44 protein-coding genes (2 of these 44 only partly in view) are annotated in these 57,671 nt (G+C 71.8%); 22 read left to right on the plus strand and 22 right to left on the minus strand.

Features of this window, described 5'->3' with window-relative positions; translation table 11 throughout:
* The 3 genes from AB0M82_RS19580 to AB0M82_RS19590 all read right to left on the minus strand — a co-directional run.
* On the minus strand, positions 1 to 227 hold the 5' portion of the coding sequence (locus AB0M82_RS19580) for a gas vesicle protein (RefSeq protein WP_364723454.1). Its footprint begins 103 nt before the window's first position; only the first 227 of its 330 coding nucleotides appear in the window; its start codon is at positions 225 to 227; its stop codon lies beyond the left edge, outside the window.
* 181 nt (positions 228 to 408) lie between these two features.
* Positions 409 to 1,089, minus strand: coding sequence for a response regulator transcription factor (locus AB0M82_RS19585; RefSeq protein WP_364723456.1), 681 nt, complete (start codon positions 1,087 to 1,089; stop codon positions 409 to 411).
* The gene (locus tag AB0M82_RS19590; RefSeq protein WP_364723458.1) at positions 1,089 to 2,477 is read right to left on the minus strand and encodes an ATP-binding protein; all 1,389 of its coding nucleotides are present in this window, start codon (positions 2,475 to 2,477) and stop codon (positions 1,089 to 1,091) included. The genes AB0M82_RS19585 and AB0M82_RS19590 overlap by 1 nt, the downstream gene beginning before the upstream one ends.
* Before the next feature lie 591 nt (positions 2,478 to 3,068).
* On the opposite strand from AB0M82_RS19590, the gene AB0M82_RS19595 reads away from it, so the two are divergent.
* From AB0M82_RS19595 to AB0M82_RS19605, 3 genes are read left to right on the plus strand one after another with little or no spacing between them, the layout of a single operon-like run.
* Entirely contained in the window at positions 3,069 to 3,851 is a 783-nt protein-coding gene (locus AB0M82_RS19595; protein ID WP_364723461.1) for an IclR family transcriptional regulator, read from the plus strand.
* Between the two features lie 28 nt (positions 3,852 to 3,879).
* Positions 3,880 to 5,568 carry a lactate permease LctP family transporter gene (locus tag AB0M82_RS19600; protein ID WP_364723463.1) on the plus strand — a complete coding sequence of 563 codons (1,689 nt, stop codon included), beginning with the start codon at positions 3,880 to 3,882 and terminating at the stop codon, positions 5,566 to 5,568.
* A 9-nt stretch (positions 5,569 to 5,577) separates the two neighbouring features.
* Complete coding sequence (locus AB0M82_RS19605) at positions 5,578 to 6,132, plus strand: HD domain-containing protein (protein ID WP_364723466.1); 555 nt, start codon at positions 5,578 to 5,580, stop codon at positions 6,130 to 6,132.
* On the opposite strand, the gene AB0M82_RS19610 is transcribed toward AB0M82_RS19605, so the two are convergent.
* Genes AB0M82_RS19610 through AB0M82_RS19620 form a run of 3 tightly spaced genes read right to left on the minus strand, consistent with a single transcriptional unit; the run spans position 6,129 to position 8,206 of the window.
* Positions 6,129 to 7,394, minus strand: a complete 1,266-nt coding sequence (locus tag AB0M82_RS19610) for an RNA polymerase sigma factor (RefSeq protein ID WP_364723469.1) — start codon at positions 7,392 to 7,394, stop codon at positions 6,129 to 6,131. The genes AB0M82_RS19605 and AB0M82_RS19610 overlap by 4 nt on opposite strands.
* 39 nt (positions 7,395 to 7,433) lie before the next feature.
* The gene (locus tag AB0M82_RS19615; protein WP_364723471.1) at positions 7,434 to 7,784 is read right to left on the minus strand and encodes a YciI family protein; all 351 of its coding nucleotides are present in this window, start codon (positions 7,782 to 7,784) and stop codon (positions 7,434 to 7,436) included.
* Positions 7,784 to 8,206 (minus strand): YciI family protein, encoded by a 423-nt coding sequence (locus AB0M82_RS19620; RefSeq protein WP_364723474.1) that lies wholly within the window; start codon positions 8,204 to 8,206, stop codon positions 7,784 to 7,786. The genes AB0M82_RS19615 and AB0M82_RS19620 overlap by 1 nt, the downstream gene beginning before the upstream one ends.
* A 148-nt stretch (positions 8,207 to 8,354) precedes the next feature.
* Between AB0M82_RS19620 and AB0M82_RS19625 the strand changes: the two genes are divergently transcribed.
* Positions 8,355 to 9,338 carry a small ribosomal subunit Rsm22 family protein gene (locus tag AB0M82_RS19625; RefSeq protein WP_364723477.1) on the plus strand — a complete coding sequence of 328 codons (984 nt, stop codon included), beginning with the start codon at positions 8,355 to 8,357 and terminating at the stop codon, positions 9,336 to 9,338.
* A gap of 25 nt (positions 9,339 to 9,363) precedes the next feature.
* The gene (locus AB0M82_RS19630; protein ID WP_364723479.1) at positions 9,364 to 9,945 is read left to right on the plus strand and encodes a dihydrofolate reductase family protein; all 582 of its coding nucleotides are present in this window, start codon (positions 9,364 to 9,366) and stop codon (positions 9,943 to 9,945) included.
* On the opposite strand, the gene AB0M82_RS19635 is transcribed toward AB0M82_RS19630, so the two are convergent.
* Positions 9,942 to 10,784 carry a maleylpyruvate isomerase N-terminal domain-containing protein gene (locus AB0M82_RS19635; RefSeq protein WP_364723482.1) on the minus strand — a complete coding sequence of 281 codons (843 nt, stop codon included), beginning with the start codon at positions 10,782 to 10,784 and terminating at the stop codon, positions 9,942 to 9,944. The two genes, AB0M82_RS19630 and AB0M82_RS19635, sit on opposite strands and share 4 nt — an antisense overlap.
* 64 nt (positions 10,785 to 10,848) lie before the next feature.
* Here AB0M82_RS19635 and AB0M82_RS19640 point away from each other — a divergent pair, with 64 nt between their 5' ends.
* Entirely contained in the window at positions 10,849 to 12,189 is a 1,341-nt protein-coding gene (locus AB0M82_RS19640) for a HAMP domain-containing sensor histidine kinase (RefSeq protein WP_364723484.1), read from the plus strand.
* A gap of 56 nt (positions 12,190 to 12,245) precedes the next feature.
* Positions 12,246 to 13,598, plus strand: coding sequence for a DUF2079 domain-containing protein (locus AB0M82_RS19645; protein ID WP_364723486.1), 1,353 nt, complete (start codon positions 12,246 to 12,248; stop codon positions 13,596 to 13,598).
* A 221-nt stretch (positions 13,599 to 13,819) separates the two neighbouring features.
* Here AB0M82_RS19645 and AB0M82_RS19650 read toward each other — a convergent pair whose 3' ends face one another.
* The 4 genes from AB0M82_RS19650 to AB0M82_RS19665 are packed head-to-tail and all read right to left on the minus strand — an operon-like array spanning position 13,820 to position 19,103.
* The gene (locus AB0M82_RS19650) at positions 13,820 to 16,366 is read right to left on the minus strand and encodes a CHAT domain-containing tetratricopeptide repeat protein (RefSeq protein WP_364723489.1); all 2,547 of its coding nucleotides are present in this window, start codon (positions 16,364 to 16,366) and stop codon (positions 13,820 to 13,822) included.
* A 48-nt stretch (positions 16,367 to 16,414) separates the two neighbouring features.
* Positions 16,415 to 16,900: a hypothetical protein gene (locus AB0M82_RS19655; protein WP_364723491.1), complete on the minus strand. Its 486-nt coding sequence runs from the start codon at positions 16,898 to 16,900 to the stop codon at positions 16,415 to 16,417.
* A complete protein-coding gene (locus tag AB0M82_RS19660; protein WP_364723494.1) occupies positions 16,897 to 17,466 on the minus strand; it encodes a sigma-70 family RNA polymerase sigma factor in 570 nt (189 codons plus the stop codon). The genes AB0M82_RS19655 and AB0M82_RS19660 overlap by 4 nt, the downstream gene beginning before the upstream one ends.
* A 2-nt stretch (positions 17,467 to 17,468) precedes the next feature.
* Positions 17,469 to 19,103: a S8 family serine peptidase gene (locus tag AB0M82_RS19665; protein WP_364723497.1), complete on the minus strand. Its 1,635-nt coding sequence runs from the start codon at positions 19,101 to 19,103 to the stop codon at positions 17,469 to 17,471.
* Between the two features lie 198 nt (positions 19,104 to 19,301).
* Between AB0M82_RS19665 and AB0M82_RS19670 the strand changes: the two genes are divergently transcribed.
* Entirely contained in the window at positions 19,302 to 22,433 is a 3,132-nt protein-coding gene (locus AB0M82_RS19670; protein WP_364723499.1) for a SpvB/TcaC N-terminal domain-containing protein, read from the plus strand.
* 108 nt (positions 22,434 to 22,541) lie between these two features.
* On the opposite strand, the gene AB0M82_RS19675 is transcribed toward AB0M82_RS19670, so the two are convergent.
* Both AB0M82_RS19675 and AB0M82_RS19680 read right to left on the minus strand, forming a co-directional pair.
* Entirely contained in the window at positions 22,542 to 23,504 is a 963-nt protein-coding gene (locus tag AB0M82_RS19675; RefSeq protein WP_364723502.1) for a 2-oxoglutarate and iron-dependent oxygenase domain-containing protein, read from the minus strand.
* An 82-nt stretch (positions 23,505 to 23,586) separates the two neighbouring features.
* Positions 23,587 to 24,045 carry a nucleoside deaminase gene (locus AB0M82_RS19680; protein WP_364723505.1) on the minus strand — a complete coding sequence of 153 codons (459 nt, stop codon included), beginning with the start codon at positions 24,043 to 24,045 and terminating at the stop codon, positions 23,587 to 23,589.
* A gap of 110 nt (positions 24,046 to 24,155) precedes the next feature.
* Here AB0M82_RS19680 and AB0M82_RS19685 point away from each other — a divergent pair, with 110 nt between their 5' ends.
* Positions 24,156 to 25,112 carry a YafY family protein gene (locus AB0M82_RS19685; protein WP_364723507.1) on the plus strand — a complete coding sequence of 319 codons (957 nt, stop codon included), beginning with the start codon at positions 24,156 to 24,158 and terminating at the stop codon, positions 25,110 to 25,112.
* Positions 25,113 to 25,131: 19 nt separating this feature from the next.
* Here the strand turns inward: AB0M82_RS19685 and AB0M82_RS19690 are convergent, their stop codons facing one another.
* From AB0M82_RS19690 to AB0M82_RS19710, 5 genes are all read right to left on the minus strand, one after another.
* Entirely contained in the window at positions 25,132 to 26,232 is a 1,101-nt protein-coding gene (locus AB0M82_RS19690) for a winged helix DNA-binding domain-containing protein (RefSeq protein WP_364723509.1), read from the minus strand.
* A 62-nt stretch (positions 26,233 to 26,294) separates the two neighbouring features.
* The gene (locus AB0M82_RS19695; RefSeq protein WP_364723512.1) at positions 26,295 to 26,924 is read right to left on the minus strand and encodes a TetR/AcrR family transcriptional regulator; all 630 of its coding nucleotides are present in this window, start codon (positions 26,922 to 26,924) and stop codon (positions 26,295 to 26,297) included.
* Positions 26,925 to 27,553: 629 nt separating this feature from the next.
* Entirely contained in the window at positions 27,554 to 27,937 is a 384-nt protein-coding gene (locus AB0M82_RS19700) for a VOC family protein (RefSeq protein WP_364723514.1), read from the minus strand.
* 262 nt (positions 27,938 to 28,199) lie between these two features.
* Positions 28,200 to 28,673, minus strand: coding sequence for a hypothetical protein (locus tag AB0M82_RS19705; protein WP_364723517.1), 474 nt, complete (start codon positions 28,671 to 28,673; stop codon positions 28,200 to 28,202).
* A gap of 149 nt (positions 28,674 to 28,822) precedes the next feature.
* Positions 28,823 to 29,080, minus strand: a complete 258-nt coding sequence (locus AB0M82_RS19710; protein WP_364723520.1) for a hypothetical protein — start codon at positions 29,078 to 29,080, stop codon at positions 28,823 to 28,825.
* 113 nt (positions 29,081 to 29,193) lie between these two features.
* Between AB0M82_RS19710 and AB0M82_RS19715 the strand changes: the two genes are divergently transcribed.
* The gene (locus tag AB0M82_RS19715) at positions 29,194 to 29,406 is read left to right on the plus strand and encodes a hypothetical protein (protein ID WP_364723570.1); all 213 of its coding nucleotides are present in this window, start codon (positions 29,194 to 29,196) and stop codon (positions 29,404 to 29,406) included.
* A gap of 415 nt (positions 29,407 to 29,821) precedes the next feature.
* On the plus strand, positions 29,822 to 30,601 hold the full coding sequence (locus tag AB0M82_RS19720; RefSeq protein WP_364723522.1) for a class I SAM-dependent methyltransferase: 780 nt from the start codon (positions 29,822 to 29,824) through the stop codon (positions 30,599 to 30,601).
* 80 nt (positions 30,602 to 30,681) lie between these two features.
* On the opposite strand, the gene AB0M82_RS19725 is transcribed toward AB0M82_RS19720, so the two are convergent.
* Positions 30,682 to 31,671: an AraC family transcriptional regulator gene (locus AB0M82_RS19725; protein ID WP_364723524.1), complete on the minus strand. Its 990-nt coding sequence runs from the start codon at positions 31,669 to 31,671 to the stop codon at positions 30,682 to 30,684.
* A gap of 60 nt (positions 31,672 to 31,731) precedes the next feature.
* Between AB0M82_RS19725 and AB0M82_RS19730 the strand changes: the two genes are divergently transcribed.
* Positions 31,732 to 32,559, plus strand: coding sequence for an NAD(P)H-binding protein (locus AB0M82_RS19730; protein ID WP_364723525.1), 828 nt, complete (start codon positions 31,732 to 31,734; stop codon positions 32,557 to 32,559).
* A gap of 173 nt (positions 32,560 to 32,732) precedes the next feature.
* On the opposite strand, the gene AB0M82_RS19735 is transcribed toward AB0M82_RS19730, so the two are convergent.
* Complete coding sequence (locus AB0M82_RS19735) at positions 32,733 to 33,758, minus strand: LacI family DNA-binding transcriptional regulator (RefSeq protein ID WP_364723527.1); 1,026 nt, start codon at positions 33,756 to 33,758, stop codon at positions 32,733 to 32,735.
* A 119-nt stretch (positions 33,759 to 33,877) separates the two neighbouring features.
* Here AB0M82_RS19735 and AB0M82_RS19740 point away from each other — a divergent pair, with 119 nt between their 5' ends.
* The 8 genes from AB0M82_RS19740 (at position 33,878) to AB0M82_RS19775 (ending at position 44,494) form a co-directional block, all read left to right on the plus strand.
* Positions 33,878 to 35,548, plus strand: a complete 1,671-nt coding sequence (locus AB0M82_RS19740) for a right-handed parallel beta-helix repeat-containing protein (protein ID WP_364723530.1) — start codon at positions 33,878 to 33,880, stop codon at positions 35,546 to 35,548.
* 2 nt (positions 35,549 to 35,550) lie between these two features.
* On the plus strand, positions 35,551 to 36,594 hold the full coding sequence (locus tag AB0M82_RS19745; RefSeq protein WP_364723531.1) for a LacI family DNA-binding transcriptional regulator: 1,044 nt from the start codon (positions 35,551 to 35,553) through the stop codon (positions 36,592 to 36,594).
* Positions 36,595 to 36,671: 77 nt separating this feature from the next.
* Positions 36,672 to 37,595: a sugar ABC transporter permease gene (locus tag AB0M82_RS19750; protein ID WP_364723534.1), complete on the plus strand. Its 924-nt coding sequence runs from the start codon at positions 36,672 to 36,674 to the stop codon at positions 37,593 to 37,595.
* A complete protein-coding gene (locus AB0M82_RS19755) occupies positions 37,585 to 38,424 on the plus strand; it encodes a carbohydrate ABC transporter permease (RefSeq protein ID WP_364723537.1) in 840 nt (279 codons plus the stop codon). Before AB0M82_RS19750 ends, AB0M82_RS19755 begins: the two co-directional genes overlap by 11 nt.
* 21 nt (positions 38,425 to 38,445) lie before the next feature.
* Positions 38,446 to 39,750: a sugar ABC transporter substrate-binding protein gene (locus AB0M82_RS19760; RefSeq protein WP_364723540.1), complete on the plus strand. Its 1,305-nt coding sequence runs from the start codon at positions 38,446 to 38,448 to the stop codon at positions 39,748 to 39,750.
* 124 nt (positions 39,751 to 39,874) lie between these two features.
* A complete protein-coding gene (locus tag AB0M82_RS19765) occupies positions 39,875 to 40,768 on the plus strand; it encodes a Gfo/Idh/MocA family oxidoreductase (RefSeq protein ID WP_364723543.1) in 894 nt (297 codons plus the stop codon).
* Positions 40,765 to 41,652, plus strand: coding sequence for a PmoA family protein (locus AB0M82_RS19770; protein ID WP_364723546.1), 888 nt, complete (start codon positions 40,765 to 40,767; stop codon positions 41,650 to 41,652). Before AB0M82_RS19765 ends, AB0M82_RS19770 begins: the two co-directional genes overlap by 4 nt.
* Positions 41,653 to 42,199: 547 nt before the next feature.
* Positions 42,200 to 44,494, plus strand: a complete 2,295-nt coding sequence (locus tag AB0M82_RS19775; protein WP_364723548.1) for a cellulase family glycosylhydrolase — start codon at positions 42,200 to 42,202, stop codon at positions 44,492 to 44,494.
* A gap of 155 nt (positions 44,495 to 44,649) precedes the next feature.
* Here AB0M82_RS19775 and AB0M82_RS19780 read toward each other — a convergent pair whose 3' ends face one another.
* Complete coding sequence (locus tag AB0M82_RS19780) at positions 44,650 to 46,086, minus strand: GH1 family beta-glucosidase (protein WP_364723551.1); 1,437 nt, start codon at positions 46,084 to 46,086, stop codon at positions 44,650 to 44,652.
* 167 nt (positions 46,087 to 46,253) lie between these two features.
* Here AB0M82_RS19780 and AB0M82_RS19785 point away from each other — a divergent pair, with 167 nt between their 5' ends.
* Entirely contained in the window at positions 46,254 to 47,450 is a 1,197-nt protein-coding gene (locus tag AB0M82_RS19785; protein ID WP_364723554.1) for a serine hydrolase domain-containing protein, read from the plus strand.
* 21 nt (positions 47,451 to 47,471) lie between these two features.
* On the opposite strand, the gene AB0M82_RS19790 is transcribed toward AB0M82_RS19785, so the two are convergent.
* Positions 47,472 to 47,753, minus strand: coding sequence for a DUF1883 domain-containing protein (locus AB0M82_RS19790; protein ID WP_364723556.1), 282 nt, complete (start codon positions 47,751 to 47,753; stop codon positions 47,472 to 47,474).
* A gap of 1,433 nt (positions 47,754 to 49,186) precedes the next feature.
* Here AB0M82_RS19790 and AB0M82_RS19795 point away from each other — a divergent pair.
* On the plus strand, positions 49,187 to 57,671 hold the 5' end (the start) of the coding sequence (locus AB0M82_RS19795) for a non-ribosomal peptide synthase/polyketide synthase (RefSeq protein ID WP_364723558.1). The gene runs 9,488 nt beyond the window's last position; the window shows 8,485 of its 17,973 coding nt (coding positions 1-8,485); its start codon is at positions 49,187 to 49,189; the stop codon falls past the right edge of the window.

Consider the following 57,671-nt stretch of genomic DNA (forward strand, 5'->3'; position numbering starts at 1 on the left):
GAGTCCGGAATCCGGGCCAGCTCGACGACGTCGACGAGCACGGACCAGCCGCCGTCGGCGCGGGTCCGGACGCCCGTCACGGCGTGCGGGGTCAGCCCGGTCACCACGCCGAACTGAGCCTTCGCTTCACGAATGGCGTCGGCGGCACGGAGCCGGGAAACGGTTTTCTCGGGGGGTTTCTGCAGATTTTCGGCAGGGGAAAGGAACGGCTGCGAGGATTCGGTCATCACTTTCCTAGTCAGGGATGCCGCCTACCGTAGCAACGGGCACAACCTCCCGCAGATCGGTTGCGGGACGGCCTTTTTAACCAATTCACACAACAATGGGCGGTCTGCGGGAACCGGCAGGGTCAAATGGCGCAACGCCGAGGCACCCAGTCGAACCAATTCCCGGGATCAGCCCGGAAGATTACAATCGGGTAACGTCTACCAGCCGGTAGCCGACGCCGCGGACCGTCTCGATGGTGCGAGTGCCGAACGGCGTGTCGATCTTGCGCCGGAGGTAGCCGATGTACACCTCGACGACGTTCTCGTCGCCGTCGTAGTGCGCGTCCCAGACGTGGCCCAGGATCTCGTTCTTCGTCAGCGCGGTGCCCGCCCGCCGCAGCAGGAACTCCAGCAGCCCGAACTCACGCGCGGTCAGCTCGATCCGCTTCTGTCCTCTGTGGACCGTCCGGGCGGAGGGGTCGAGGCGCAGGTCGCCCGCCTCCAGCACGGCGGGGCGGGCCGGGGCACCGCGCCGCAGCAGCGCCCGCAGCCGGGCGATGAGGACGACGAAGGAGAACGGCTTGGAGAGGTAGTCGTCGGCGCCGAGGTCGAACGCGTCGGCCTCGTCGTACTCGCCGTCCTTCGCGGTGAGCATCAGCACCGGCGTCCAGTTCTCCGCCGCCCGCAGGCGTTTGAGCACCTCGTAGCCGGACAGCTCGGGCAGCATGATGTCCAGCACGACGACGTCGTACTCGTGCTCGCTCGCCCGCCAGAGACCTTCCCGGCCGGTGTGCGCGACGTCGACGGTGAACCCCTCGGCGACCAGCCCGCGCCGCAGCGTCTCCGCGAACTCGCGCTCGTCTTCCACGATCAGCAGGCGCACTACTCCTCCTCCGGCAGTTCGAGCACCGGCAGCTCGAGCACGAACCGCGCGCCCGGCTCGTCGGACGCGGCGTAGCGCGCCCGGCCGCCGTGGCGCGCCGCGATGCCCGCCACGATCGGCAGGCCCAGCCCGGTTCCCCCGTGCCCGCGCTGCCGCGACGCGTCGAGCCGGACGAACCGTTCGAAGATCCGTTCGCGGTCGGCTTCCCCGACGCCGGGGCCGTCGTCGCTCACCTCGACGACGGCGAGGTCCCCGCGCACCGCGCTGCTGACGCGGATGTGCGACCGCGCGTGCCCGCGGGCGTTGTCGACGAGGTTCCGCACCGCCCGGCGCAGCTGGGCCTCGCTGCCGCGCACCTTCGCCGGCCCGGCCCGGACCTCGACGTCCAGCGAGCATTCGCCGCGCACGCGTTCGGCTTCGGCGCGGACAATGTCGTCGAGATCGACCTCGGTACGCGACGGCCGGTCGGTGGCGTCGTCCGTGCGGGCGAGCATGAGCAGGTCGTCGACGAGTTCGCGCAGCCGCGCGGTTTCCCTCGCGATCACCGGCACCAGGTCCTCGGCGCTCTCCGGGTGCCGCCCCGAGACGTCGAGCGCGGTGCTGATCGTCGACAGCGGCGAGCGCAGTTCGTGGCTGGCGTCCGCGACGAACCGGCGCTGCGCGGCCTGCGCCGACGCGAGCCGTCCCAGCATCTCGTTGAGCGTCACGGCGAGGCGGTGCACCTCGTCGCCGCCCGGCGGCAGCGGCACGCGGGCGGCTAGGTCGCGCGTCGAGATCTCCGCGACGGTCCGGCGCATCCGCTCCACCGGCCGCAGCGCCGAGCCGACCGCGCGGTACACCGCGAGCCCGGAGATCGCCAGCAGCGGCACGGCGATCAGCCCGAGCAGCAGCGTCAGCCGGGTCGACGCCTCCGTCACCGGTTCCAGCGAGCGCGCGGAGATCACCGTGTACGGCCCGCCCGGTCCGTTGACCTCCTGCGAGACGACGCGGTAGTCGTCGCTGTCGCCGTTGAGCCCGAGCGGGAGGGTCTCGATGGTCTCCCGCCCGGCGGCCGGGCGGGCGGTGGTCAGCGCCGGGTGCCCGACGATCGCCGGGTCACTCGCGATCGGCACGCCCCGCGCGTCCAGCACCTGGGTGACGGCTTCGGTGTCGCCGGTGCTCGCGACGTCGCTCGCGCTCAAGTCGCGCGCGCCTTCGCGGACGAGCTGGATGGCGACCTGGCGGCCGGTGCCGCGGGCACTCTCGGTGACGCTGCGGTCGAGCGACTCCTCCAGAAGCACCACGACGACGGCGAGCGCGGCGGCGATGGCCAGCGCGAGCGCGAGCACCGCCACGGCGGTGGTGCGCATCCGGACGCCGGTCGCGGCGATCACCCTGCCCAACTTCACCAACGCAGCGTAACGACCACCCGACTGGTGCCCATACGCCCCAATGTGGCGTTCGGTGCGTTGGACGTACCCAAAGTGGCGTTCGGTGCGTCCAACGCACCCAAAGTGGCGTTCGGTGCGTTGGACGCAACGAACGCCACATTGGGGTGCTGGCGGGTGGCCAACAGCGGCGGCCGGGCGACCACCGCGCGCCGGCTTCACGGCGTCCGGCTTCACGGCGTCCCGCTTCACGGCGTCCTGCGGCGGCGCGGGACGACGAGCCGCTCCTGGCACAGGCCGTCGACCTCCGGCACCGCCAGTGGGCGCGGGTGCGGAGGGGCTTCGGACGGTCACCGGGCAGACGGTGCCTGGTGGGCGCTGTGAATTTCCTGAGTCCGTGAGCCGGGTCTCGCCGCCCTCCGATCCGCGCAACCGCCATAGGTAGGAAACTTAACCATCGGAGGTTGCACCAATTAGTCCGCGCAACGACCCGCATTGTCGTGGGTCATTCGAGAATCTTCCCCATATACATCGGAGGTGTTACCGTCCAAACCCAGCCAGCGGAAAGGCGTACCGCTGAGCGGGAACCGGGAACGTCCAACGGAGGACAACGTGGGACCGGAGCGCGGGCTGGACCAGAGCGGAACTCTCGAACGCGGGCTCGCGGTGCTCGAGCACGTGGGTCGGCACCAGGAGATTTCCACCAATGCGATCGCGCGGCAACTGGGGCTTTCGCGCAGTGCCGCCTACCGCATCGTCGGCACCTTGAAGAACCTCGAGTACCTCGAAGCCGATCAGGTCACCGGCCGGGTGCGGCTGGGGACGCGGCTGGTCGAACTGGGCGCCCGCGCGATGGCGGCCACCGACCTGCACCGCTGCGCGCCGCGGTACCTCGCGTCGCTCGCGGAACGCTCCGGCGAGACGACCTACCTCGCCGTGCCGGACAACGACACCATGGTCTACGTCGCCACCGAACGCAGCGCCGGCGCCGTGACGCTCGCCTGCCGGCTCGGGACGCGACGTCCGCAGCACGCGACGTCGCTCGGCAAGGCCTGGCTCGCCGCGCTGCCGGAACCCGACCGCGCCGACCGCGTCCGGCGGATGAAGCTGGATTCCCTGACCCTCAAGACGATCATCGACCCGCACCGGCTGCTCGACGAGCTGGCGAGGACCAGCCGCCGCGGCTGGGCGATCGACGAGGTCGAGAACGAACCGGACGTCGGCTGTGTCGCCGCCGCCGTCCGCGACCACTCGGGACGGCCGATCGCCGCCATCAGCGTCGCCGGGCCGGCGCCGCGGGTGCTGCGCCGCCTCGACGAGCTCGGCGCCTCCGTGGCCGGGACCGCCGCCGCCCTGTCACTGAGGCTGGGGTACGTCCGGGGCCGGCCCGCCTGATCACCCGAACCCGGCAAAGGAGCCGACCGTGACGTGGATCCAGGACTACCAGCCGGCGGGCGCACTGTGGGTTTCCGCGCTGCTCGCCGCGCTCCCGATCATCGTGCTGCTGGTCGCGCTGGGCGTGATCCGCTTCTCCGCGCACCTTTCGGCGGCGCTCGCGCTGGTCACCGCGCTGGGCGTCGCCCTGCTGCTGTACCGGATGCCGGCCGCGCTGGCGTTCGGCTCCGCGGCGATGGGCGTGCTGTTCGGCGTGTGGTCGGTGGCCTGGATCGCGTTCCACGCCGTGTACTTCCACAACGTCACGGTCGCCACCGGCCGGTTCGACGCGATCAAGCGCGTGCTCGCCGGGTTCAGCGAGGACCGGCGGCTGCAGGCGCTGCTCATCGCGTTCAGCTTCGGCGCGCTGCTCGAAGGCGTCGCGGGCGGCGGATCCCCGATCGCGATCACCGCGGCGATGATGGCCGCGCTCGGGTTCCCGCCGGTGAAGGCCGTCGTGCTGGCGCTGCTGGCGAACACCGCGCCGGTGGCGTTCGGCGGGCTGGGCAACCCGCTGATCGTGCTCGGCAGGCTGACCGCGCCGATCATGCACCTCAAGCAGGAGCAGGCGACCGAGCTGTTCTCGGCGATGGTCGGGCGGCAGGTGCCGGTGCTCGCGCTGATCATCCCGGCGTTCCTGGTCGTCGTCCTGGCGGGCTGGAAGCGGATGCTCGAGGTGTGGCCGGCGGTGCTGACCGCCGGGCTCGCGTTCGCGGCCATGCAGTTCGTCGCGTCGAACTACATCAGCGCCAGCCTCGTCGACGTCCTCGCCGCGCTCACGGCGATGGCCGCGTTGTGGATCCTGACCCGGTTCTGGCAGCCCGCGACGGTGTGGCGCTTCGACGGCGAGGAAGCCCCCGCGGCCAAGAGTCTCGGCGCCGCCCAGGCCGAGCGCGGCGCGCTCTACGCGTGGATGCCCTACATCATCCTGATCCTGGCCATCTTCCTGTCCCGGATCGGGACGATCTTCAAGAACCTCCCGGTCTGGCTGGACCTGACGAAGCTGCTGCACAAGGCGGACTGGATCTTCGCCTGGCCGGGCCTGCACAACCACGTCGTGCAGCACCCGCCGATCACGGCGAAGAACGCGCCGTACGCGGCGACGTTCACAGTGGACTTCCTGTTCTCGCCGGGCACGGTGGCCCTGATCGCGGCGGTCGTCGCCGGCTTCGCGATGGGCGCGCGGCCCGGACTGCTGATCGCGACCTACCGAAGGACCCTGTTCCAGATGCGGTGGGCGCTCGCGACGATCTTCATGATTCTGGCGATCGCGTTCGTGATGAACTACTCGGGCGCGACGCAGACGCTGGGCCTGGCCCTGGCGACGACCGGCGTGCTCTTCCCGCTGTTCTCGGCGTACATCGGCTGGCTGGGCGTGTTCTTGACGGGGTCGGACGCGTCGACGAACAGCCTGTTCGGCCCGATGCAGGTGATCTCGGCCCAGCAGCTGGACCTGAACCCGATCCTGGCGGGCGCGACGAACACGTCGGGCGGCGTGATGGGCAAGATGATCTCGCCGCAGAACCTGTCGATCGGCGCGACGGCGATCGGGCAGAGCGGCAAGGAGGGTTCGCTGCTGCGGCAGACGTTCCTGTGGTCGCTGCTGCTGACCGCCGTGGTCGGGGTCATTTCGCTGCTGCAGGCCACGATCCTGACGGCGATGATCCCGTCGCCCTAGGCTGGGCCCATGACTGCAGAAGCGCTTGCCTCCTTCGGTTACGAGCTCGGGCTGCTGAAGCGCGTCCGGCGTTCGGGGTGGTGGCACGCGGGGGTCCGCGACCCGGAGTCGGTCGGCGAGCACAGCCTGCGCGCCGCCCAGCTCGCCGCGCTGATCGCGGCGGAAGAGGGCGCGTCCCCGGAGCGGGCGGCGTTCCTGGCGCTGTGGCACGACACGCAGGAGACCCGCACGGGTGATCTGCCGCTGACCGCCGTCGAGTACCTGCGAAAGCCGGAGCCACGGCAGATCACCGCCGACCAGACGGGCGCGCTGCCTCCGCGGTCGCGTTCGCTGGTGCGCGAAGCTGTGGACGAATACGAGACCCGGGAGTCCGCGGAAGCGTTGTGCGCCAAGGACGCCGACAAGCTGGAGATGCTGCTGCAGGCGCTGGAGTACCGGGATGTCGGGGTGCGGCGCGTCGACGAATGGATCGAGTCGGCGCGGAAGGGGCTGACGACGGAGACGGCGCGGAAGATCGCCGAGGCGGCGTTGACGCTGTCACCGCTCTCCTGGCGGAACCGCTAGTGGCTCACCGCCGTCGCGCGGTCCAGCAGCAAGGCTCGCTCGCGGGCGTTCTCCGTCATCTCCGCCGCGCGCCGGAACTCGTGCTCGGCCTCCGCGAGCCGGCCCAGCTTCTCCAGCAGGTCGCCCCGGACGCTGGGCAGCAGGTGGTAGTCCTTCAGCGCCGGGTCGTCGGCGACCGCGTCAACCACTTCCAGACCCGCTGACGGCCCGTACGCCATCGCCACCGCGACCCCGCGGTTCAGCTCGACCACCGGCGACGGCTGGAGCTTGCCAAGGCCTTCGTACAACGCCGAGATCCGGACCCAGTCCGTCTCCGAAGCCGTCCGCGCCCGCGCGTGGCAGGCCGCGATCGCCGCCTGGGCGGAGTACGGGCCGTACGCGCCCTCGGCGATCTGCTCCGACAGGGTCAGCGCCGCGAGGCCGTGCTGGATCAGCAGCCGGTCCCAGCGGGAACGGTCCTGGTCCAGCAACAGCACCGGTTCGCCGTTGGGGCCGGTGCGGGCCTTCGCCCGGGACGACTGCAGCTCCATCAGCGCGACGAGACCGTGCACTTCGGACTCGCCCGGCATCAGCCCGGCCAGCACGCGGCCGAGCCGCATCGCCTCTTCGCAGAGCGCCGGCCGCATCCAGTCGTCGCCACGGGTCGCCGAATAGCCCTCGTTGAACACCAGGTAGATGACCTCGAGCACGGACGACAGCCGGGCGACGCGCTCGTCGCCCTCCGGCACCTCGAACGGGACCTTCGCCGCGGCCAGCGCCTTCTTCGCCCGCACGATCCGCTGCGCGATCGTCGATTCGCGGACGAGGAAGGCACGCGCGATCTCGTCGGTGGTCAGCCCGCCGAGCATGCGCAGCGTCAGCGCGACCCGCGCCTGCGTGTTCAGCACCGGGTGGCAGGCGACGAACAGCAGGCGGAGCAGGTCGTCCTCGATGTGGTCGTCGAGCCCGGCGTCGAAGTCGGGCAGCACGCCGTCGCCGAGCCGCTGGTCGCGCCCGACCTCTTCGAGCTTCTCCGCATAGCGCTCGTTGCGGCGGAACTGGTCGACCGCGCGGCGCTTGGCGATGGTCATCAGCCAAGCGCCGGGGTTGCGCGGGACGCCGGACTCCGGCCACTGCTCCAGGGCCGCGACCAGCGCGTCCTGTGCCAGCTCTTCGGCGAGGCCGACATCGCCGCGGGCCATCCGGGCCAGACCCGCGATGAGCCTCGGCGACTCGATCCGCCAGACCGTCTCCACCGTGCTCCGGGCGTCCGCAACCGTCACCCGGCCATCAGACAGGGTGATCGGGCGCGGTGCAACCCACTACTCGCTGATCGGGCGAATCTCCATCACGCCGCCCTTCGCCTCCGGGTTCGGCGCCTGCTTCATCAGCTCGACGACCTCCTCGAGCGACTCGCCGTTGAGCACCCAGAACCCGGCGATCAGCTCCTTCGTCTCCGCGAAGGGCCCGTCGATGACCTTCGGCTCAGCGTCGCCTTCGAAGACGACGCGCACGCCTTCCGCACTCGACGTCAGCCCCTCGGCGAGCACGATCCGGCCGTCGTCGAACAGCCGGGCGTTGAACGCCGCCATCTCGGCCAGCTCTTCGGCGCCGGGCTGGAACCCGGGCGCCTCGGACTCGGGGCTGGCCTTGACCATCACCAGGAACCGCATCACGCTTCCTTGGCGCTCTGCGCGCGAAGCCGGCCCTCCAGCTCCGCGACCTCGGGCGTCATGTTCTCGAAGTCGGACGCCTCGGCGACGCGCCGGATCTCGACCTCGCCGCGCTCGCCCTCGGGGTTCGGCCTCCGCTTGATCCACTCGACGCACTCGTCGCGGTCACGGCACTGGAGGATCCAGAACCCGCCGACGAGCTCCTTCGACTCGGTGAACGGGCCGTCGACGACCGTGGGGGCCGCCTTGCCGTCGAAGACGACCCGGGCCCCTTCCGAGCTCGGCGCGAGGCCCTCGCCGGCCAGCAGGATGCCGGCCTTGACCATCTCTTCGTTGAACTTCGCCATCTCGGCCAGCAGCTCGGCGCTGGGGGCCTTGCCGTCGGTGTCCTCGTTCGTCTTGACGATGACCATGAACCGCATCGCGGTCTCCTCTCGTTCGCTGTTGCCTACGCGTCGAACGGCCGCGGGCCGGATCGACAGCCGCCGCCAAAAAATCTTTGGCGCCGGAAAACTAGCAGCTCAGGGTCGCTCCGGACGGGCGAAATCGGACAGGGGAGAATCGACGCTCGTGGCGGTTCTCCCCGACGACCTTTCCTCCGCGCTCGACGAAGAGCTGGCCAGGCACCCCGTGCCGCGGCTGGCCCAGTCCGTCGACCGGCTCAGCACGCGCTACCGCCAAGGTGACGCGGCGACTTCGCCGATCCTGAGCTCCGAAGCCGACATAGCCGCGTACGCCGGCTATCGGATGCCGGCGACCTACGCGGCGGTACACACTGTGCTCGCCGAAGCCGCTTCACGCGTTCCCGGCTTCGAGCCGCGCACGCAGATCGATGTCGGCGGAGGCACCGGCGCGGCGGTCTGGGCCGCCGCGGCCGTCTGGCCGTCGCTCACGAAGTGCACGGTGCTGGAGCAGGTCGCCGGCGCCATCGGGCTCGGCAAGCGGCTCGCCGCGGGCGCCGGGATCCCGGCGGTACGGAACGCCGAATGGCGACGCGGCTTCGTCGACCCGGCCGCGCCGGCCCCGGAGGCGGACCTCGTCACGCTGTCCTACGTGCTCGGTGAGCTGCCGGAGGGAACCCGCCCCGACGTCGTGCGCTGGCTCGCGGCGAAGGCCGGGGCGGTCGCGCTGGTCGAGCCGGGCACCCCGGCGGGCTACGAGCGGATCCGCGCCGCGCGTGCCCAGCTGATCGAACTGGGCCGGCACGTGGTCGCGCCGTGCCCGCACGACGGCGCCTGCCCGATCGTGCCCGGCGAGGACTGGTGCCACTTCGCCACGCGGCTCCCTCGCTCGGGGCTGCACCGGCGGCTGAAGGCGGCCACGCTCGGGTTCGAGGACGAGAAGTTCGCGTACGTCGTCGCGGCGCGGGTGACGCCGGAGCGGCCGGACGCGCGGATCATCCGGCACCCGAAGAAGCACAAGGGCTGGGTGGCACTCGACCTGTGCACGGCCGCCGACGGGCTGGAACCGGGCGTCGCGGTCTCGAAGAAGCAGGGCCCGCGGTACCGCGCGGCCCGCGACGCCGAGTGGGGCGACGGCTGGTCGACGAACTGACTCCGCCGTGGCAGGGTGGCCGACCATGGGGAAAGTCATCGCGGAAATCAGCATGTCAGCGGACGGCATCGTGGCCGGTCCGGACACCAGCACCGAGCACCGCCTCGGCAAGGACGGCGACCTGCTGCACGAGTGGATGTTCGAGGGCACCGACGCCGACGCCGCGATGGGAGCCCGGCTCTTCGACGGCGCGGGCGCGTTCGTGGTCGGCCGCACGATGTTCGACGTCGGCGTCGACCCCTGGGGCGACGACGGCACGTTCAAGAAGCCGGTCTTCGTCGTCACAAACCGGCCGCACGACCCCGTGGTGAAGGGCCCGACGACGTTCACGTTCGTCACCGACGGCCCGGAAAGCGCGCTGCGGCAGGCGAAAGCCGCGGCGGGCGACGAGAACGTCGTGCTGATGGGCGGCGGCACGACCCTGCGGCAGTTCCTGCGGGCCGGGCTGGTCGACGAGCTGCGCCTGCACGTCGTCCCGCTCCTGTTCGGCGCCGGGGTCCGGCTGTTCGACGCCGAAGCCGGCGAGCACGTGAAGCTGGAACGCACCGCCGTGCGCGAAACGCCGAACGCGACCCATCTGACGTTCCGTGTGCTGAAGCCGGCCTAAGGCATCCGGACCGTCCGCAGGAACGCCGGGAGCAGCCACGGCCGCGGGCCGCCGATCCGGACGCCGCCGCTCGCCACCGCGCGGAGCTTGCCGATCCGGCCGAACATCATCGGCACCAGCACCGCCGGGTCGAACCGCAGCCGCACGTCGGCCCGGCCGTCCGGCTCCTCCGCGCGCAGCTCGCCGTGCCGCAACGCCAGCACCGCCGGTTTCGTGTACGCCGACCGGAACTCCACCGCGATGCGGCGGGGTGACGGCGTCGCGTCGTCGAGCAGGTGGCCCATGCCGTTCCGGACCATGCCGAACAGGAACAGCTCCAGGAACAGCGCCTCGGGCGCCGCGGGGACCGGCCACGGCCGCCGGAGCGCGCGGGCGATGTCGAGGCCGTGGATCAGCAGCTCGTTGACCAGGTGCGCGAGGACGCCGGCCACCGGCACCCGCGAGCCGCCCAGCCACCACACCGGCTTCTCCGGATCCAGGTCCGCGCTGACGAGCAGCACCTCGGCGACGTCCGCGCGCAGCCGCTCGGCCAGCCGGCCGGGGTCGCGCTCCGGGTAGAGCTCGAGCGCGAGCGCGTTGAGCCGCGAAATCGTGTCGATACTGGCCGTGTCGATCGGCTCTTCGAGGCCCGGCAACGGAAGCGGACCGCCTTCGCCGCGGATCATCGCGGTGTACATCAGCGCGATCATCCCGACGTGCGACGCCGTCTCGGCGATCGACCACTCGCCCCATGATTTCGCGTGGGCGTCCGGGACCCCGGCCACCAGGTTCGCGAACCGGGCGGCGATCTCGGGCAGCGCCGCGCGCACCGCCTGCCACTGCGAAGGTTCGACCGTCACGGGTGTCGACGGTAAGGGCCGGGACGGCGTCCCGGGTCTTCGAAGGTGCCGTTATCTTCTGCTCATGGCCCGGTTCCTGCCCCGGTCGACCCGGTGGCGGGTCGCCCTCTTCGCCGCGCTCGCGTCGGGCCTCGTGCTCGGCGTCGGGTCGTACTGGTTCGTGTGGTCGCTGCGGCAAGGGCTGGAGACCTCCTCGCACCAGCTCGCGAGCGAAAAGGCCAGCAAGATCGCCGCACTGCTCGATGCCGGGATCAAGCCCGTCGACGTCGCCAAGCAGATCGAGAACGGCGGCTACCGGATCAGCCCCGGCAAGGAGGAAGAGGGGGACTGTCCGTACAAGCGGACCGGGGGCGGCACCCGCGTCGGGCCGGCGGCCGTGGTCTACGGGCCCGACTGCGTGGTGGGCGTGAGCTTCCCGGGGGACGACGACGACGTGTCCAACGCCGGGACCAAGGACAACAAGCACTACGTGCGGACCTCGTTTCAGCTCGATCCCCTCGGCCTCCAGACCGTCGACACGGCCCAGCGGTTCCTCTGGAGCGGGGTGCCCGCGGCGTCGCTGTTCATCGGCGGGGTGGCCTGGTTCGCGGTCCGGCGGTCGCTGCGGGCGGTGGGCAGCCTCCGCGCCGAGGTCGACGGCGTGCGCGCGGGCGACCTCGGCCGCCGCGTCCCGGTGCCCGACTCCGGCGACGAAATCACCGAGCTCGCCGTGACGATGAACGAAATGCTGGCCCGGCTCGACCGGTCGGTGCGGCGGCAGAGCCAGTTCACCGCGGACGCGGCGCACGAGCTGCGGACGCCGCTGGCGTCGATGCGCACCCAGCTCGAGGTGCAGCTCGCCCACCCCGACCGGCTCGACTGGCGCCACAGCTGCGAAAACGCCGTGCTCGACGTGACGCGGATGGAGACGCTGGCCGCGGATCTGCTGCTGCTCAGCAAGCTGGATGCCGACCAGCCGGCCCGGCACGCGCCGGTGGCGATGGCGGAGCTGGTCACCGAGCACGTCGCCGCCCGGCAGACCCGGGACGGGATCGAGGTGCGCACGGACATCGAAGCGATGCCGGTGGTGCGCGGCCACTCGGGACGGCTGGAGCGCGTGCTGCGCAACCTCGTCGACAACGCCGAGCGGCACGCGAAGAGCCACGTGACGATCACGCTCACCGCGTTCGACGGCCACAGCGTGCTGATCGTCGAGGACGACGGCCCCGGCATCCCGGCCGAAGCGCGCGAACGCGTCTTCGACCGGTTCGTGCGGCTCGACGACGACCGCGCCCGCGACGACGACAGCGGATCCGGACTGGGCCTCGCGATCGCCGCGGAGATCGCGCGGACCCACGGCGGCACGCTGCGCGTCGCCGAGAGCACGTCCGGCGCTCGCCTGGAGCTCCACCTGCCGCTTGCCTGAAGACTTCTTCAGCTCGCTTAAGCTCCGGTTCAGCGTGGCCGCACGAACATCCCGCCATGCTGATCGATCTCGCACCGGCTCCGGCGCGCACGCGCGAAACCCGCGCGGTCCCCTACATCGTCGCCGCCGTCGCCTTCGCCGGGTACGCCGCCTGGTCGCTGCAGCGGCTGCGGACGTTCGACGCGAGCGGGTTCGACCTGGGGATCTTCGAGCAGGCGGTGCGGTCCTACGCGCACGGGTCCTGGCCGGTGTCCGATCTGCTCGGCCCCGGCGCGCCGACGCTGGGCGACCACTTCCACCCGATCCTGGCGCTGCTCGCGCCGTTCTACCTGCTCTGGCCGTCGCCGGGCTGCCTGCTGGTCGCCCAGGCGCTGCTGTTCGCGCTCTCCGCCGTGCCGGTGACGCGGTGCGCGCTCGAGGTGCTGGGCGCCCGGCGCGGCGCGGTCGTGGGCGCCGGGTACGTGCTGTCGTGGGGCCTGCTGTCCGCGGTCAACTTCGACTTCCACGAGGTCTGCTTCGCCGTCCCGATGCTGGCGTTCGCCACGGAACACCTGCTGCGCCAACGGTGGCGGGCCGCGGTCTGGTGCGCGCTGCCGCTGGTGCTGGTCAAGGAGGACCTGCCGATGACGCTCGCCGCCGTCGGGATCGTGCTGGTGCTGAACCGGCAGCGACGGCTCGGCTGGGCGGTGGTCGCGTTCGGCGTCGCGACGACGGCGTCGCTCGTCCTGGTGGTGCTGCCGGCGCTGAACCCGGCCGGCGCGTACGCGCACAGCGGTGGCTTCAACCCGTTCGGCGGGGCGATCGTCAAGGTTTCGATGCTGCTGGCGTTGCTGGTGCCGACGGCGTTCACGGCGCTGCGGTCGCCGCTGGTCCTCCTCGCGGTGCCGACGCTGCTGTGGCGGCTGGTCTCGGCGAACGACCGCTACTGGGGCATGGGCTACCACTACAGCGCGGTGCTGATGCCGATCGTGTTCATCGCGGCGGCCGACGGCGTCCGGCGGGCCGGTCCGCGGTCGCGGACGTTGCTCCCGGCGTGCGCGCTGGTCGTCGGCCTGGGGTCGGTCGGCCTCCAGGCGGCGCACCTGACCAGCGGTGTCTGGACGCCTTCGCAGCGGGACGGCATCGACGCGGTGCTGGCGCGGATCCCGGACGACGCCACGGTGATGGCGTCCAACCGGCTGGCCCCGCGGCTGACGTCCCGGTGCACGGTGCTGTTCTTCGACGGTTACCCGCACCCGGAGCTCCGGCCGGAGTGGGTGGTGGTGGCGAACCCGGAACAGTCCTGGCCGACCACGCTGGAGTCGAAGGCGGCCGCGGTGACGGAGCTGGAGCGCACGGGGTACCGGCAAGTCGACGGGACGGACTCCGTCGTGCTGCTCCACCGCGCGGTGGAAACGTCGCAGCGGTAACCGGCCAGTCGGGGGGCGTGCCGGCCGGTTACCGCCGCACCGAGGAAGAGGGCACCCCGGCCAAGGAATGACGCGCGGCTTCCCGCTTCACTCGATCGAGTGACGCGGGGGGGGCCGGCTCAAGCGCCCCAAAGTGGCGTTCGGTGCGTCCAGCGCACCCAATGTGGCGTTCGGTGCGTCCAGCGCACCCAACGCCACATTGGGGCGTTTGGGCAGGTCCCTCAGCTGCGGCCGAAGCAGACGAACGGCATCAGCGGCTCCGCGCGGGCCGCGTCCGCCAGCGCCCGCGCCGGGGGCGTGCCCGCCGAGAGCGCCCGGTGGAACGCCAGCATCACGCCGCCGGCCGTGCGGTCGTCGACCCTGGCCACGCTCGAGACCACCGTGCGGCTCCCGCCGTAGAGCAGCGCCGCCGTGAACCCGAGCACCTCGTCGCCCGCCCGGACCACCGCCTGGCCGACGTCGCACGACGACAGCACCACCTGCTCCGGCGCCGTCGAAAGCCGCTGGACGTCGTACGCCATCAGCGGCCCGTCGGCCAGGTTGAGCCGGGAGAACAGCACGTTCTCCTGCTCGTGGTGGCCGTGCGCGGCGAAGTGCGCCAAGCGGCAGCCGTCGAACGCCTTGAGCGTCGCCGCGACCGTCGCGTCCGGGCCGGTCAGCACCTCGGCCTCCGGGTACAGCGGCGCCAGCAACGCGACCTCGGCCTCCGCGTGGATCAGGTCGGAGCCCGCGACCAGCAGGGGCGCCCCGCCGGCCCGGCGGGGCCGGTGGCCCGCGTCGAGCCAGGTCGACGACGACGGCGTGACCGTCACCGGGCGGCCGCGCACCGTCGGCAGCAGGCCCCACGGGATCGCCGAAAGCGCGCCGGTCGGCACGACGACGACGTCGAGGTCGCCGAGCCGGGAAGCCAGCGGGGCCAGCAGGATGCCGTCCAGCGCGGTGACCTGGGTCCGCACCGACCGGCGGATGACCTTGTCCAGCCTCAACGGCAGCTGGCGGCCGCACAACGCGTCGAGGTCGCTGTGCAGCCGCGCGACCGGCTCGGCGACGGCCGACGCCGGACCGAGCTCGATCAGCGCGACGCGGTGGTCCGCGATCACCTGCGCGCACAACGCGCCGTGGTCGGCGAGGAAGCACACCATCGCACTGCCGGTCGCCGCGAGCTCGTCGCCGACCTCGCCGAGCTTCGCCTCCTTGTGGCTGACGTCGGCGCCTTCGGACTGCCAGCCCTTCGCGCGGATCTCCCGTTCCAGCGCGGCGCACCGCTTCACGGCCTGGGTGTCCGGCTTCCCGGACAGCTCGCCCGCGCGGATCTGCATCGAGAGGTACCGCAGCTCGGCGACGGCGTCGACGGTCTCCGGGTGCGCGGGCGGACACACCGGCCGGAACCGGAACGCCTGGGCGCGCGAGCGGTCGAGCCACCGGAACACCACGCCGGGCGACCGCTGGGCGAGCGCCGCGGCGAGGCCGGCGTCGGCGAGTTCCTTGCCCAGTGACGTCGTCCCGGTCAGCAGGTCGACGCTGCCGAACCGGCTGCGGTGCCGCTGCAGCTGGGTCAACCCGGCCCGCGCGTTCGCGAACGTCACGCGCCGGTGGCCGCTCGCGGCCCCGAGCTCCGCCAACGCGAGCCGCCGCACCAGGCGGTTCTCCAGCGGCGCGCTCCGGCGGTCGCGTGGGGCGATCCCGGCGCGGGCGCCGTCCAGGTCACCCAGCGCGATCCGGGTGCGCGCGGCCAGCAGCGCCGCGATTTCCGCGTCGTTGCGCAGACCGAGCCCGGTGAGCCGGTCCGCCAGCGCGGTCGCCTCCTCGGCGACGCGGGCGATCCGCCGTCCGGCCGCGAAGTCCGCGCGCAGCACGGTCAGCTGCGCGACCGCCGCCCACGTTTCGTTGCCTCGACGGCGAAACCGGCGTCCGGCGCGGCCGGCCCAGCTCCGCGCGGTCGACGGCGCCCCGCTCGCCAGCGCCGCCAGTGCCCTGGTCAGCTCGGCCTCGGCGTGTTCCTGGTTCATCCGCAGCCGCGGGAACTGCTCCAGTGCCACCTCCAGTTCGGCGGCGGCTTCGTGGGGCAGCCCGGCGGCGAGCAGCGCCCGCGCCTTGTCGACGGCCAGCACCGGCAGCATCCCGACGCTCTGCTTGGCGTAGAACCCGCTCGCCGCGTCGAAGTCGCGCAGCGCGCCTGGGATGTCGCCGGTCAGCACCCTGGCCTGGCCGCGGCCGTGCGCGGCTTTCGCGAAGATCCGCTCCAGGCCCTCTTCGGAAGCCTGCCCGGCACCGATCTGCTCGCACTGGTCGAGGTCGGCGAGCGCGAGCCGGACGCGCCCGGCGTACTGGTGCAGCATCGCGCGGTTGAGCAGCGTCCTGGCGAGCACGACGAATTCGCCGGCCTGCCGCAGCAGCGGGATCGCCTCGTCGAAGCACGTCAGCGCCTCGTCCAGCCGGCCGATCAGGATGAGCACGAGACCGCGCTGCTGGCGCAGGACCCCGCGCCCGGCGTCGGACACCAGGACGTCGGCTTCGTCGAGCAGCGCCAGCCCGCGGGCGCTGTTGCCCAGCGCCGTTTCGACGGCCGCGTAGGTGCCGAGCACGCGCGTCGCGAGGTCGGGCCAGGCCGGCCAGCCCGGCGGCGGCGCGGTCGCGGGCAGGCCGAGCAGCCGCGCGGCGGAGCGGATCAGCCGTCCGCCGACCACCGGCTGGCCGTTGTTGGTCGCCGCGACCGCGCGCCGGTGCAGGTCGCGCACCCGGTCTTCGACCTTCGGTGACACGACCACGGGCTGCCCTCCCGGCCGGGGACTCCGCCCCTCGGCCGAGCAGGCGGGTCACAACTCGATCGCCGGCGTGCTCACCGTTCGCGACCGTCCGAGCGTCCGGACCAGGACCTGCACCATCCCGTGCGGGACACCGCTGACGGCGAACCGGCCCTCGGCGTCGGACGTCGTCGTCAGCGGTCCGTTCCGGGTGCGGACCTCGATCGGGTGCTCGGCGGGCGGGGTGAGCCAGCCGTCCAGCCGGATCGTACCTCCGGTTTCGGGGCTCACATTCACCATGATGGTCAGACTTTCGCTGTCGAACGTGATGAGTCTTCCCTGTTCAGCGGCGCTTCGCGCGACGGTGAGCCCCTCCTGTTCACGAATCCGCATCACTTCGAGGTCGACGTCCTCCAGCTGGATCGCGAACCGGATCTGGTCCACCAGCGTGGGGGGCATCGGGTCGGCGTCTTCCCACAGCTCGCGCATCCCGGCCAGCAGCCGGAGGTCGAGCTCGTCCAAGGGCTCGTTCGCGCCGGGTGGTTCGACGGTGGTCACAGCCAATCTCCTTCGCCGTTGGCGAGTAGCTGCTCGCGCAGGCGCGCGAGGCAACGTCCCCTGGTCGGGCCGATACTCCCCCTCGGCATACCCAGCCGGGCGCCCACTTCGGCGTAGTCCGGCCGGTGCACGAACGCCACGATCCGCAGCAGGCTGCGGCAGCGTTCGGGCAGCTTGTCGACCGCGCGCCACAACCGCGCGCGCTGGTCGTCGCGCAGCACCCCCTCCTCGGGTGCCGGCGATGCTTCGACGAGCCGCTCCGGGAGCTCCGGCAGCGGCCGTTCGACCTGGCGCTTTTCCCCAGTCCGCCAGGACTCCCGCTTGGTGACGGTGATCAGCCAGCCGGTGAGCGCGATCGGCGAGCGGATCTCCGCAAAGGAGCCGAGCAGCCGCAGCCACGTCGTCTGCACGACGTCGGCGGCCTGGTCGACATCCAGGCCCTGGTCACGCGCCACCTGCCAGAGCAGCGGCGTGAGCAGGGAAACCAGTTCGTCCAGCGCCGCGCGGTCACCTTCCCGCGCGGCGCCGAACAGCGCCGCGACCCGGTTGTGGTCGGTCTTGGCCACGTTCACAGCGAACCCAACGCGGTCCAGGCGCGCTTGACGACCGTCTCGCGGTCCACCGTGTCCAGGTCCCCGGAGAGGAGCAGCGCGTTGCCGAGCTCGGCGGCGGCGAGCGGCGCGGCGAACGACGTCCCGTCCCAGACCGCGAAGCCGGCGCTGTAGTCGTCCGGGTCGAACGAGTTGCGACCGTGGCCGGGCACCTCGTGGTCGGCGGCCGCGGTGCCGCGGACGTCGGTCGGGTAGGTGCTGACGACGCCGGCGCCGGTGGCCCAGCAGCGGACCCACGGGCCTTCGTTGGAGAACAGCGCCTTGCTGGTGGTGACGTCGGGGTTGAGCGCGCCGACGCTGATCACCTGCGGGCCGGAGCCGCTTCCGAGCGGCTGGTCGGCGAAGGCCGCCGGGTAGAAGCGGCGGGTGGTGGCGTCGTTGCCCGCGGCGGCGACGACGAGCACGCCGAGCCCCAGCAGTTCCGCGATGGCCGAGCCGAACTGGCCGGTGTAGGCGATGTCGGCCGGGTTCTCTTCGTAGTAGCCGAGCGACAGCGAGACGATGTCGACCATCTTCTCGGGCCGGTTGTTCGCCTGCGCGTCCCGGACGCGGTCGGCCAGCAGGTGCAGCGCGAGCAGGACGTCGGCCTCGTACGCGACGCCGTCGCTGTGCACGACGCGGATCGCGAGGGTGTCGGCCTCGGGGCAGGCCTGCCGGACGATGCCGGCGATGAACAGGCCGTGCCCGGTGTCGGTGTCGACGTCGCCGATCAGCGGCTGGCCGGTCGTCGGGGCGTCCCAGTGGTCGGTGAGCAGCTGGGTCGGCAGGGTGCTGCCGGAGGCGAGCTGGGCCTGGAGGATCGCCGCCTGGATGTCCGGCGCGACGGCGAGCCCGGCGCCGGCGGGCGGCGGGCCGCCGCGGTCCGCCAGCCCGAACCACGGGTGCGGGCCGATGCCGGTGTCCAGCACGGCGATCACCGGCCGCCGGTGCGCGGGCTCCTTGCCGCGGTACGGCGGGTCCGCGGCCAGCGTCACCGGGATCCGGTTGGCCCCGCGCGTGCGGCCGTAGGAGCTGCCCGCGCCGAACCCGCTGGTCTCCCACGGCGTGCCGCCGAGGCCGCTGGTCTCCCAGGGCACCCCGCCGAACACCGGTGTGGTGAACAGCAGGTGCTCGACGGAGATCCGCGCGACCAGCTCCGGGTCGATCTCCCGCCGCTCGGCGGCGGACCGCAGCAGCTGCAGTGCCTTCCAGCAGTCGACGACGACCGGGTCGACGTCCTCGCGGACGTGCAGCAGCGCCCGCACGGGCAGGTCTTCGAGCGGCTGGACGCGGCCGGCCTCCTTGGTGCCGCCGTCCGGGACGGCCGGGGTGGCGTAGATGCCGATGCGGGCGAGCACGCCGTTGATCGCGGCCAGGCTCCGCTGGTCGCGCAGGTAGCGATCGGGGATGAGGAACACGCCCGGCCGGTACACGGTCGTGCGCGGGGCCGGCCGCCCGGCTACGGCGACGGCCGTCGCCGGATCGAGCACGCGCGCGCCGTGCCGGTCGAGCAACTGTCTGGGCGGGGACGGGAGCTCGTTGATCGTGCTCTCGTCCTCCGTGAACGCTTCAGCCTCTTCCACCGTCTCTTCTCGCACGAACCTGACGACCATCGGGTCCACCCTCCTACTGCCTCGCCCCCGCCATTGATCACGCTTGGCACCCGGGAAAGACCGGGGAGCCGCCCTTGGAATACGACACCGACATCTCGAACGCATAACGACGACGGCAATCGGGTGAAGACGTATCTGACGGCCCCGGCTCACCCACTTGGCCTCCGGAAGTCACGTCTTCACACGGGGGAGATCACCATGGCTCTGCTCCGGTCGAGCGAGCAGGAGGCGGACCGGCCGGCACCGGTGCGTGGACCAGGCGGGGCCTTCACCCCGGAACCCGCCACCGGCGGTGGCCGCTTCACGGTGCCGCTCGACCTGCCGCCCGGCCCCGGGGGCTGCGCGCCCGCGCTGGCACTGCGCCACACGACCGGCGCGCCGAACGGCCCGTTCGGCGGCGGGTTCGCGCTGCCGCTGCCGCACGTCCGGCCGGCCGCCGGCCAGGCGCGGTCCGCCGCGGACGGCAGGCTCGTCCGCCGCGGCGACGGCTTCCTGCTCACCACCCGGCCGGGAATCCGGCACGTCCTCGGGCCGGACGGCGGCGGCTCCGCCTGGTACCTCGAGCGCACCGAGGACGCGCTGGGCAACACCACGACGTTCGACTGGACGCACCACAGCGGACAGGCGTACCTCGCCCGTGTCGCCTACGGACCGTACGAAGTGGACTTCACGTACGAGCCGCGGCCGGACGTGCTGCGCTGGGGACGAAACGACACCCTCGTCTCGACGGCGCTGCGGTGCGCCCGGATCGACCTGCGCGTCCCCGGGGACGCGCGGCCGCTCGTCCGGCGGTGGAGCCTCGGCTACGACGCCGACGACGTCACCGGCGCGTCCCTCTTGACGTCCGTCGCGCTCACCGGCTTCGACGCGAACGGCGCCGAAGCGGCCGCGCCGGCACTGCGCCTGGCCTACGCCCACACGGAACTCCCGGCGGCGCGGCGGGTCCAGCTCGCCGCACGAGCCCGGACCGGTCAGGGCGTGCTGCTGTTCGACACCGACGACTCGATGCCCTACCACTCGCTCGAAGACCTTCCCCGGACCGGTCGGCTGAGCGAGATCGACAACGGCCTCGGGCTGCGGACCTCGATCGAGTACGCGACGGTCGGCGAGGTCCTGGTGGTCCGGCGGGTCACCCTCCGCGAAGCGGTCACCGGGCAGGCGGGGGTGACCGAGTTCGAGTACCACGACGGCCGGTTTCCCGGCTTCGGCCGGGTCGTGCAGGACGAGCTCGGTGACGAGTACGCGCCAACGCTGCGGACGATCCGCTGGTTCGGTGACGGCGGGCTGCTGCGCAAGGAGGAGACCTACGGCCTCGACGGCTCGCCCGAAGCGGACCGGCCGTACCGCCGGGTCGAGCACTTCCGCCGTCCACAGTGGACACGATCGGTGACGACCGAGTTCGAGCGCCGGACGGCGCCGGTTTCGGTCACCACGACGGAGACGGTCTTCGACCCCACGGGGAACCCGGCCCGGCGGGTGGAGACGACCGAGCGACCCGGTCGCACCCCGGTCGTGCACGAGACGCGCACGACGTACGCGACCGACCCCGAACACCGGTTCGCGGCACTGCCCGCTCGGGTGCGCGAACTCGACGGAACCGGAAAAGTATTGTCCGACAAGGTGTTCCGGTACGACGAAGAGCCCGACGGCCGCGCCGGTTCGCACGGGCTGCGCACCGCGGAGGAGGAGCTGGTGCTCACCGACGCGCTCGTCGCCGACGTCTACGGCCCGCTCGCGGCCGACTTCCGGCACTACGGCTACCACCGCCGTCCCGGCGAGGACGGCTGGTGGACCACGACGTTCCACGGGCGGCTCGACACGGTCACCGGGCTGCGCACCACGACGACGAGCCCGCTCGGCCACACCACCGAGGTGCGGTATTCCGCCGACCGCTGTTTCCCCGAAGCCGCCACGGACCCGGTCGGGAACGTGACGGTCACGCGGTACGACGTCCGCACGGCGCGGGTGCGCGAGACGACCGACCCGGCGGGCGCGGTGACCACGGTGACGCTCGATCCCTTGGGCCGTCCCGAAACCGTCGTGCGGCCGGGCGACTCGGCGGACCTGCCGACCGTCCGGTACCGCTACGACGGCAACCGGGTCACGACCGAGCAGCGGGCGGTGTCCGGCGAGGCGGAGGTGATCGTCACCGCGGAAGTCCGCGACGGCGCGGGACGGCTGCTGCAGCGCCGGCACGCCGAGCTCCTCGGCGACGTCGTCGACGAACACCACGAGTACTGCGCGCGGGGGCTGGTGTGCCGGACGAGCCGGGCGTTCCGGGACGGCGAGCCACCCGGCACGCCGGCCGAGTTCCGGTACGACGCGCTCGGCCGGCCGCTGACCACCGCGGACGTCCGTGAGGGGCACCCGCACGGCCCGTGCGACCTGCTCGGGCGGGAGCTGCGCGGCGCCGACGGCGTCGTGTACGTCCGGGACGCCGCCGGGAACCCGGTGGAGTCCCGGGCCGGCGGGCACACGGTGTTCCGCGTCCACGACGCGGCCGACCGGGTGGTGGCGGTGCTGGCCGACGACCCGCGCGGGAGGCCGGTCACGACGTTCACCTACCACGACGGCGGGCTTCCGGTGCCGTTCGGCGCGGGGCCGTACAGCCTTGGGCGGCTGGTGTGCGTCACCGACGAATCCGGCGTGACGCTGTTCGGCTACGACGCGCTCGGCGATCCGGCCGAGAAGCGCTGGCGCCCGGCGCACGTCGCCGTCGAGTACCGCCTGGACCTGGTGCGCCGGGCCGACGGCCGGCTGTCGGAGGTGGTCTACCCCGACGCCGGCGACGGGCGGCTGACCGTGCGCCACCAGTACGACGAGGTCGGCAGGCTGGTGAGCGTGCCCGGCTTCGTCGACGCCGTCCACTACGACCTGCACGGCCGCCGCACCGCGGTGCACTACGCCAACGGCGTCAGCGAGCTCTTCTCACCATCGCACGTCGTCGCGGGCCGCGGTGGCTGGGTGCGCGAGCTCGAGCCCGGGGCGGCCAAGGTCCCGGAGCCGCCGGGTGGCAGCGAAATCCGGGACGCGTTCGGCCGGTTGCGCGGGGTGCACGGCGACGACGGCGTCAACGCCCTGTACGGCTACGACCACACCGGCCGCCGGATCCGCACCCTGGTCACCAACGGCACGCGCGTCCACGAAGTCCTGACGCCGGACGAGCTGTACGCCATCGAGGACGGCGAGCTGGTGGTCGTGGTGGCGGGCACGGTGCACCGGCGCGCGGACGGCACGCGCCGGTACCTGCACTTCGACGACCAGGACGCCGTCGCCCTGGTGACGGACGAGAAGGGCGCGGTCGCCGAGGAGGATCCATGGTGGTCGTGAGCGCTCAGCCCAGCCATTCCCGGGAGCCCCAAGTCCGTGAATGTCGCATTGAGGGACTTGAAGTCCCTCAATGCGACATTCACGGCTTTGCGTCGAGGAGCCCCGGCGTCAGCTCATGGTGATCGCGTTCAGCTTTTCTCGGAGGTAGTCCGCCGCGATCACCTCCGGGTACGTGCGCCTGCCCAGCGGGGGCGCGAGCGACGTGATCCGCGCGTCGTGATCCGTCTCGTAGAAGAAGATCAGCGACACCAGGTCCTCCTCCGGCGCGCTCGCCGCCGGGGGAAGGACCCGGTGCCGCGTCGAGCGCCAGCGGTCGCCGGTCCAGCGGGCCATCAGGTCGCCGATGTTCACCGTGAACGCGTCCGGGTGGAACGGCGCGTCCTCCCACTCGCCGCCGGCCGTGTAGACCTGCAGGCCGCCGACGCCGGCCTGGCGGTCGAGCACCGTCACCGTGCCGAAGTCGGTGTGCGGGCCGATCCGGAACTGGTCCGGCGCCGGGGCGCCGACGTGGGTCATCGGCGGGTACCAGTTGATGTTGAACGTGTACGTCGGGTGCTCGGTGTGCCGCGTGAAGTGGCTCTCCGCGAGGCCCAGCGCCGCGGCGAAGATCTCCAGCAGGTGGTCCGACAGGGCCCGCATCCGGCGCATGTACTCCGTGGCCGTCTCGGCGAACCCGGGCACCTCGTCCGGCCAGACGTTGGGCTGGAACCAGAACCCGTCGACGTCGGCGACGCCGATCCGGGCGTCCGCGCCCGCAGAGTAGGACTCCTTCAGGTCGGGCGGGGTCTCGGTGCCTTCGGCGTAGCCGTTGGCCTCGACGCCCGGCGGCAGCCAGCCGCGGCCGCCGACGGTCACGGCGTAGCGCTGCTTGACGTCTTCGGGCAGCGCGAAGAAGCGCCGCGCCAGCTCACGGGTCCGCGCGCGCAGGCCGACCGGGACGCCGTGCCCGGTGACCAGCAGGAAGCCGGACTCCCGCAGCGCGCGGTCGATCTGCCCGGCCACTTCGGCCCGGCCTTCGGACGTGCCCGCGAACCACGGCGAAAGGTCCACGAGCGGAACGGATGACGGCATACCGGCTCCTCAGCAAGCGCTGGCGGGACTAGCACTGTCGGGACTAGCACTGGCGGGACAACACTGGCGGGACAACACTGTCCTATTCGGACTTTTCGACCCCGATGTCCTCGAACCACAGGTCCGGACGCGCGGCTATGAACTCCTTCATCAGCGCGGTGCAGGCGGGATCGTCGAGCAGGGTGATCTCCACGCCGAGCCCGGCGAGCCAGTCGTGCCCGCCGTGGAACGTCTCGGCCTCGCCGATCACCACGTGCCCGATGCCGAACTGACGGACGAGCCCGGAGCAGTACCAGCACGGCGAGAGCGTGGTGACCATGATCGTGTCGCGGTAGTGCGGGCGGCGGCCGGCGTTGCGGAAGGCGGCGGTCTCGGCGTGCATGGACGGGTCGCCGTCCTGCACGCGCCGGTTGTGCCCGCGGCCCAGCAGGGTGCCCGCGGTGTCGAACAGCGCGGCCCCGATCGGCACCCCGCCCTCGGCCTTGCCCAGCTCGGCTTCTTCCCGGGCGACGGCGAGCAGGGTGTGCGGATCGATCGGCATGCGTCACTCTTTCGCCCGGGGCCGCGCGTGGCAAGTGTTTGACCGTCCGGCTGCGCCATCCGGCGGATCGAGGACCGGATCTGTCCGCGATGTCTGGCAGACTGCGTGCCATGTACGGCACTTCGGAACGGCTGCTGCGGCTGCTCTCGCTCCTGCAGGCCCGGCGGGACTGGCCGGGCGGCGACCTCGCGGCGCGGCTGGAGGTCGACGTCCGCACGATCCGCCGCGACGTCGAGCGGCTGCGGTCCCTCGGCTACCCGGTGCACGCGACGCCGGGCGTGGCGGGCGGCTACCGGCTCGGCGCGGGCGCCGCGCTGCCGCCGCTGCTGCTGGACGACGACGAGGCCGTCGCGGTCGCGGTCGGCCTGCGCACGGCGGCGAGCGGCACGATCAGCGGCATCGAGGAGACGTCGGTGCGCGCGCTGGCGAAACTGGAGCAGGTGCTGCCCGCGCGGCTGCGGCCGCGGGTCGGCGCGCTGCAGGCGGCGACGGTGTCGCTGCCCGGCGCCGGGCCGACGGTCGACGCGGAGGTGCTCACCGCGATCGCCGTCGCGTGCCGCGACCAGGGGCGGCTGCGCTTCGGCTACGGCGACCGCGACGGCGCGGAGTCGCACCGGTCGGTCGAGCCGCTGCGGCTGGTCCACACCGGGCGGCGCTGGTACCTGGTCGCGTTCGACCTCGACAAGCAGGACTGGCGCACCTTCCGGGTCGACCGGATCGCGGGGGTGCCGGTGGCGGGCTTCCGGTTCACCCCGCGCGAACCGCCGGCCGAGGACCTCGCGGCGTACGTTTCCAGCCGGATCTCGACGGCGCCCTACCCGCACCGGCTCGTGCTGCGGGTGGCCGCCCCGGCCGCCGTGCTGGCCCGCCGCATCCCGCCCACCAGCGGGGTGGTGGAGGCGGTCGACGAGCACAGCTGCCGGGTGCGGACCGGGGCGAACACCCTGGACACGGTGCCGTACTACCTGGCGCAGTGGGGCTACGACTTCGTCGTCGAGGAAGCGCCGCCCGGCCTGGTGGAGCGGCTGCGGGAGGTCTCCGAACGCTTCGCGCGGGCGGTCGGCTGACGGCGCCGCGGCGCGCGATTCACGCCACCCGGACGCGGTCGGTTTCGCCGTCGGAGAGGAAGGACGCCAGCGCCTGTCCCTCTTCGGCGACGTCGGCGTGTTCGGCCCGGGACAACCGCCGCAGCGGAGTCACGACCACGACTCCGGCGTCGACGGTCCAGGTCGCGGCGACCCGGCCGTCGACCAGCACGACGCGCTCGCCGGCGACCGAGAGGCCGCGGTGGACGTCGTCGATGACGCGCGTGCGGTCGTGGTAGCCGAGAATCGCGTTGTCGAACGCCGGCAGGAACCGCGCCGGGGCGGGCGTGTCCGCGTCGGGACGTGGCGCGCCGGGCAGGTCGAGGAGCTCGCGGCCCCGCTCGTCGCGGAAGACTTCCAGCTCTTCGCGCAGCGCCGCCCACGCCGCCGGCAACCCGGCCAGGCCGCACCAGGCCCGCAGGTCCGCCGAGGCGGCGGGACCGAACGCGGCCAGGTAGCGCCGCACCAGCGCCTGCCCGACCGGGTCGGCGCCGTCCGCACCGTCCGTGGCGGGCGCGTCGGGTTCGCGGCCCAGCCACGCCGTGAGCGGGAGGTTGCGCACACCCGCCTTGGTGCGCCACAGCCCGCGGGGCGGCAGCTGCGCCGTCGGAATCAGCGCGGCGACCAGCATTTCGCCGAGCGCCCGCGGTCCCGGCTCCGGCCAGCGCCCGGCGACCGCTCGCGCGAGTTCGCCCATCGAGCGGGGCTCGCCGTCGGCCAGCACCGCCCGGCCCGCCGCCGCGAGCTCGCCGAGGTCGACCCCGGTGAGCTCGCGGCGGTAGGTGCCGAGGACGCGCTGGCGCAGCATGGTGTCGAACCGGGCCCGCCACGCGAGGACGTCCTCGGCGGTGAGCAGGTGGACGGTGCGGCGCATCAGGTGGGTCCGCACCAGCCGCCGCCCGGTCAGCAGGTCCGACAGCGTCGCCGGCTCGAACGCGCGCAGCCGCGACCACAGCCCGGTGAACGGTTCCTGGGGTTCCTGCGCCTGCAGCCCGCCCAGGTGCGCGACGGCGTCACGCACGGGCAGCGCGGCCCGGTCGAGCAGCAGCTGCCGGGCCAGGGTGGCGCGGTTGAGCGCCCGGGTGTCCAGAACGGTCGGCATATGCCCACCGTTTCATGAATAGCGGACAGGATCTGTCCGCTATTCCGGCCATGCCGAAAACTTCAGCTCGGCCGCGACGCCGACGTCGGCGCGCCGAGCATGCGCAACACCAGTTCGCCGTACTCCTTGCCGAGCGCGGCGGGGGTCTGCCGGGCGCGGTCGCTGTACCAGCGGGCGACGTCGACGCCGAGGGAAAGCACCGCCCGGGCCGAGATGTGCGCGTCGGACACCGTGAACACGCCTCCGGCGACGCCCGCGGCGATCACCTCGCGCACGATCCGCTCGATCCGCCGCCGCAGCTCGGCGACCACCTCGAACTCCTGCTCGGGCAGGGCCTGCAGCTCGTACTGGACGACCCGGGCCACGGTGTGACGCCGCGCGTGCCAGGCCACGAAGTCCTCGACGATCAGCCGGATCCGCTCGACCGGGTCGGACTCCTTCGCGACGACGTTCTCGACCAGGGCGAGGGTCTGCTCGTGGCCGTACCGGCTGATCGCGAAGAGGAGCGCGGCCTTGGACGGGAAGTGCACGTAGAGCGCGGCCGGGCTCATCCCCGCGGCGCCGGCGATGTCCCGCGTCGTGGTGGCGTGGTAGCCGCGCTTCGCGAAGGCTTCCACCCCGGCCAGCATCAACCGGCGCGCTGTCTCCGGCTGCACGTCCGGCCACAGTTCGGCCGACAGCGACATCGTCATCCGGTGATCCTCCCAGATCGCACCGCCGAGTGGCGGGCACGACGGCCAGCCTCGATCGGCACCATTGTAAGCGGCCGCTTTGTCGCCGACCTGGGATCGTGTCCGCGGCTGGTCCATCAGTGGCCGTCGCCGTGCCCACGCGTCGGTGACCGGGCACTGCGGGAGACACCGAAACGAAGGTCGCCTCCGTCGCGCAGGAATGTCCTGATGAGGTTTCGGACGGACTCCGGCCCACGGGGGACTTCTGTGCCGTGACGGCGTGGCGACGCTGTCGCTCGTCGCGGTCGCCATCGACGTGACGACCGGGCGACTGTTTCCCGGCCACCCGCTGCCCTTCCCTGCCATGGCAGGGAAATCGGCTGGCGTGGACCACGCCGGCGGCGGTTGGTCACGAACTGGAAACGGTTACTGTGCGTGACGAGACCGACGACGGTGGTCGGCACGAGTCCGCTGAGGTGCTCGTGAGGGTCGAGAACGATCCGACTGATCGGCCTCGACCCGGCCAGGTCGAGGACGTGAAGTGCGTTCTGGAGGTAGGTACCCCGAACGCACGCTCTGCGGCATGAGCGGATAATTATTGGTAAGCGGCTTGCCGAGGTGACGCTGGAAGTAGTTCTTCTCAGGGGTCGTCAGGGCCAGGTGTGCGCCGAGGCGGCGAACGTCTCAGGCTTGCTGTGCACGGGCACCACGCAGAGCAGGTGGCCGCCTGGTGCGCGTAACGTGTGGGCATCCAGCCAACCGGATACCGGCTCTGCACCCAACGCTGTGAGACGGGCAACCTCCGCGGCCAGGTCATCGGTCTCGATGTCGACGTGGTAGCGCGGCGCATCGTCCTCGACTGCCTGGACGACGGTGAACAGTTCGGGCACGGCGCCGACCAAGACGGTGAACTGTTCTTGTCCCGGCGCGGGATGGGCCGGGACGCCCAGCACCGCGGACCAGAAGTCGGCTGCCGCGCCGGCCTGGGAAGCGGGTGCGTCGATGAGGATCCCGACCAGTCGGCTGCGATGCATGGTCTCAACGCTATCCACAACTCAGGAGCCCGGCAAAGCTCTCGGGCCGGCTCTGACTTCACACCTGCGTGGTGGCCTCACCTGATCTCGGCGGTTGCCAGCCCCGGTCACCTGCAACACGTCAGGCAGCAGCCATCCGATCCTGCTGACGTCCGCTTCTCGGCATGACAGGGCGATCGGATGATCGACAGGGCGGGCAGAGGGCAGAAACGTGGTAGCCGACGCGTCCATGGCGACGGGTGGACGGCTGGACCTCCTCGGCTCAGTCAGCAGTCGGCCCCGGTGAGGGCTGGACCGCTCGGCACCAGGCCGCCCGGAGACCTTCAAGTTCGTGTCGGGGGAACGGACGGCCCCACCGGGTCTGGTAGCAGGCCTCGCCCAGGTCGTCGGCGACGGTGTCGAATGCCCTGAGGACCGTTCTGGCGAGCGTGATCGTTGGCTGCTCGCTTTGCCAGAGCAGGCTTCCTTCGTGTTCAGGTGTCTTCCACTCGGCCGCTTCGACAAGGCGGACCGTGACCGTGTCAGCGCGACGATGGAAGAACCAGCGGTAAACGGTGGGTTCGGCCTCGAACTCGGCCTTGGTGTGGGTCTCATGGAGGATGATCCTGGCCACGGCCCTCAGCAGCTGCTCGGGACCATCGGTGACGTAGGAAGCGAACGCCTCGGCGCTGGTTTGCTCGTCCTCGACAGAGCAGAGCGCCCAACCGTGGTGCTTGATCGTCCAGGTAAGTCGCACGTCCAGCATTGTGATCGGACACGGTGCCCGCCGTCATCCGATTACTACTGCAGGCTGCAGCGGCGTCCGCTCATCGGCATGAGCGTGCGTCGCGACAGTTCAGGTCTGCGGTAGAGGAGAACGCTGATCACGCTCGTCGGCGCGGATGGTCAGCGTGCCCGTTCCCAGAGCGGCATGCGGAAGGTCGCGTAGGTGAACTTGCCGGTGATCTTCCCGGCGGAGTCGAAGTGGAAGACGTCCAGGCCGTGCCATTGGACGCGGCCGCCGTAGCGGAGCCGGGCGAACCACCGCAGCGGCGGGATCGCGCGGTTGCCGTGCGCGTCGGTCAGGTCCAACCGGCACGCCCACCGGATCGTCGCCCGGGCGCGGGACTCGTCGATCACCCGGTCGTACACGTCGAAGGTCATCGCGCCGTAGCGGCCGGGAACTGCGGCGCGAACGCCGCCCGGATCGCGGGGAGACCGCGCAACTCGGGGCCGCGGCCGGGCAGGTAGCGGGCGTCCTCGGCGAAGAAGGACATATCGACACCTACTTCACCCTGGGGCGGCAGCTCACCACCGCCTGCCCCGAGCTGACCGGCACGGACGGGGCGTCCTTGGTCATGGCGGCCAGCGCGTTCGTCGCGAAACTGTTCCTGCTGACCCGCCCCTCGGCCGCACTGCGGGAGCTGTACGACCGCGAGCCGGAGATCGCCCGGGTGTTCCCCCGTTCCGGCCCACGCTGCAGCGCATGATCGCCGCGACTGCGGCCGGGCTACCGGCCACGCATTGATGCAGTGGGCCCTCTCCGCACCTCCGTCCCCCGTTCCGGAGAACGGATGGCCACGGGACCGGAAACTCGGCGGTCCGCTGCCACCGGCAGGACGGGGTGGCACCTGGGGTGCCGGGTTCCGGCGTGAACGTACGCCGTCCGGAATCGGTGCTGGGAACGGCTGGCCGGCTCCGTGCGCTGGCGCCCGCCCAGAACGCGATCGTGGCCATCGATCTGGCCGACACCAAACAGATGGTCGTTGTTACCGACCACGACTCGAAAGTACTGGCACGTAAGACGTTCCTGCCTGGTCAACAGCTCCCGATCCGAACGTGCCCGTCCTGCGGGGCAGGTTTGTGCACCCACCCGGGCGGGGAGGGATGTGAGATGGTCGATGGGTGGCGAGGAGTGCTGGGGAGTTCGACAGCTGGTACGCGGATCGAATCGAGTCGCCGGTGGCCGATGAGCTTGTGCGGCGGGTGCTGGGGCTTCCGCCGGATCTACAGTCCACGAGCCTGCTGGGCGGAGCCGGGCTCGATGAGGTCGTGGCGGCGCTTGACCTGCGTACTGGGCAGGTTCTGGTGGATCTGGCGTGCGGTCGCGGCGGGTACGGGCTGGAGATCGCGCGACGCAGTGGTTGCCGGGTCGTCGGGATCGACTTTTCAGCGGTCGCGATCGAGCACGCCCGGCGCCGGGCGCGGGCGTTGGGGCTGGCGGATCGAGCTGACTTCCGGGTGGGGGAGCTGACCGCCACGGGGCTGAGCACGGCGTCGGCCGACGCCGTGCTCGTCGTTGATTCCATTCAGTTCGCCGAGCCGCTGCCGGACGCGTTGCGGGAGTGTCGTCGAGTTGTCCGCCCCGGCGGACGTGTGCTCGTCACGTGCTGGGAAGCCGTCGACGCGGACGACGAGCGGTTGTCGCCGCGACTGCGGCAGCTGGATCTGGGTAGGCAATTGCCGCGCGCCGGTTTCGTGGATGTCGAGGTCGCCGACAGACCGGTGTGGCGTCTGGCCGAACAAGCACTGTGGCAGGAGGCCCTCACCATCGACGCCGGCGATGACCCTGCGATGCGGTCGATGCAGGATGAGGCACAACGAGTCCTGGCGACTTTCGACAGGTTGCGCCGTGTCCTGGCCACGGCACGCGTACCTCACTCAGCCCCGGCGTCGCTGCCGTAGTCATCCCGTACCAGGGATTCCGCCTACCCCCTTTCATGTCTCATCCCTGGCGACACAAATACCCGCTCATCGGCTACTTGTCATCCACCGGTCGTTGCGCGGGTGTCAGCGCACTTGCGGCGCCAGACCGAGGGGCTGACGCCGCGGGCGCGTTTGAATGCGACGCTGAAGGCGAAGGCGTCCTCGTAGCCGACCGTGCGGGCCACGGTGGCGATGGTTGCCTCGGTGTCCCGGAGCAGGTCCGCCCCCAAAGTCATCCGCCAGCCGGTGAGATAGGTGAGCGGTGGCTGGCCGGTCAAGGTGGTGAAGCGTGCCGCGAAGGCGGCGCGGGACATGCCGACCTCGGTGGCCAGCGCGGCGACTGTCCACCGGTGGGCGGGATCGTCGTGCATCAGGCGCAGCGCGTCGCCGATGGCGGGATCTTCCAACGCCCGGTACCAGGCGGGGAGCACTACCTGCGGCCCGGCACACCAGGCGCGCAAGGCCAGCACGAGCACCAGATCCAGCAGTCGAGCGAGGACTGCGTCCTGGCCGGGTTCGTCGCGCGCGATCTCGGTGGCGAGCAGGTCCAGCGCCGGCTGGGTCCGCGGCCCGGCGGGCACGAGCGCCAGCGGCGGAAGCATGTCCAGCAGCCGAGCACCGGCGTCACCGTGGAGCTCGTAGGCGCCGCGCAGCATGATGGTTGCCCCGGGCAGGCTGTCGCCGTAGGTACGGGGTGCCGAGTGCCGTTGGGCTTGCGCTGCCACCTCGCCTCCGTCGGGGAAGTGTTTCCTCCCTTGGTAGATCACGAACCCGGGTGGGGTGGACGGGTCGTCGGCGATCGTGTGCCGGCCGGGTCCCTTGATGAGGGCGATATCTCCCGGGGCAAGCCGCACCGCGGCGGCACCGGCGTCGTCGAACCTGGCCGAAGCGCACCCGCCGAGCGTGGCCACGACGGTCAGCGGTGGCGGATCGGCATAGGTCACCGACCACGGTGGCCGCCGAATCAGCTGCCGGACTCGCGTGTTGCCGGCGCGGGCCCGGACCAGCAGATCGCTCAGCACGTCCACCCGCCCACCGTAGACGATCACAAAGATATTCTCGACGTTCTCCCATGGATCGTCTTCGAGTCGGGGAGTTGGCTGTCTGGCATGCAGAACATCCTCATCGTCGGCGGCACCGGGAAGACCGGTCGCCGCATCACCCGGCGTCTCAGGGCCGCCGGCCAGGCAGTGCGAACGGCTTCCCGCACCGGCGGAGACATCGCGTTCGACCTCGCGGATCCGATAACCTGGGCACCCGCACTGGAGGGCGTCACCGCCGCCTACGTCGTGGAACCCAACCTGCGGGCGAGCGGGGACCGCATCCCGAGGTTCGTGGCCGAAGCGGTCGCCGCAGGTGTGCGGCGGTTGGTGCTCCTGTCGGCCGGCGGTGTCGGCGAGGCCGACGACCGCCATCCGCTCAAGGCCGCCGAACAGGCCGTGCGCGCCGCCGGACTCGACTGGACCATCCTGCGACCGGACTGGTTCTCGCAGAACTTCAGCGAGGGCCCCTGGCTGCCGGCGGTCCTCGCCGGGACGCTGTCCCTGCCCACCGGTGAAGGGCGCACGCCGTTCATCGACGCCGAGGACATCGCCGAAGTCGCCGCGGCGGCGCTCACCGAAGACCACCACAAGAGCCGGATCTACCAGCTGACCGGACCACGGGCCATCAGCTTCGGTGAGGCGGCAGACCTCATCGGCAAGGCCACCGGACGCACGATCCGTCACACCGACGTCGCCCCCGAGGCCCACATCGAGCGCCAGGTCGCCAACGGCATCCCACCCGAAATCGCGCGGCTGCTCACCGGCATCCTCGTCGCCATCCGCGACGGCTCGGCCCCCGAGCCCACCGACGGCGTGGAACGGGCCCTCGGCCGGCCCGCCAGGCCGTTCGAGGACTACGTCACCGAAACCGCCGCCACAGGTCTCTGGAACTGACCCGGCCGACCGGTTCCGTTCGAAAGGCTCGTCGACCGACTGCTGCGGGAAGTCGGTCGACGAAGCAGTACACGCCGCGGTGGATGGCAGAGGGAACGCGCGCTGTTTGCGTCGAATCCGCCTCGATTCGACGCAAACCAAAGGGGTAATGTGACCCTGCGTGGGCGATTCGCTCATCGCCCTGTGCGGAGCGGGGAGCTGTCCCGCAGGACGACGGTCGTCGGCAGCCAAACGACCTCGTTCTCCGCTCCGCCGGCCAGGACGAGGTCGATCGCGCGCAGGCCCATGGCTCGCATGGGCACCCGGACGGTGGTGAGGGCGGGGGCCACGTCGGTGGCGGCGCTGATGTCGTCGAACCCCGCCACGGCGAGGTCGCGCCCGGGGACCAGGCCCGCGTCGCGCAGTGCGCGCATGGCGCCGATCGCCATGACGTCGTTGACGGCGAACACCAGCTCGATGTCGTCCAGACCACGGCCGAGCAGTTCGGTCATGGCCGCGTGGCCGCCTTCCTCGGTGAAGCCGGCTTCGATCACGACCGCGTTCCCCGGCTGGGCGAGACCGGCCAGGAACCCTTCCGATCGATCCCTGGAGGTGCGGAGGTCGTCAGGGCCGCGCAACACGGCGAAGCGCCGGTATCCGTGCGCGACCAGGGCGGCCGCCAGGTCTCCGGCGGCCCGGCGGTTGTCGACCGCGACGGTCCCGTACGGCAGGCCCGGCTGGCTCACCACCGCCACGCGCCCGCCCGCGGCCTCGTAGGCGCGCAGTTCTCCGGCCAGGGCGTCGTGCTCGTCCCCGATCCGGCTGCCGGCGAGGACGATGGCGTGCGGCCGGTGGCCGCGCAGGGTCGAGACGATCTCCAGTTCCCGGGCGGGGGACCGGTCGGTGACGGCCATGGTCACGGTCAGCCCGGCGGCCTCGGCGCCCTCGATGGCCCCGGCGGCGATGGAGGAGAAGTAGGGGTCGGCGATGTCGTGCACGATCAGCGCGACCGTTTTCGTCGACCCCCGGGCGGTGGCCTGCGCGGACAGGTTCGGCGCGTAGCCGAGTTTCTCGGCCGCCCGCAGCACGAGGGCCAGCTTTTCCGCGCTGACGGTGCGGGTGCTGCCGTTGAGGGCCCGCGACGCGGTGGCCGCGGAGACGCCCGCCTCCGCGGCGACGTCCCGCAGGGTGGGGGACGAGCCGATGCGTTCCTCGGTCATGACGTGACGAGCTTCTTTCCCTGGGTCCGCGGGTTCTTGTGGATCCGGACGATAGGTGATGGAATACGTTTTCCGAGATTATGACCCGGTGGCTCCACGATGGCGTGAGGAGTGCCCACGTGTTCAGTATCTCCAGGCAAGCCGCTCCCGGATTGCTCGCGGCTGCCTTGCTCGTCGCCCCGGCACAGGTCGCGCTCGCTTCACCCGCGGAGATCGTCGCGGCGGGAGTGAGTTACCACGTCGACGCCGCGCAGGGGAACGACACCGCCTCGGGCTTGGACAGCGCGCACGCGTGGCGCAGCCTCGCGCGGGTCAACCAGATGACCTTCCGCCCCGGTGACGAGATCCTGCTGCGGGCGGGCGGGCGGTGGAGCGGGCAGCTGTGGCCGAAGGGCTCCGGCGCGCAGGGCGCGCCGATCACCGTCGACCGGTACGGCGACGGCGCGAACCCCCGGATCGACGGCGGCGGCGCGGTCGACGACACCGTGCGCCTCGCCGACCAGGAGTTCTGGACGGTCCGGCGCCTCGAGGTGACCAACCAGGCGCCCGCGACGAGCACCCCCGGCGCGAACCTCAAGGACCTGCGGGGCATCCACGTCACCGGCACCGGCGGCCGGCCGCTCCACGGTTTCGTCGTCGACGGGGTCGACGTCCACGACGTCACCGGCGAGGTGAACTGGATCGGTGGCGACACGGCGGACAACAAGCCCGGCATCCACTTCAAGATGGGCTGGGACCGGTCGAAGAAGACCGGCGGCATCGTCTTCGACTCCACGGTGGCGAACGTCGGCGCGCCCCCGGCGACGCCGACGGTGCTCGACGGCATCACCATCCAGAACTCGGTCATCGCCAACACCTCGTTCGCCGGCATCTCGGTCAAGCAGTACTCCGGGGACGCCCCCGGCGCTGTGGCCACCGGCTGGGGAAGCCGCGCGAGCGCGGGCGACACCCGGTTCACCCCGCACACGAACGTGGTCATCCGCGGCAACCACATCAGCCAGCCGGGCACCGCCTACGGGTGCAACGGCGTGTACCTCACCGGCGTCCGGCACGCGGTGGTCGAGGGGAACGTCGTCCACCGGGCGGGCACGTCGGGCATCGAGGCCTACTTCGCCGACGACGTGACCATCCAGTCCAACGAGGTCGCCGAGACCAGGCAGAAGGCCAACGGCGCGGATTCCAACGGCATCGACGCCGACAAGGGCACCACCAAGGTGGTCGTCCAGTACAACTGGTCCCACGGCAACGGCGACGGCGTCCTGTTGTGCCAGTTCTCCTTCGGCGATGTCGTGCTGCGCTACAACGTCATCGCGGGCAACACCAGGTACCCGGTCTACCTGCACTCCGACAAGGCCGCGAAGGCCAAGGTGTACGGCAACACGATCCACAACGACCGCGGCAAGTACCTGGTCTACGGCTACGGCACGTCGCTGACGTCGTCGTACGACATCACGGACAACATCCTGTACTCCACAGTGGCCGGCGCGTCCCTCACCACCAGTTCGACCATCCGGTACGACAGCAACCTCTACGGTGGCGCCTCCCTGCCGGTGCCCTCCGGCGACGCGCACGCCGTCCGCGCGGATCCGCAGTTCGCCGGCTCGCCGGACTGGACGGTGGGCACACCGGAGTCCGGGCCGCGGCTCGCCGCGGCGTACGGTCTCCGGGTCCGTCCCGGATCGCCCGCGATCAACCGGGGCGTCGCGATCAGCGGCAACGGCGGCCGTGACTACGCGGGAACCCCGCTGTACACCGGGAAGCCGGACATCGGCGCGTTCGAAGTGGGGTAGTGATGCCGCATCCGGCACGGGACACCGTGACCCTGCACGACGTCGCGGCGGCCGCCGGGGTGTCGCTCGCGACGGCGTCCCGGGTGCTGGGCGCCAGTTCCCGGACGGTCGCGCCGGAGTTCCGTGAGCGCGTCCTGGCCGCCGCCGAGCGGCTGCGGTACACGGCGGACGCGTCCGCGCGGGCGATGCGGCGGGTGAGTGACTCGCTGGCGCTCGTCGCCGACGACGTCACCACGCCGTCGATGGCCATCGTGGTGTCGGCGATGGAGCGGGCGGCCAGCACCACCGGCGCGTTCGTCACCGTCTCGGCGACCCACGGTGACCCCGGACGCCAGCTGGAGACCATCCGCCGGGTCCGGGCGCTGCGGCCGCGGGCGCTGGTGCTCACCTCCGGCCGGGTCGAGGCCGGCGCGCTGTCCGGCCGGCTGCTCGCGGAGCTGCGCGCCTACGAGCACGACGGGGGCCGGGTGGTGATCGTCGGCGACACGGACCTGCCGTTCCACTCGGTCGGGTTCGACAACCACGGGGCGGCGTCCCGGCTGGGCCGGTACGTGGCCGAGTCGGGGCACCGGCGGGTCGTGATCGTCGCCGGCGCCCGTGGCCAGGCCGCCGCGGCGGCCCGGACCGCCGGCTTCGTCGAAGGACTGCGGGCGGGCGGCGTCGCCGAGCCCGCCGTGCGGATCGTGCACTGCCCGGTGAGCCGGGAGGGCGGGTATGAGGTGGCGCACCGCTTGGCCGCCGAAGGACTGCGGGGAACCGACGCCGTCCTGGCGGTCAACGACCTGCTCGCCGTCGGCGCGCTCCGCGCCTTCCGCGAGGCCGGGGTCGCCGTGCCGGACGGCGTGTCGCTGACCGGGTTCGACGACGTCGGGCTCGCGGTCAACGTCACGCCGAGGCTCACCACGGTGGCGCTGCCGCTCGCGTACGCCGGGGCCGAGGCGATCCGGCTCGCGCTCGGCGAACCCGGTGCGGTCACCCACGTGACCGTCGAAGGCCGGCTGGTCGTCCGCGACAGCACGCGGGAGCGAGTGGCGGCGGCCGGCTGACCGCTCTTGACGGGGTTGTACAGCGCGGGCCACACTCCGGGAATGCGTTTTCCGAGTTTCCGTGAAGAGCCGGTGGCGTGAGCACCCTCGACGAACTCAGAGGGCTGCGCCGGCGCGGCGCGCGGTCCTCCAAGCGCGACAACAAGGCCGCGTTCTGGTTCCTGCTGCCGTGGTTCGCCGGGCTGGTGTTCATCACCGCCGGGCCGATCGCGGCGTCGCTCGGTCTCGGCTTCACCAAGTACAACCTGATCCAGCCGCCCCAGTTCACCGGGCTGGGCAACTTCGCTCGGATCTTCACCGACGCGCGGCTGCACAACGCGCTGGGCGTGACCTTCACCTACGTGCTGGTGTCCGTGCCGCTGCAGCTGGCGTGCGCGCTCGGCGTCGCCATGCTGCTGGACCGGGGCATGCGCGGGCTGGCCTTCTACCGGTCGGCGTTCTACCTGCCGTCGCTGCTCGGCTCGAGTGTCGCGATCGCCGTGCTGTGGCGGCAGATCTTCGGCACCGAGGGGCTGGTGAACCGCTTGCTCGCCCTGGTGGGCATCAGCGGGCAAGGATGGATCTCCGATCCGGATTCCGCGCTGTCGACCCTCATCGTGCTCAACGTGTGGACGTTCGGCGCGCCGATGATCATCTTCCTGGCCGGGCTGCGGCAGATCCCCGCCGTCTACTACGAAGCCGCGGCCATCGACGGCGCCGGCAAGTGGACCCGGTTCCGGCGGATCACGCTGCCGCTGCTGTCCCCGATCATCTTCTTCAACCTGGTGCTGCAGGTGATCCACGCGTTCCAGTCGTTCACCCAGGCGTTCGTGGTGTCCGGCGGCACCGGCGGCCCGGCGGACTCCACCATGGTCTACACGCTTTACCTGTACCAGCAGGGTTTCGCGCGCTTCGACATGGGATACGCCTCCGCGCTGGCGTGGTCACTGCTGCTGATCATCGCCGGGTTCACCGGGATCAACTTCTGGGCCGCGAAGTACTGGGTGTTCTATGACGATTGAGACCGCGCCCCTGAAGACCGCCGGCAAGCACGTCGGCTTGGTGCTGCTCGCGGTGGTCATGCTGTACCCGGTCCTGTGGATGGTCGTCAGCTCGCTGCGGCCGAACGACGAGATCTTCCGCAGCCCCAGCCTGGTGCTGGACCACCCGCGGATCCAGAACTACGCCGACGGCTGGACCGCGCTGGCGTCGCCGTTCGGCCACTACCTGGTCAACTCGGCGATCGTCGTCCTGGGCTGCGTCATCGGCAACCTGGTGTCGTGCTCCATGGCGGCCTACGCCTTCGCGCGGCTGGAGTTCACCGGCAAGCGCTGGTGGTTCGCCATCATGCTCGGCACCATCATGCTGCCGATCCACGTGATCATCGTGCCGCAGTACATCCTGTTCTCCCAGCTGGGCTGGGTGAACACCTTCCTGCCGCTGATCGTCCCGAAGGCGCTGGCCACGGACGCGTTCTTCGTCTTCCTGATGGTGCAGTTCATCCGCGGGCTGCCGCGGGAGCTGGACGAGGCGGCGCGCATCGACGGCTGCGGCCACCCCCGGATCTTCCTGCGGATCATCCTGCCGCTGACGAAGCCGGCGCTGGTCACCACGACGATCTTCACGTTCATCTGGACCTGGAACGACTTCTTCAGCCAGCTGATCTACCTGACCGATCCCGAGATGTACACCGTTCCCGTCGCCCTGCGCTCGTTCGTCGACGCCACTTCGACGACCTCGTGGGGCTCCCTGTTCGCGATGAGTGTCCTCTCCCTGCTCCCGATCTTCCTGGCGTTCCTCTTCGGACAGCGCTACCTCGTCAGGGGCATCGCCACGACCGGGGGCAAGTAGCCCCGGAAAGGAAACAAGGCCATGCGCTCGAGCTACGTCCGCCGCCTGGTGTGGGCGGTTCTGCTGACGCTGACCGCGTCCCTGCCGGTCGCCTGCTCGGCCGGCTCCGGTGGGGGCGACGAACTGTCCGCCGGGCCGGTGACGCTGCGCTTCACCTGGTGGGGCGCCGACGACCGGCACAAGCGGACCCAGCGGGTGATCGAGGAGTTCCAGCGGAAGCACCCGAACATCACCGTGCGCGGGGAGTTCAAGGACTGGAACGGCTACTGGGACAGCCTGGCCACCACCGTCGCCGCCAACGACGCGCCGGACGTCATCCAGATGGATGAGCTCTACCTCGCCTCCTACGCCCAGCGCGGCGCGCTGCTGGACCTGAACACCGTGAAGAAGCAGCTGAACACCGGCGATTTCGACGGCAAGGCACTGGCCACCGGAGCCATCGACGGAAAGCAGTACGGGTTGCCCGTCGGGCTGGGCTCGTACGCGATGGTGGCCAACACCGATCTGCTGGCCAAGTTCGGCATCCCGCTCCCCGACGACAACACCTGGTCGTGGGACGACCTCAGGAAGGTCGGGGAGCAGGTGTCGAAGGCCGCGGGCGGCTCGGTGTGGGGCGTGCAGTCCCCGGGCTTCAGTGACGCCGGCGGCCTGCAGATCCGGGCCCGTCAGGCCGGTGGGTCGCTGTTCGACGACCAGGGCAAGGTCGCCATCCCGTCCGAGGTCCTCACCGGTTACTTCACCTACCTCCGCGACCTGGCCCGAGGCGGCGCCGCACCGCCGCCGTCGGTCACCATCGAGAAGGCCAACGGAACTCTCAACCAGTCGGCCGTGGCCACCAACGCCACCGCGTTCGGCTTCTGCTGGAACACCCAGCTCACCGCCCTGACGGCGGCCAGCGGACAGAAGCTGAAGCTGCTCAAGCTGCCCGGTGAGGCCCAGGCGCACGCCGCGTACTACAAGCCGTCGATGTTCTGGTCGGTTTCGGCGCGGTCCCAGCACCCCGCGGAAGCCGCGCTGCTGGTGGACTTCCTGGCCAACGACCCGGACGCGGCGAAGATCCTGGCGACCGACCGGGGCGTCCCGGCCAACCCGAAGATCCGCACGGTCATCGACAGCACCCTCAAGGCGACCGACAAGGCGGCGGCCGACTACCTGAACCAGCTCACCGTCAGCGACCCGCCCCGGGTCACCCCCAACGGGGCGAGCACCGTCGAGACGATCATCAAGCGGCACGCCGAGGACGTGTTGTTCGACCGGGCCGCGCCGGACCAGGCCGCCAAGGCGTTGATCACCGAACTGCAGGCCGACGTCGACGCCGCCAGGTAACCCCATCGGAGAAAGGGAACACCATGCCGGCGCGGACCCACCGCACCGCCATCGTCGGAACCGGGATGATCGCGAGCGCCCACGCGTCGGCGATGCGCGCGGCCGGCGACCGGGAGAGGAGACCGTGGACCTCGTGCACCTGTGCACCCCGCCGCGGCAGCACGCGCCACTGGCGATCGAGTGCCTGGACGCCGGTGTCACCGTGCTGGTGGAGAAGCCGGCGGCACGGTCGCTGGTGGAGATGGACGAGCTGGTGGCGGCCGAGCGCCGGTCGAGCGCCCAGGTCGCAACGGTCTTCCAGCACCGCTTCGGGCCCGCCGCCGTCCGGCTGCGCGGGTTGACCACGGCGGGGCGGCTGGGCAGGCCGCTGCTGGCCACCTGCGCCACCCTCTGGTACCGGGACGACGACTGCTACGCGGTGCCGTGGCGGGGGTCGTGGGACGACGAGGGTGGCGGGCCGACGATGGGTCACGGCATCCACCAGTTCGACCTGCTGCTGTCCGTGCTCGGCCCGTGGCGGGAGGTTCGCGCGCTGGCGGCGCGGCGGGCCCGTGCGGTGCGCACCGAGGACGTGTCGATGGCGCTGGTGACCTTCGCGAACGGAGCGGAGGCCTCGGTCGTGAACTCCGTGGTCTCGCCGAGAGAGACGTCCTCGCTGAGATTCGACTACGAGCGTGCCACGGTGGAGGTGGAGCATCTGTACGGCTACACGGAAGCGGACTGGACGGTGACCCCGGCGCGGGGGCACGAGGACGTCCTGTCGTGGCGGGGCAAGATTGAGCCCGGCTTGCCCAGCAGTCACGAATGGCAGCTCGCGGCGGTTCTCGACGCGCTCGACCACGGCGACCCACCCCCGGTGACGTGCGCGGACACGCGGAACACCATGGAGTTCGTCGCCGCGCTCCACGCGTCAGCGTTCACCGGCGAGACGATCCACTGTGGACAGATGACCGCGGAGAACCCGTTCTACCACCGGATGGACGGCACCGGCGCGCCGTGGGCGAAGGTGGCCCGGTGACGCCGGAAATCGTCGAGGCAGGCGACGTCGTGGTGGTGCGCGCCGGCGACGTGGAGCTGTTCCGGTACGTGTGCCGGCCGGCGGTGCCGGCGTTCGAGGGCCCGAAGCCGTACCTGCACCCGTTGCGGACGTTGGCCGGCGACGTCGTGACCGGCTACCGGCCGCACGATCACCGGTGGCACAAGGGAATCCAGATGACCGCCACGGACGTGTCCGGGCAGAACTTCTGGGGTGGCGTGACCTACGTGCGCGACCGGGGCTACGTGGAACTGCCGAACGTCGGGACCATGCGGCACGACGGGCTCGTCGTCGCCGGCGCCGCGCCCGATCGGGCCGGCTTCACGGAGAAGCTGACCTGGCTCACCCAGGCGGGCGCGCACTGGGTGGACGAGGTCCGGACCTGGACGGTCCACGACGTCGACGGCGAGTCATGGGCGCTGGGCTTCGCCACCGAGCTGACCAACGTGCGGGGCGAGCCGCTCGTCTTCGGCAGCCCGACGACCAGCGGACGGGACCTGGCCGGGTACACCGGGCTGTTCTGGCGCGGGCCGCGGGCCTTCACCGGCGGGGAGATCATCGCCGCGGACGGGCAGGGCGGCCCGGAGATGATGGGCAAGGAAGCTTCGTGGCTCGCCTACGTCGGGCACCACGACGAAGTGGACCGGTCGTCCACCCTGGTCTTCATCGACCACCCCGGCAACGAGGGCACGCGCTGGTTCGTGCGCAGCACCCCGATTCCCGCGGTGAACCCGTCGTTCGCGTTCTTCGACGAGGTCGGCCTCGCGCCGGCGGACACCTTGCGGCTGCGGTACCGGATCGTCGTGGCCGACGGCGCGTGGGACCGCGCGCGCATCGAGTCCTATGTGGAGCGACATCCCTGGTGACGTCGTCGCCGGGTGGATCGGCAAGCACCGGGCCGAGTGGTGAGGCCGCCCGGATGCGGCGGAAAGCGACTTCGCCGGAACCCCTGCGGCTCGGCGCCACGGCCGGCCAGTCCGCGCGGTCCGGCGCGTGCTTCCTCGTCGGGCGGGCCGAACCGTCGGCCGCCGGTCTCCCGGATGAGCCGGGCATCGACCGTCCGGCCTACGACTCGGCCGGCCGAGCTTACCGTTCAGTTGCAGTCGGAAATTTGTCACCGCTTCCGTGCGCGTTCACGAAATTCGACGGTGAGCGGTCTTGCCACGGTGTCCGGCGTGCGGTTCCATCCTTACCGGAACAGTTCCGTGGCTGAACGTTCACGATCGGCGCCCCGGTCGACCGCGTGGGAAAGCGCTTCCTCGGCGGGGGATCAACGGATTCGGCAGACATCCCGGCAAGCCACCAGCCGCACCTCCCCAGTGAACGCAAGGAGTCATCGATGACCTTGGAGCCTGTACGGCGACACCGCGACCGGCTTCGCGGCGACGTCACCACCACCTGGGAGGCTGTCCTGTGAAGAGGATCCGGCCGGACAGAATCCTGAAGCGGCGATACCTCCGCGCGGTCGTGGCCGGCTTGCTCTTGGCCGCCTGCGCCGTCGTGACGTCGTCCCCGGCGGGTGCCGCCGCGCCCCCGCGGGTCATGGCGCTGGGTGACTCGATCACCGGCTCGCCCGGGTGCTGGCGGGCACTGCTGTGGCAGCACCTTCAGCAGACCGGGCACGCCGATGTCGACTTCGTCGGCACCCTGCCCGCCCCGGGGTGCGGCTTCGCCTACGACGGCGACAACGAGGGCCACGGCGGGTTCCTGGCGACCGGGATCGCGCGGGACAACCAGCTGCCCGGCTGGCTGTCGTCGGCGCGCCCGGACATCGTCCTGATGCACCTGGGCACCAACGACGTCTGGAGCAACATCCCGGCGAGCACGATCCTGGACGCCTACACCACGTTGCTGGGCCAGATGCGGGCCGCCAACCCGGCCACCAAGCTCGTCGTCGCCAAGATCATCCCGATGAACCCGGCCAACTGCGGCGCGTGCGGCCAGCGGGTGGTCGAGCTGAACAACGCCATTCCCGGCTGGGCGCGGGCGCACAGCACGGCCGCGTCCCCGATCACCGTGGTCGACCAGTGGACCGGCTTCGACACCGCGGCGGACACCACCGACGGCGTCCACCCCAACGGCACCACCGGGATCCGGAAGATGGAGAGCCGCTGGTACCCCGCGCTGGTCGCGGCGCTGGGCCCGGACACCCCGGCCGCGACCGGGCTCCACGTCGACGGCACCAAGATCGTCGAGGCGAACGGCGCGGCGTTCGTGATGCGCGGAGTCAACCACGCGTACGTGTGGTACCCGGCCCAGAACAGCTCGTTCGCGAACATCAAGTCCTTCGGCGCCAACACGGTCCGGGTCGTGCTCGGCAGCGGGCAGCGCTGGGGACCGACGTCGGCGGCCGAGGTCACGAACATCATTTCGCTGTGCAAGCAGTCGCGGCTGATCTGCGTGCTGGAAGTCCACGACACCACCGGTTACGGCGAAGAAGGCGCGGCGGCGAGCCTGGACCAGGCGGCCAGTTACTGGATCAGCGTCGCCAACGCGCTGAAGGGCCAGGAAAACCACGTCGTGATCAACCTGGGCAACGAGCCGTTCGGCAACAACCAGCAGGTGAGCGCGACGTGGGCGAGCGCGACGAGCAACGCGATCACCCGGTTGCGCGGGGCCGGGCTGACGCACCTGCTGATGGCCGACGCGCCGATGTGGGGCCAGGACTGGCAGAACATCATGCGGGACAACGCGGCCTCGGTGTTCAGCGCCGACCCGCAGCACAACACGGTCTTCTCCATCCACATGTACGGCGTCTACGACACGGCCGCCGAGATCAACGCGTACTTCGACGCCTTCCGGACGGCCGGGCTGCCGCTGGTGGTGGGCGAGTTCGGGAACAGGCACACCGACGGCGACCCGGACGAGGACACGATCATGGCCCAGGCGCAGGCCCGCGGGCTCGGTTACCTCGGCTGGTCCTGGAGCGGCAACAGCAGCGACGTCGCGTACCTCGACCTGACGAACGGTTTCAATCCCGCCAGTCTCACCGCGTGGGGCGAGCGGTTCCTCAACGGCCCCGACGGAGTCCGGCAGACCGCGAAGGAAGCCACCATCTACGGCGGGGGCCAGGTGGACACCCAGGCACCGTCGACGCCCGGCACCCCGGCCGTGTCGGCGGTGACTTCCGGCAGTGCCACGCTGAGCTGGACGGCGTCGACCGACAACGTCGGCGTCACCGGCTACGACGTCCTCCGCGCGCCCGGCGCCAGCGGCGGCACGTTCGGCGTCGTCGGCTCGACCGCGACGACCACGTTCACCGACAGCGGCCTCGCCGCCTCCAGCACCTACCGCTACCAGGTGCGGGCCAAGGACGCCGCGGGCAACACCTCGGCCGTCTCGGGGACCGCGACCGCGACGACCAGCGCAGGCGGTGGCACCGGCGCGTGCAAGGTCGCCTATTCCGCGTCGAACTGGGGCGGCGGCAACGGGTTCACGGCCAACGTCACCGTCACCAACACGGGCACGGCCACGGTCAACGGCTGGACACTGGCCTTCACCTTCGCCGGCGGCCAGCGGGTGACCCTGCCCGGCTGGGGCGCCACCTTCGCCCAGTCCGGCGCCGCGGTCACCGCCACCAACCTGAGCTGGAACGGCACGCTGGGCCCGAACGCCTCGGCCGGCATCGGGTTCAACGCCACCTACAGCGGCGCCAACCCGGCGCCGACGTCGTTCACGCTCAACGGAAGCCCCTGCACGACCGGCTGAACGAGGCGGCACCGAGACGCGGGCAGCGACGCCCGCGGTGGCGGTCGTGGCCGAGGTGGGCACGCTGGTGCTCCCGGCCGCGGCCGCCACGGCTCGCCGTCCGGCCCGGACCTCAGGTCCTCCGGGCGGCGGACACCCGGTCGCGTGGCCATGCCTCAGAGCGATCCGCGGGCGATGACGTCGGCGTACCAGCGTGCGCTCTGTTTCGGCGTCCGCTTCTGCGTCGGGTAGTCGACGTGGACCAGGCCGAAGCGTTGCGTGTAGCCACGGGACCACTCGAAGTTGTCCAGCAGGGACCAGGCGTGGTAGCCGCCGAGGCGGGCGCCGTCGGCGATCGCCCGCCGGGCCTGGACGAGATGGTCGCGCAGGTAGTCGATCCGGGCCTGGTCGGCCAGCCCGTCGCCGGGGGTGTCCGGCGCGTCCGGCCGTCCGTTCTCGGTGACGCTGGTGAGCGGGTTGCCGTAGTCGCGGCGCAACCGCAGCAGGGTGTCGTACAGCCCGGGGGGATAGATCTCCAGCCAGTTCGCGGGCGAGGCCACCGGGTACTTGCGCACCGTCCGCCCGTCGGCCCGCACGAACGCCGGGTTGTAGTAGTTCACCCCGAGCAGATCGATCGGCACGCTGATCCGCTCGAGGTCGCCGTCGCGCAGCACCGACTCGAGCGCGGGGCGGCGGAACCCGGCGTCGTGGAGCCCGTCCGGGTACCGGCCCTTGAACACCGGGTCGAGGTAGGCCGTGTTCTCCGCGACGTCGCGGACGTGGACCGCGTGCGTGGCGTCCGCGTCGTCGGCCGGGTACACCGGGGCCAGGTTGAGCGCGGCCCCCACCTTGCTCTTCGGCGCCGCGGCGCGCAGGGCGGCGACGGCGAGTCCGTGGCCCAGCATCAGGTGGTGCAGCGCCTTGGTCGCCGCGTCGGGATCCTGCCGGCCCGGTGCGAAGTCCCCGCTCAGGTAGCCGACCTGTACCTGGGTCTTCGGTTCGTTGACGGTGAGCCAGGCCGGGACCAGGTCGCCGAGCCGTTCGCCGACGATCCCGGCGTAGTCCGCGAAGCGCTGCGCGCACTCCCGTGACTCCCACCCGCCGACCCGGTCCTGCAGCGCCTGCGGCGTGTCCCAGTGCCACAGGGTCGCCATCGGGGTGATTCCGCGGGCGTGCAGGCCTTCGAGCAGCTTCCGGTAGAAGTCCAGGCCCTTCGTGTTCACGCTTCCGGCGCCGTCGGGCAGGATCCGGGGCCAGGAGATCGAGAAGCGGTAGCTGCGGATGTGCAGCTCCTTCATCAGGTCGAGGTCCTCCTGGTAGCAGTGGTAGTGGTCGTCGGCCGGAGAACCACTCGACGCGTCGGCGATGCGGTGCGGCTGCGCGCAGAAGGCGTCCCAGACCGAGGGACCGCGCCCGTCCTCGGCGACCGCGCCCTCGATCTGGTAGGCCGACGTGGCCACACCCCAGGCGAAATCGGGGGGAAAGGTGACCGGACCGCTCGTACCCGGTGCGGGGGAGGGGCTCGTCGGCGGGTGGCCGGTGCAGCCGGCCGCGGAACCGGCGGCGGCCACGGCGGCCACGCGCAGCAGGTCTCGCCGGGAAAGGTCGCGCATCGTGACTCCTCCGGTCCGGAAAGATGGTGGCTTGTTCATGTTCGCGCGGAAGCGACCCCGAGCGCCGCGGTCCTCCAACGGGTACCGTCTGACGGCCGCCCGGAAATCCCCTCCGGCGACGGCCGGACTGCGTTACCGTCGTGGGGACCGCACACCCGGGGGGAATCATGCGTCGACTGGTCACATCCGTTACGTGCGTCGTGCTCCTGCTCGCCGGCGCCGGTACCGCCGCCGGGGCGACGGACCCGCGTCAGGCCGCGCTGGACACCGCCGTGCGGGCCGGGAACGTCGGGATGATCGCGATCGCGTCGGATCCGGCCGGCCGGTGGCGGGGGCGCGCCGGGGTCCGTGACGTCACCACCGGCGCGAAGCCGGACACCGGCGGGCGGTTCCGCATCGGCAGCGTGTCCAAGACGTTCACGGCGACGCTCGTGCTGAAGCTCGCCGCGAAGGGCAGGCTGGGGCTGGACGACCCGATCGCGAAGTACCTGCCCGGCCTGCTGCCCTACCCGGAGCCGATCACCGTCCGCCAGCTGCTGCAGCACACCAGTGGCCTGCCCCGCGACCTGGCCCCGCAGTACACCTGGACGACCGCGGAGGAGCTGGACACCGAACGCTTCGTGCACTTCGGCGAGGTGGAGGCGATCCACGACAGCACCGTGCAGCCGCTCCTGTTCCCGCCGGGCTCGGACTGGTCGTACTCCAACACCGGCTACAACGTGCTGGCCCTGCTGGTGGAAAAGCTCACCGGCCGTCGGTTCGAGCAGGTGCTCGCCGACTGGATCACCCGTCCGCTGCGGCTGGCCGACACCTTCCTGCCCCGGGACTTCCCGCTGGTGCCGGACGCGGCCATCCGCGGCTACGAGCAGCTGTACCCGGCCCCGCACGGGCTGACCGACGTCACCGTGTACAACCTCAGCCGCTACATCGGCGCCGGAAACGTCATCTCCAGCGCGGCCGACCTGAACCGCTTCTTCCACGCGTTGCTCGGCGGCGAGTTGCTGCCGGCCGGCCTGCTGGCGCAGATGAAGACCACCGTCCCGTGGCCCGGCCAGGGCGGCGTGCTCGACTACGGACTGGGGCTGATGCGCCTCTCCTTGGCCCCGTTCTGCGGTCCCGGCGCTCCCGTCGTCTGGGGACACGGCGGGGACGTGCCCGGGTACAGCACGTGGAGCATGAGCGACGAGACCGGCACCCGCCGGATCACGGTCGCGTCCAGCCCGGACCTGACCGCGCCGCCCGCCGCGATGTCCGGCCGGATTCTCGCGATGGTGACGGAGTTCTGCACCCCGGACCTCCCCGACGCCCCGGCCCGCGCCGCCCGTGTCCAGGCGGCGATTCCCCAGCTGGCTCAGGTCCGGTGACCGGCGCTCGCGGTTTCTCACTCACGACCCCGGCGGATCGTCTTCGATATAGAAACGGGTTCGCAGCAATGGTGCATTCAGCCCGTCGACGTCGATGACCAGTATCCAGTGCCCGTTCGCCGGAACTGTTATCTTGAAAATCGGTGCGATGGCGACACCGCCCAGCATTCTGTAAAACTTCCGGCTTTTGTATGCTTGAAAGTTCTTCTGTGTCATCAGTCTTACGTTCGCCGTGGCTTGGAGCAGGACGGTCACGACGGCATTCTTGCGCACACTCCCCAGGTCGAAAGCCTGTGACTGCATACTTTCCCCTTGGCACGTCTTCGAAAGCGTCAGGCCGCCGCCGCTTCTTGATCTGGCCTGTGGGGTGTCAGTCGGCTACGCGGGCGATGCCGTTACGGAAGTCGGGCAGGGGTGCGAACAAGCCGTTTCCCGGAATGGGCAAGTGATTAACGTTCAGCCTGCCGCCGGGTAGTTAAGGGTTCCTCTGCCGCGCAAGCGGTCAACGGAAGGCCGTGAATGGCTCATTGAGGGACTCTATGTCCCTCAATGTGCCATTCACGGCCTTGGGCGAGCACCTGAAACCGGGCCAATCGGGCCAATCGGGCAGCTTGGCAGCTCGCTGCCGCAGCTAACTGCCCGGCCTAGGGCGTTCGGTGCGTCCAACGCAACCAATGTGGCGTTCGATGCGTCACCCGGTGGCGCGAGTGGGCCGAGCACCTGCGGGCGATGGCGGCGTCCGCCGAGCTGTCCGCGGAGCTGACCTACTGGATGGCGACTCTGCGGGGCGGCGCGGCCGCTGGGCTCGGCGGCCGGCGTGCTCGCGCCGGCGCGACCCACGAGCTGTGATCGTGTGGCGGTCCGCGCCGCGCCGTGAACGCCCGGCCGTTCCGTGGTAAAAAAATCACCGATGCGCCGGGACGTCCCATTCGATCCGCGTTCGAATCCCGGTCGCGCGGTTTGCCCGGCCGGCCGGTGTGCCGCCGGGTCGGCGCGTTTTTCCTTTGATCTCCTGCGGATAACGCCCCGGTCGCTTGTGTTACAGGCCAACCGGGTGATCGTGACCAGGTAAAGAACTGTCGTTGATTGTGGTTCGCCGCCGTGTGAATTTCTGGTGCGTGGGTACCGTGGGCGACCTGTCTCGCCGACACGGGTGGTAATAACCGCAGGTCAGGAAGCTTTCGGTAAACCAAACGTCTCATTGGGAGTAAATTTTTCGGCAGAAGAGTGATGATGTCTGCCACCCCTCTGCTCATTGTCAGGGGGGCTCTTCGGTGCGTTTTGTCGGCCGTTTGGCGCGATGCTCCGTTTGGCGGTACGAGCTTGGTGGCGGATAGGTAACGTGTGGCGAATCCGGTGGTCGTGGGGGGCCGCTGACTGCCGGATCGACCAACTTGTCGCACGAACAACGGTGATTACCGCGGTCGTACGACGGGCCGGAACCGAATCGGCGACCACGTGGGGGCGGCCGATATCGGAACCCTTTCCCGACGTCGCCGCGCGGTTGCCGTGCCCGAAAGGATCATTGGTGTCTTCTTGTGTTCGCTGCTCCGGTCCGGCTCGGCGCGCGAGGTGCCGGACCGATTTGTTGAACGAGTGGCAAGAAGCGCCGGCGCTTCCGGATCGAGGCTTCGGCGAACCTGGGGATCACCCAATCCGCACCCGGTCCCGGGTGCCCTCTCCCAGCGCCCGGACGGCCCTGCGCTGACGTCACCGTGCTCGAAAGGTTTCCGAAAATGCCGCGATACGACGTCACCGTTTCCGCCGCCGACGCGGTGGCCGACGACGACAGATCGACGCCCGCGCCTACCCTCGCCGAGCTGGTCCAGGCACAGGTCGCCCGCACCCCCCTCGAACCGGCGCTGACGGGTGCGGACGGCACGCTGACCTACGCGGAGCTGAATGCCCGGGCGAACCGGCTGGCGCGGCTGATGATCCGGCACGGCGCGGGGCCCGAACGCGTCGTCGCGCTCGCGCTGCCGAGGTCGGCAGGCCTCGTCGTCGCGCAGCTCGCGGCGGCCAAGGCCGGCGCGGCCTTCCTGCCGATCGACCCGGACCACCCGGCCGAGCGGATCGCCTTCATGCTCGCCGACGCGCGGCCCGTGCTCGTCCTGACCCGGTCGTCGAACGGGCCGGCGGGGCTGGGCTCGACGGCCACCGTCGCCCTCGACGAGCCGGGGTTGCTCGACGGCCTGCCCGGCCACGACCTCACCGACGCGGACCGGACGCGCCCGCTGCGCGTCGCGCACCCGGCGTACCTCATCTACACCTCCGGCTCGACCGGCGTCCCCAAGGGCGTGCTCGTCACCCACCGCGGGCTGGCCGGGTTCTTCGCCGCGATGCGGGACCGGTACGACGTGCGGCCCGGCGACCGGGTGCTGGAGTTCTCCTCGCCCAGCTTCGACGCCTCGATCCTGGAGCTGGGCATGGCGCTGCCGTCCGGCGCGGCGCTCGTCGTGCCCCCGGCCGGGCCGCTGCTGGGTGACCGGCTCGCCGAGGTCCTGGCCGCCCACCGGGTCACCCACGCTCTGATCCCGCCGGTCGCGCTGGCCACGCTGTCGCCGGCGCACGCCGCGGCCCTGCCCGGGTTCCGCACCGTGATCGTCGGGGGTGACGCCTGCCCGCCCGAACTGGTCCGGACCTGGGCGCCCGGCCGCCGGATGATCAACTCCTACGGTCCCACCGAGGCCACCGTCGTGGCGACCTGGAGCGACCCGCTCGTCCCCGGGGGGACACCGCCGCCGATCGGCCGGTCCCTGCCGGAGACCACCACGTACGTGCTCGACGAAGCGCTGCGCCCGGCCACCACCGGGGAGCTGTACCTCGCCGGCCCGGGACTGGCCCGGGGCTACCTCGACCGGCCGGGGCTCACCGCGAGCCGGTTCGTGGCCGACCCGTCCGGCGAGCCGGGCACCCGGATGTACCGGACCGGTGACGTGGTCCGCCGGACCGCGTCGGGCGAGCTCGAATTCGTCGGGCGGACGGACCACCAGGTCAAGATCCGGGGCTTCCGGATCGAGCCGGGCGAGATCGAAGCGCTGCTGCTGAGCCGGCCGGACGTCCGGGAGGCGGTGGTCGTCGCCCGGGAGGACCAGCCGGGCGTCAAGCGCCTGGTCGCCTACGTCGTCGGGGACGCCGATCCGGCGGCCCTGCGCGCCGCCGTGGCCGACCGGCTCCCGCCGTACCTGGTCCCGGCCGCGTTCGTCCCGCTCGCGAAGATGCCCCTGACCCGGCACGGCAAGCTCGACCGCGACGCGCTGCCCGAGCCCGACTGGCAGGCCCAGGTCCGCGCGACCCACACCGCGCCCCGGACCCCGGCCGAGCGGATCCTCGCCGAGATCTGGGCCGACCTGCTCGGCGTGCCCGAGATCGGCGTCGAGGCGGACTTCTTCGAGCTCGGCGGGGACTCGATCCTCGGCGCGAAAGCGCTTGCGCGGATCCGCGCCCGCTTCGGGGCGGAGCTGTCCCCACGGGTGGTCTTCGACGCCCGGACCATCGCGAAGCTCGCCGCGCTGCTGCCCGAAGGCAGTGTTGCCCTCGGCGTGACCGGCGGCCGGATCGAGCGCGTCGCCCACGAGGCGGCGGTGCCGGTGTCGCCGGTCCAGCGCCGGCTGTGGATGCTCGACGAGCAGGCCCCGGGCAGCACCGAGTACAACACCGGCGTCGGGCTCACCCTGTCCGGCCGGCTGGACCGCGAAGCACTACGGACCGCGCTGGACGGCCTGGCCGCGCGGCACGAGGCACTCCGGACGACGTTCCGCACCGTCGACGGGCAGGGCGTCCAGGTGGTCGCCGAAACCGGGACGATCCCGCTGACCGACGTTGACGCCGGCGACGACGGTGCCGACTTGGACGCGCTGCTCGCCGCCGAACTGGACCGCCCGTTCGACCTGAGCGCCGGGCCGCTCACCCGGGCCACGCTGATCCGCCTCGGCCCCGACGAGCACGTCCTTCTGGTGTGCCAGCACCACATCGTCACCGACGGCTGGTCGGTCGGCCTGCTCGTCGACGAACTGGCCGCGCTCTACGCGGGGGAAGAGCTCGCCCCGCTGCCGATCGGGTACCGCGACTACTCCCGGTGGCACCACGACCGGCTGGCCGGTCCGCTGCGCGAGCGGCAGCTGGCGTACTGGCGGGAACGGCTGGCCGGGCTGGAGCCCCTGGAGCTGCCCACCGACCGGCCTCGTCCGCCCGTCCGCGGCACCCACGGCGCGATCCGCCGCTACGCGCTGCCCGACGCGCTCGCCCGCGACCTCGCCGCCCTCGGCCAGGACACCGGCACCACCCTGTTCACGACGCTGACGGCGGTGGTCCAGCTGCTGCTGGCCCGCTACACCGGGCAGGACGACATCGCCGTCGGCACCGCGGTGTCCGGTCGCGACCACGACCAGCTCGAACGCCTCGCCGGGTTCTTCGTCAACACCCTGGTGCTGCGTTCCACCGTCGATCCGGCCCGGCCGTTCGACGACTTCCTCGGCCACGTCAAGGAAACGACTCTCGCGGCGTTCGCCGCCGGCGAGGTCCCCTTCGACCAGGTCGTCGACGACCTGCGGCCGGCCCGTGATCCGGGCCGGACACCGCTGGTGCAGGTCCTGGTGGTGCTCCAGCAGGACCTCGTCCGGCCCCGGGAGGCGGGCCGCCTGCGGCTGGGCGAGCACGACCTGCCCCGCCCCCGGGCCCGGTTCGACCTCGTGCTGGAGTTCCGGCCGCACGGCCGCGGGTTCGCGATCGAGTACGACACCGCCCTCTTCGACGCCGCGACGATCGACCGCTTCGCCGGGCACCTGCGGGTGCTCGCCGAGGCCGTGGTCGCCGATCCGCGCCGGCCGGTGGCCGAACTGCCGATCATGGACGACGCCGAGCTGGCCCGGCTCCAGGACTTTTCGCGGGGCCCGGCGGTCCCGGTCCCCGCGGCCACCCTGCCCCGCCTGTTCGAGGCACAGGCGGCCCGCACGCCGGACGCGGTCGCCGTCGTCTGCGGGGACCGCCGGCTGACCTACCGGGAGCTCGACGCCGAGGCCAACCGGCTGGCGCGGGTTCTGCGCGACCGGGGCGCCGCGCCCGAGCGGTTCGTCGCCGTCTCGCTGCCGCGCACGGAACGGATCCTGGTGGCGCTGCTCGGGGTGCTCAAGTCCGGCGCGGCGTACCTGCCGGTCGACCCGGCCTACCCGGCCGACCGGGTCGCCCTGATGATCGACGACGCCGAGCCGGTCCTGCTGCTGACCCCGGACGGGCGGAGCCCCGGCACCATCCCCGCGCTGGCGTTCGACGACCCCGGGCTGCTCGCCGGCCGGTCCGCGGCGCCGCTCGACGGCGGGCCCGACCCCGCCAACCCGGCCTACGTGATCCACACGTCCGGCTCCACCGGCCGGCCCAAGGGCGTCGTGATCGCCCACCGCAGCGCGGCGAACCTGATGGCGTGGGCGGGCACCGATTTCGGGGCCGTCTTCCGCCCCGGCACGACGGTGGTCGCCTCGACGTCGCTCAACTTCGACGTCTCGGTGTTCGAGGTGTTCGCGCCGCTGATGACGGGAGCCACCGTCGAGGTCGTCCGGGACGTGCTGGCCCTCGGCGAGCGGCCTGCTCACCAGGCCGACCGGGCGGTCGGCCTGGTGAGCGGCGTGCCTTCGGCGTTCGCCCAGCTGCTGGCGCAGGGAGCCGTCTCGGTGCGGCCGTCGACCGTGGTGCTGGCCGGCGAGGCACTGACCCTCGACGCGCTGCGCGACATCCGGAAAGCCTTGCCGGACAGCCGGATCGCGAACATCTACGGCCCGACCGAGTCCACTGTGTACGCCACCGCGTGGTACCACGACACCGACCGCACCCCGCCGATCGGCCGGCCGATCGCCGGGATCCACGCCCACGTGCTCGACGCCGGGATGCGGCGCGTGCCCGTCGGCGTGCCCGGCGAGCTCCACCTCGGTGGCGCGGGCGTGGCCCGGGGCTACCTCGGCCGGCCGGGCCTGACTGCCGGCCGGTTCGTCGCCGATCCCTTCGGCGACCCGGGCGCCCGGATGTACCGGACCGGCGACGTCGTGCGCTGGACCGAGCGGGGCGAACTGGAGTACCTGGGCCGCGCCGACGACCAGGTCAAGATCCGCGGTTTCCGGATCGAGCCCGGCGAGATCGAGGTCGCCCTGCGGCGGCACCCCGGCGTGGCCGAGGCGGTGGTGGTCGCGCGCAAGGACGCCGGGCACCAGCGGCTGGTCGCCTACGTGGTGCCCGGTGGCTCGGTCACGCCCGCGCAGCTGCGGGAATTCCTCGGCGGTTCGCTGCCGGCGCACCTGGTGCCGTCGGCGTTCGTGTCGCTCGACCGGCTGCCGCTCAACCCCAGCGGCAAGCTCGACCGGCGCGCCCTGCCCGCCCCGGACTGGGCCGCCACCGCCACCCGCGTGGCGCCACGGACCCCCGTCGAACGGCTGCTCGCCGACATCTGGGCCGAGGCGCTCGGGCTGCCCGAGGTCGGCGTCGAGGACAACTTCTTCGAGCTGGGCGGCGACTCGATCCTGAGCATCCGGCTCGTGTCCGAGGCCGCGAAGGCCGGCCTGCGGATCACCACCCGGGACGTCTTCCGGCACCAGACGATCGCCGCGCTGGCCGCGGCGGCCGGAACCACCGCCACCGTGGTCACCGAGCGCGCGCCGGCGACCGGAACGGTCGTGCCGACCCCGATCCAGCGCTGGTTCCTCGACGCCGGGCCGGCCGACCCGGACCACTTCACCCAGGAGCTGAGCATCCGGCTCACCGACGACGTCGACGAGGCGCGGCTGCGAGCCGCGTTGAACACCGTCGCCGGCCACCACGACGCCCTGCGGCTCCGGTTCCGCCGCACCGAAGCCGGCTGGACGCAGGACCACGCCGAACCGGGGGAGACCGACGTCTTCGGCGCGGCGATCGACCTCGAACACGGCCCGCTGATGCGCGCGGAACTGACCGGCACGACGTTGCGCCTGGCCGTGCACCACCTCGTGGTGGACGGGGTTTCCTGGCGGATCCTGCTGGAAGACCTCGACCGCGCGTACCGGGGCGAGGACCTGGGCCCCCGGACGACGTCGTTCCAGGACTGGGCGTCCCGGCTCGCCGCGCACTCCTTCGACGAGGACCTCGGCCACTGGCGCGCCGTCGACGGCGCCCAGATCCCGCTGGACACCGACGGCGTCAACACCGTGGCGAGCACCCGGACCGTGACGACCAAGCTGGACGCCGAGCTGACCCGGGCGCTGCTGCAGGAGGTCCCCGGCGTCTACCGCACGCAGGTCAACGACGTGCTGCTGGCCGCGCTCGGCGGCGCCCTGCGCCGGTGGACCGGCGCCGACCGGGTCCTGCTCGACCTCGAAGGGCACGGCCGCGAAGACCTGTTCGACGACGTCGACCTGTCCCGCACGGTCGGCTGGTTCACGTCCTTGTTCCCCGTCGCCCTCGACGTGCCCGGCACCGGGTGGGGCACCCGGCTCAAGTCCGTCAAGGAGCAGCTGCGCGCCGTCCCGGCCCGCGGGCTGTCCTACGGCGTGCTGCACCACCTCGCCGGGACCGCACCCGCGGTGACGCCCCGGATCAGCTTCAACTACCTCGGCCGCTTCGACGTGACCGGCGAGCTCTACCAGGGCCTCGAGCGCGACCTCGAACTGTCGCAAAGCCCCGACGCGATCCGGGGCCACGCCGTCGACGTGGTCGGCCGGGTCACCGGCGGCTGCCTGGAAATCACCTGGTTCTACTCCGGCCGGCTGCACCGCGAAGCCACCATCGCCGCGGTCGCCGGCGACCTCGTCCGCGGGCTGAAGGAGATCGCCGCGCACTGCGCCGAGCCGGCCGCCGGCGGCCGCACGCCGTCGGACTTCCCGCTGGCGCGCCTCGACCAGGCAGGCGTGGACCTGGTCGCCGGCGACGGCCGCGACGTCGAGGACGTCTACCCGCTCACCCCGGCCCAGGCCGGCATGCTGTTCCACGGGCTCACCGGCGGCCGCGACGCCTACCTCCAGCAGGTGACGTTCGTGATGACCGGCGTGCCCGACCCGGCCGCCCTCGCCCGGGCGTGGCAGCACGTGGTGGACCGGACCCCGGTGCTGCGCGGCCGGGTCGTCTGGGACGGCCTCGACGCTCCCGTGCAGGTCGTTCACCGGCGGGCGGTCCTGCCGGTGGAGCACCGCGACTGGTCCGGCGGCACCGAGGACCACGCCGACCTGGACGCCGTGCTGGCGGCCGACCGCGCCGCCGGGCTCGACCTGGGCGCGCTGCCGCTGATGCGCCTGTTGATCGCTCGCCTCTCGGCGACCGAGGTCCGGGTGGTCTGGACGTTCCACCACCTCCTGCTGGACGGCTGGAGCCTCTTCCAGGTGCTCTCCGACGTCTCGGCGGCGCACGCCGGACGGCCGCTGCCCACCCGGCGCCCGTTCCGCGACCACGTCCGCTGGCTGTCCGAACAGGACCAGCCCGCCGCCGAACGGTACTGGCGCGAACAGCTTTCCGGCCGGCCGGACCACGTCCGGCTGTCGCCCGACCACTCCCCGGACGCGCACGTCGTCGCTTCGACGGCGTCCCTGCGGACCGACGTCCCCGCCGGCCCGCTGCGCGCCGCCGCGCAACGCCACGGGCTGACCCTGAACACCCTCGTCCAGGGCGCCTGGGCGGTGCTGCTGGCCCGCCACGGCGGCCGGCCCGAGGTCTGCTTCGGCAGCACGGTCGCCGGGCGGCCCGCCGAACTGCCCGGGGCCGACGAGATCACCGGCATGTTCATCACCACGTTGCCGGTGGTCACCGACGTCGACGACCGCGTGCGCGTGCTCGACTGGCTGCGTGACCTGCAGGCCACGCAGGCGGAGGCGCGGCGGTTCGACCACGTTCCCCTGGCCCGCCTGCAGAGCATGGGCGGCCTGTTCGACACCCTCCTGGTCTTCGAGAACTACCCGGTCACCGCGGGACTCGGGCTCCGCGAACTGCGCGGCGTGGAAACCACCAACTACCCGCTCCACGTCGTCGCCTACCCCGGCGACGAGCGGCTGGACCTGGCCTTCGGCTACGACCCGGCACTGTTCGACGCCGAGACGGTCGCCGGGTTCGCCGGGCACCTCCGCACCCTGCTCACCGAGCTCGCGGCCGGGCTCGACCAGCCGGTTTCGCGCCTGCGGATGCTGACCGACGCGGAGCGGCACGACGTGCTGGTCGCGTGGAACGACACCGCGCAGGACCTGCCGGCCGGGACCGTGCCGGAACTGTTCGCCGAGCAGGTGCGGCGCGCTCCCGGCGCGGTCGCCGTCACCGGCGCGGAAACCCTGACGTACGCGGAACTCGACGCCCGCGCGAACCGGCTGGCGCACCGGCTGATCGCGCTCGGCGCCGGGCGGGACGAGCTGGTGGCGCTGCTGCTGCGCCGGTCGGCGGACGTCGTCGTCGCCGAGCTGGCGGTGCTCAAGGCCGGCGGCGCGTACCTGCCGCTGGACGCCCGGGCGCCGCGGGAGCGGCTGAGCGCGTTGCTCGATGGCGTGCGCGTGCTGGTGACCGACGAGGTGCGCCACGACCTCGCCCGGGACGTCCACAGTGGACCGGTAGTGCTGGTCGGCGAGCCCGTCGACGCCCCGGCCGAGGCGCCGGATGTCCTTGTGCGGCCCGGAAACCTGGCGTACGTGATGTACACGTCGGGCTCGACGGGGACGCCGAAGGGCGTGGCGGTGACCCACCGGGACATCATCGGCCTGGCGCTCGACCGGTGCTTCTCCGGCCCGGCGCACCGGTCGGTGCTGATGCACTCCCCGCAGGCGTTCGACGCGTCGACGTACGAGGTGTGGGTGCCGCTGCTCACCGGCGGCCGGGTCGTCGTCGCGCCGCCCGGGGACATCGACGCCGAGGTGCTGCGCCGGGTGGTCGCCGCGCACGAGGTGCGGGCGATGTTCCTGACGTCGGGACTGTTCCGGGTGCTGGCGCAGGAGGATCCCGCGTGCCTGCGGGGTGTCCGCGAGGTGTGGACCGGCGGCGAAGTGGTTCCCCCCGCCGCGGTGCGCCAGGTGCTGGCGGCGTGTCCCGGCCTGGCCGTGGCGGACGTCTACGGGCCGACCGAGACGACGACCTTCGCCAGCCACCTCCTCCTGCCGCCGGGCGAGCCGGTGCCGGACGTGCTGCCGATCGGCCGGCCGCAGGCCAACATGGCGGCCTACGTGCTCGACACCGGGCTGCGCCCGGTCGCGCCGGGCGCCGTCGGCGAGCTGTACCTCGCCGGCATCGGGCTGG

Origin of the sequence: Amycolatopsis sp. NPDC051128 (assembly GCF_040682715.1) — a bacterium.
GTDB lineage: Bacteria > Actinomycetota > Actinomycetes > Mycobacteriales > Pseudonocardiaceae > Amycolatopsis.

What these genes read in the sequence shown, in the direction of transcription:
- AB0M82_RS19605 (WP_364723466.1), top strand. Translation starts at nt 5,578, where the DNA reads ATGACTGCAGAAGCGCTTGCCTCCTTCGGTTACGAGCTCGGGCTGCTG.
- AB0M82_RS19615 (WP_364723471.1), bottom strand. Translation starts at nt 7,784, where the DNA reads ATGCGGTTCCTGGTGATGGTCAAGGCCAGCCCCGAGTCCGAGGCGCCC.
- AB0M82_RS19620 (WP_364723474.1), bottom strand. Translation starts at nt 8,206, where the DNA reads ATGCGGTTCATGGTCATCGTCAAGACGAACGAGGACACCGACGGCAAG.
- AB0M82_RS19630 (WP_364723479.1), top strand. Translation starts at nt 9,364, where the DNA reads ATGGGGAAAGTCATCGCGGAAATCAGCATGTCAGCGGACGGCATCGTG.
- AB0M82_RS19640 (WP_364723484.1), top strand. Translation starts at nt 10,849, where the DNA reads ATGGCCCGGTTCCTGCCCCGGTCGACCCGGTGGCGGGTCGCCCTCTTC.
- AB0M82_RS19645 (WP_364723486.1), top strand. Translation starts at nt 12,246, where the DNA reads ATGCTGATCGATCTCGCACCGGCTCCGGCGCGCACGCGCGAAACCCGC.
- AB0M82_RS19665 (WP_364723497.1), bottom strand. Translation starts at nt 19,103, where the DNA reads ATGGTCGTCAGGTTCGTGCGAGAAGAGACGGTGGAAGAGGCTGAAGCG.
- AB0M82_RS19670 (WP_364723499.1), top strand. Translation starts at nt 19,302, where the DNA reads ATGGCTCTGCTCCGGTCGAGCGAGCAGGAGGCGGACCGGCCGGCACCG.
- AB0M82_RS19675 (WP_364723502.1), bottom strand. Translation starts at nt 23,504, where the DNA reads ATGCCGTCATCCGTTCCGCTCGTGGACCTTTCGCCGTGGTTCGCGGGC.
- AB0M82_RS19680 (WP_364723505.1), bottom strand. Translation starts at nt 24,045, where the DNA reads ATGCCGATCGATCCGCACACCCTGCTCGCCGTCGCCCGGGAAGAAGCC.
- AB0M82_RS19685 (WP_364723507.1), top strand. Translation starts at nt 24,156, where the DNA reads ATGTACGGCACTTCGGAACGGCTGCTGCGGCTGCTCTCGCTCCTGCAG.
- AB0M82_RS19690 (WP_364723509.1), bottom strand. Translation starts at nt 26,232, where the DNA reads ATGCCGACCGTTCTGGACACCCGGGCGCTCAACCGCGCCACCCTGGCC.
- AB0M82_RS19695 (WP_364723512.1), bottom strand. Translation starts at nt 26,924, where the DNA reads ATGACGATGTCGCTGTCGGCCGAACTGTGGCCGGACGTGCAGCCGGAG.
- AB0M82_RS19700 (WP_364723514.1), bottom strand. Translation starts at nt 27,937, where the DNA reads ATGCATCGCAGCCGACTGGTCGGGATCCTCATCGACGCACCCGCTTCC.
- AB0M82_RS19710 (WP_364723520.1), bottom strand. Translation starts at nt 29,080, where the DNA reads ATGACCTTCGACGTGTACGACCGGGTGATCGACGAGTCCCGCGCCCGG.
- AB0M82_RS19730 (WP_364723525.1), top strand. Translation starts at nt 31,732, where the DNA reads ATGCAGAACATCCTCATCGTCGGCGGCACCGGGAAGACCGGTCGCCGC.
- AB0M82_RS19735 (WP_364723527.1), bottom strand. Translation starts at nt 33,758, where the DNA reads ATGACCGAGGAACGCATCGGCTCGTCCCCCACCCTGCGGGACGTCGCC.
- AB0M82_RS19745 (WP_364723531.1), top strand. Translation starts at nt 35,551, where the DNA reads ATGCCGCATCCGGCACGGGACACCGTGACCCTGCACGACGTCGCGGCG.
- AB0M82_RS19755 (WP_364723537.1), top strand. Translation starts at nt 37,585, where the DNA reads ATGACGATTGAGACCGCGCCCCTGAAGACCGCCGGCAAGCACGTCGGC.
- AB0M82_RS19760 (WP_364723540.1), top strand. Translation starts at nt 38,446, where the DNA reads ATGCGCTCGAGCTACGTCCGCCGCCTGGTGTGGGCGGTTCTGCTGACG.
- AB0M82_RS19780 (WP_364723551.1), bottom strand. Translation starts at nt 46,086, where the DNA reads ATGCGCGACCTTTCCCGGCGAGACCTGCTGCGCGTGGCCGCCGTGGCC.
- AB0M82_RS19785 (WP_364723554.1), top strand. Translation starts at nt 46,254, where the DNA reads ATGCGTCGACTGGTCACATCCGTTACGTGCGTCGTGCTCCTGCTCGCC.
- AB0M82_RS19790 (WP_364723556.1), bottom strand. Translation starts at nt 47,753, where the DNA reads ATGCAGTCACAGGCTTTCGACCTGGGGAGTGTGCGCAAGAATGCCGTC.